The 57,671-nt window shown below is 52.5% G+C and carries 44 protein-coding genes (1 of these 44 running past the window's edge); 22 read left to right on the top strand and 22 right to left on the bottom strand.

From position 1 onward, the window contains the following. The 3 genes in view from FJ146_09575 to speD are tightly spaced (at most 59 nt apart) and all read left to right on the top strand, a layout consistent with a single transcriptional unit that may run on beyond the window. Window positions 1–201: the final stretch of a hypothetical protein gene (locus tag FJ146_09575; GenBank protein ID MBM4252208.1), read on the top strand. 1,158 nt of this gene lie to the left of the window's left edge; 201 of the gene's 1,359 nt are visible here — the last part of the coding sequence; its start codon lies beyond the left edge, outside the window; its stop codon occupies window positions 199–201. Between the two features lie 59 nt (window positions 202–260). Next, window positions 261–3,497 (top strand): LPS-assembly protein LptD, encoded by a 3,237-nt coding sequence (locus tag FJ146_09570; GenBank protein MBM4252207.1) that lies wholly within the window; start codon window positions 261–263, stop codon window positions 3,495–3,497. Between the two features lie 14 nt (window positions 3,498–3,511). After that, window positions 3,512–4,294, top strand: coding sequence for an adenosylmethionine decarboxylase (speD, locus tag FJ146_09565; GenBank protein ID MBM4252206.1), 783 nt, complete (start codon window positions 3,512–3,514; stop codon window positions 4,292–4,294). A gap of 14 nt (window positions 4,295–4,308) precedes the next feature. Here the strand turns inward: speD and FJ146_09560 are convergent, their stop codons facing one another. Continuing rightward, entirely contained in the window at window positions 4,309–4,995 is a 687-nt protein-coding gene (locus FJ146_09560) for a hypothetical protein (protein ID MBM4252205.1), read from the bottom strand. Window positions 4,996–5,046: 51 nt separating this feature from the next. Here FJ146_09560 and FJ146_09555 point away from each other — a divergent pair, with 51 nt between their 5' ends. Both FJ146_09555 and FJ146_09550 read left to right on the top strand, forming a co-directional pair. Beyond that, the gene (locus FJ146_09555) at window positions 5,047–5,553 is read left to right on the top strand and encodes a hypothetical protein (GenBank protein ID MBM4252204.1); all 507 of its coding nucleotides are present in this window, start codon (window positions 5,047–5,049) and stop codon (window positions 5,551–5,553) included. Window positions 5,554–5,657: 104 nt separating this feature from the next. Beyond that, window positions 5,658–6,128 (top strand): STAS domain-containing protein, encoded by a 471-nt coding sequence (locus FJ146_09550; protein MBM4252203.1) that lies wholly within the window; start codon window positions 5,658–5,660, stop codon window positions 6,126–6,128. Window positions 6,129–6,200: 72 nt separating this feature from the next. Here FJ146_09550 and FJ146_09545 read toward each other — a convergent pair whose 3' ends face one another. From FJ146_09545 to FJ146_09535, 3 genes are read right to left on the bottom strand one after another with little or no spacing between them, the layout of a single operon-like run. Continuing rightward, window positions 6,201–7,364 (bottom strand): hypothetical protein, encoded by a 1,164-nt coding sequence (locus FJ146_09545; protein MBM4252202.1) that lies wholly within the window; start codon window positions 7,362–7,364, stop codon window positions 6,201–6,203. A 19-nt stretch (window positions 7,365–7,383) separates the two neighbouring features. Further along, window positions 7,384–8,586: a hypothetical protein gene (locus FJ146_09540; GenBank protein ID MBM4252201.1), complete on the bottom strand. Its 1,203-nt coding sequence runs from the start codon at window positions 8,584–8,586 to the stop codon at window positions 7,384–7,386. A 22-nt stretch (window positions 8,587–8,608) separates the two neighbouring features. After that, window positions 8,609–9,280, bottom strand: a complete 672-nt coding sequence (locus tag FJ146_09535; protein ID MBM4252200.1) for a hypothetical protein — start codon at window positions 9,278–9,280, stop codon at window positions 8,609–8,611. 145 nt (window positions 9,281–9,425) lie between these two features. Between FJ146_09535 and FJ146_09530 the strand changes: the two genes are divergently transcribed. The 5 genes from FJ146_09530 to FJ146_09510 all read left to right on the top strand — a co-directional run bounded on the left by FJ146_09530 (window position 9,426) and on the right by FJ146_09510 (window position 15,625). After that, window positions 9,426–11,756: an adenylate/guanylate cyclase domain-containing protein gene (locus FJ146_09530; GenBank protein ID MBM4252199.1), complete on the top strand. Its 2,331-nt coding sequence runs from the start codon at window positions 9,426–9,428 to the stop codon at window positions 11,754–11,756. After that, window positions 11,656–12,195: a PilZ domain-containing protein gene (locus FJ146_09525; protein MBM4252198.1), complete on the top strand. Its 540-nt coding sequence runs from the start codon at window positions 11,656–11,658 to the stop codon at window positions 12,193–12,195. Before FJ146_09530 ends, FJ146_09525 begins: the two co-directional genes overlap by 101 nt. 103 nt (window positions 12,196–12,298) lie before the next feature. Continuing rightward, window positions 12,299–13,135 (top strand): pyrroline-5-carboxylate reductase, encoded by an 837-nt coding sequence (gene proC / locus FJ146_09520; protein ID MBM4252197.1) that lies wholly within the window; start codon window positions 12,299–12,301, stop codon window positions 13,133–13,135. A 191-nt stretch (window positions 13,136–13,326) separates the two neighbouring features. Beyond that, the gene (locus FJ146_09515; GenBank protein MBM4252196.1) at window positions 13,327–14,343 is read left to right on the top strand and encodes a hypothetical protein; all 1,017 of its coding nucleotides are present in this window, start codon (window positions 13,327–13,329) and stop codon (window positions 14,341–14,343) included. Between the two features lie 322 nt (window positions 14,344–14,665). After that, window positions 14,666–15,625, top strand: a complete 960-nt coding sequence (locus FJ146_09510; GenBank protein ID MBM4252195.1) for a hypothetical protein — start codon at window positions 14,666–14,668, stop codon at window positions 15,623–15,625. Between the two features lie 76 nt (window positions 15,626–15,701). Here FJ146_09510 and clpA read toward each other — a convergent pair whose 3' ends face one another. From clpA to FJ146_09490, 4 genes are all read right to left on the bottom strand, one after another. Beyond that, entirely contained in the window at window positions 15,702–18,032 is a 2,331-nt protein-coding gene (clpA, locus tag FJ146_09505) for an ATP-dependent Clp protease ATP-binding subunit ClpA (protein ID MBM4252194.1), read from the bottom strand. A 12-nt stretch (window positions 18,033–18,044) separates the two neighbouring features. Beyond that, window positions 18,045–18,359 (bottom strand): ATP-dependent Clp protease adapter ClpS, encoded by a 315-nt coding sequence (clpS, locus tag FJ146_09500; GenBank protein ID MBM4252193.1) that lies wholly within the window; start codon window positions 18,357–18,359, stop codon window positions 18,045–18,047. 69 nt (window positions 18,360–18,428) lie between these two features. Beyond that, on the bottom strand, window positions 18,429–19,148 hold the full coding sequence (locus FJ146_09495) for a hypothetical protein (protein MBM4252192.1): 720 nt from the start codon (window positions 19,146–19,148) through the stop codon (window positions 18,429–18,431). After that, a complete protein-coding gene (locus FJ146_09490; GenBank protein ID MBM4252191.1) occupies window positions 19,148–19,945 on the bottom strand; it encodes a hypothetical protein in 798 nt (265 codons plus the stop codon). The genes FJ146_09495 and FJ146_09490 overlap by 1 nt, the downstream gene beginning before the upstream one ends. 314 nt (window positions 19,946–20,259) lie before the next feature. On the opposite strand from FJ146_09490, the gene FJ146_09485 reads away from it, so the two are divergent. The 4 genes from FJ146_09485 (at window position 20,260) to yhbY (ending at window position 23,458) form a co-directional block, all read left to right on the top strand. Beyond that, window positions 20,260–21,171: a hypothetical protein gene (locus FJ146_09485; GenBank protein MBM4252190.1), complete on the top strand. Its 912-nt coding sequence runs from the start codon at window positions 20,260–20,262 to the stop codon at window positions 21,169–21,171. A 169-nt stretch (window positions 21,172–21,340) separates the two neighbouring features. Beyond that, the gene (locus tag FJ146_09480; protein ID MBM4252189.1) at window positions 21,341–22,300 is read left to right on the top strand and encodes a hypothetical protein; all 960 of its coding nucleotides are present in this window, start codon (window positions 21,341–21,343) and stop codon (window positions 22,298–22,300) included. 418 nt (window positions 22,301–22,718) lie between these two features. Beyond that, window positions 22,719–23,078 carry a hypothetical protein gene (locus FJ146_09475; protein MBM4252188.1) on the top strand — a complete coding sequence of 120 codons (360 nt, stop codon included), beginning with the start codon at window positions 22,719–22,721 and terminating at the stop codon, window positions 23,076–23,078. A 92-nt stretch (window positions 23,079–23,170) separates the two neighbouring features. Then, window positions 23,171–23,458: a ribosome assembly RNA-binding protein YhbY gene (gene yhbY, locus FJ146_09470; GenBank protein MBM4252187.1), complete on the top strand. Its 288-nt coding sequence runs from the start codon at window positions 23,171–23,173 to the stop codon at window positions 23,456–23,458. Here yhbY and FJ146_09465 read toward each other — a convergent pair. After that, window positions 23,455–24,819, bottom strand: a complete 1,365-nt coding sequence (locus FJ146_09465; GenBank protein MBM4252186.1) for a proline dehydrogenase — start codon at window positions 24,817–24,819, stop codon at window positions 23,455–23,457. The genes yhbY and FJ146_09465 overlap by 4 nt on opposite strands. Between FJ146_09465 and FJ146_09460 the strand changes: the two genes are divergently transcribed. Then, window positions 24,818–25,561, top strand: a complete 744-nt coding sequence (locus FJ146_09460; GenBank protein MBM4252185.1) for a hypothetical protein — start codon at window positions 24,818–24,820, stop codon at window positions 25,559–25,561. The two genes, FJ146_09465 and FJ146_09460, sit on opposite strands and share 2 nt — an antisense overlap. On the opposite strand, the gene FJ146_09455 is transcribed toward FJ146_09460, so the two are convergent. The 7 genes from FJ146_09455 to purD form a co-directional block, all read right to left on the bottom strand. After that, on the bottom strand, window positions 25,463–25,981 hold the full coding sequence (locus FJ146_09455) for an RDD family protein (GenBank protein MBM4252184.1): 519 nt from the start codon (window positions 25,979–25,981) through the stop codon (window positions 25,463–25,465). The two genes, FJ146_09460 and FJ146_09455, sit on opposite strands and share 99 nt — an antisense overlap. Further along, complete coding sequence (locus FJ146_09450; protein ID MBM4252183.1) at window positions 25,981–27,645, bottom strand: rhomboid family intramembrane serine protease; 1,665 nt, start codon at window positions 27,643–27,645, stop codon at window positions 25,981–25,983. Before FJ146_09450 ends, FJ146_09455 begins: the two co-directional genes overlap by 1 nt. A 123-nt stretch (window positions 27,646–27,768) precedes the next feature. After that, window positions 27,769–28,536 carry a hypothetical protein gene (locus FJ146_09445; protein ID MBM4252182.1) on the bottom strand — a complete coding sequence of 256 codons (768 nt, stop codon included), beginning with the start codon at window positions 28,534–28,536 and terminating at the stop codon, window positions 27,769–27,771. Between the two features lie 23 nt (window positions 28,537–28,559). After that, window positions 28,560–29,972 carry a LysM peptidoglycan-binding domain-containing protein gene (locus tag FJ146_09440; GenBank protein ID MBM4252181.1) on the bottom strand — a complete coding sequence of 471 codons (1,413 nt, stop codon included), beginning with the start codon at window positions 29,970–29,972 and terminating at the stop codon, window positions 28,560–28,562. 179 nt (window positions 29,973–30,151) lie between these two features. Beyond that, window positions 30,152–33,886, bottom strand: coding sequence for a methionine synthase (gene metH / locus FJ146_09435; protein ID MBM4252180.1), 3,735 nt, complete (start codon window positions 33,884–33,886; stop codon window positions 30,152–30,154). Continuing rightward, entirely contained in the window at window positions 33,868–34,494 is a 627-nt protein-coding gene (locus FJ146_09430; GenBank protein ID MBM4252179.1) for a septum formation inhibitor Maf, read from the bottom strand. The genes metH and FJ146_09430 overlap by 19 nt, the downstream gene beginning before the upstream one ends. Before the next feature lie 65 nt (window positions 34,495–34,559). Next, window positions 34,560–35,876 (bottom strand): phosphoribosylamine--glycine ligase, encoded by a 1,317-nt coding sequence (gene purD / locus FJ146_09425; GenBank protein ID MBM4252178.1) that lies wholly within the window; start codon window positions 35,874–35,876, stop codon window positions 34,560–34,562. Window positions 35,877–36,090: 214 nt separating this feature from the next. Between purD and FJ146_09420 the strand changes: the two genes are divergently transcribed. Beyond that, entirely contained in the window at window positions 36,091–36,423 is a 333-nt protein-coding gene (locus FJ146_09420; GenBank protein MBM4252177.1) for a hypothetical protein, read from the top strand. 143 nt (window positions 36,424–36,566) lie between these two features. On the opposite strand, the gene FJ146_09415 is transcribed toward FJ146_09420, so the two are convergent. After that, the gene (locus FJ146_09415) at window positions 36,567–37,310 is read right to left on the bottom strand and encodes an AgmX/PglI C-terminal domain-containing protein (protein MBM4252176.1); all 744 of its coding nucleotides are present in this window, start codon (window positions 37,308–37,310) and stop codon (window positions 36,567–36,569) included. Between the two features lie 170 nt (window positions 37,311–37,480). Here FJ146_09415 and FJ146_09410 point away from each other — a divergent pair, with 170 nt between their 5' ends. The 3 genes from FJ146_09410 to FJ146_09400 are packed head-to-tail and all read left to right on the top strand — an operon-like array spanning window position 37,481 to window position 43,852. Next, window positions 37,481–38,443, top strand: coding sequence for a tetratricopeptide repeat protein (locus tag FJ146_09410; GenBank protein ID MBM4252175.1), 963 nt, complete (start codon window positions 37,481–37,483; stop codon window positions 38,441–38,443). Window positions 38,444–38,460: 17 nt separating this feature from the next. Further along, complete coding sequence (locus tag FJ146_09405) at window positions 38,461–39,501, top strand: hypothetical protein (protein MBM4252174.1); 1,041 nt, start codon at window positions 38,461–38,463, stop codon at window positions 39,499–39,501. A gap of 40 nt (window positions 39,502–39,541) precedes the next feature. Then, window positions 39,542–43,852 (top strand): hypothetical protein, encoded by a 4,311-nt coding sequence (locus tag FJ146_09400; protein ID MBM4252173.1) that lies wholly within the window; start codon window positions 39,542–39,544, stop codon window positions 43,850–43,852. A gap of 30 nt (window positions 43,853–43,882) precedes the next feature. On the opposite strand, the gene FJ146_09395 is transcribed toward FJ146_09400, so the two are convergent. The 3 genes from FJ146_09395 to FJ146_09385 all read right to left on the bottom strand — a co-directional run bounded on the left by FJ146_09395 (window position 43,883) and on the right by FJ146_09385 (window position 49,789). Further along, window positions 43,883–45,823 carry a hypothetical protein gene (locus FJ146_09395; protein ID MBM4252172.1) on the bottom strand — a complete coding sequence of 647 codons (1,941 nt, stop codon included), beginning with the start codon at window positions 45,821–45,823 and terminating at the stop codon, window positions 43,883–43,885. A gap of 52 nt (window positions 45,824–45,875) precedes the next feature. After that, window positions 45,876–47,240 carry a hypothetical protein gene (locus tag FJ146_09390; GenBank protein ID MBM4252171.1) on the bottom strand — a complete coding sequence of 455 codons (1,365 nt, stop codon included), beginning with the start codon at window positions 47,238–47,240 and terminating at the stop codon, window positions 45,876–45,878. A gap of 137 nt (window positions 47,241–47,377) precedes the next feature. Next, the gene (locus FJ146_09385; GenBank protein MBM4252170.1) at window positions 47,378–49,789 is read right to left on the bottom strand and encodes a hypothetical protein; all 2,412 of its coding nucleotides are present in this window, start codon (window positions 49,787–49,789) and stop codon (window positions 47,378–47,380) included. Between the two features lie 232 nt (window positions 49,790–50,021). Here FJ146_09385 and FJ146_09380 point away from each other — a divergent pair, with 232 nt between their 5' ends. Beyond that, complete coding sequence (locus FJ146_09380) at window positions 50,022–53,009, top strand: hypothetical protein (GenBank protein ID MBM4252169.1); 2,988 nt, start codon at window positions 50,022–50,024, stop codon at window positions 53,007–53,009. Here FJ146_09380 and FJ146_09375 read toward each other — a convergent pair. Continuing rightward, complete coding sequence (locus FJ146_09375) at window positions 52,983–54,524, bottom strand: glycoside hydrolase family 1 protein (protein MBM4252168.1); 1,542 nt, start codon at window positions 54,522–54,524, stop codon at window positions 52,983–52,985. The genes FJ146_09380 and FJ146_09375 overlap by 27 nt on opposite strands. Before the next feature lie 146 nt (window positions 54,525–54,670). On the opposite strand from FJ146_09375, the gene galT reads away from it, so the two are divergent. Then, window positions 54,671–55,771 carry a galactose-1-phosphate uridylyltransferase gene (galT, locus tag FJ146_09370; GenBank protein MBM4252167.1) on the top strand — a complete coding sequence of 367 codons (1,101 nt, stop codon included), beginning with the start codon at window positions 54,671–54,673 and terminating at the stop codon, window positions 55,769–55,771. Next, on the top strand, window positions 55,771–56,862 hold the full coding sequence (gene galK, locus FJ146_09365) for a galactokinase (protein MBM4252166.1): 1,092 nt from the start codon (window positions 55,771–55,773) through the stop codon (window positions 56,860–56,862). Before galT ends, galK begins: the two co-directional genes overlap by 1 nt. Here galK and FJ146_09360 read toward each other — a convergent pair. Further along, window positions 56,859–57,635: a hypothetical protein gene (locus tag FJ146_09360; protein ID MBM4252165.1), complete on the bottom strand. Its 777-nt coding sequence runs from the start codon at window positions 57,633–57,635 to the stop codon at window positions 56,859–56,861. The two genes, galK and FJ146_09360, sit on opposite strands and share 4 nt — an antisense overlap. Window positions 57,636–57,671 lie beyond the last annotated feature (36 nt).

Raw genomic sequence — 57,671 nt, 5'->3', positions numbered from 1 at the left:
CCAATGATCCTGTTCGCCACCAGCGGTGAGCGCAGCTGGTCGGCAGATCGTCTCGCCCCACGACATCGCGATTTGGAATTTACGCTTAGTTTTGCCGCAGCCTGGCAACTCTTGCCCAGAACGGGAGCAACCACTGTCATCTGCGGCTCGGTACATGCTGTCGGCGAAGTCATGCGCGAGCGCGGCATACCACTCGCATGAGCTCACTCCAGCGCTCCGAAGCTGTGGCTTCAGTGCGAGGGTCGGTGTACCATCACCCGATGACAAAAGACAAGGCACTCACATCTCACCGACTACTGGCGGCGCCAAAATCACGGCGTATCATGTGGTCTTTTGTCTGGTCGCTACTGATGGCGCCAATGGTTGCTGGACAGGTAGCTCACGGTGCCGATACCGTTTCAGAGGCCTCGCGCGAGGCCAATCAGCAGATCTTTTTCGATGGTCGTACCACATCGTTTAATAAGGACCTCAATCAACAGTTATTTGAGGGCGATGTTGTGATGATTGGCGGTGGTGCTGTCATCGGTGCCGATCGCATCACGATGGACCGGATGAATAATGTGGCCGAGGCCTCAGGCTCGGTGGTGCTCTTGCACAGGAACACCCTTTTTCTAGGCAACTCGATCAAATACCATTTGAACACAGGTGATTTTATCATCACCGACGCTGTGATGCTCACCAACGACAATGCTGCTAACGATGACGTGACGCAGAAGGTTTTCGGATTTCGCCCCACGGAGCTGGCCTTTGCCAAGGCGCGCAAAGAGCGTTTGAGTGAGGTCGAGGAGCGCAAAGCGGCTATGCGCCGCGATGTCGCCGCTCACGGTGAACTAAGTGACGAGGCCATAGGTCGTTATACTTTGCTCTTAGAACAACAGCAGGTGATCGATCAATGGTCGAGTCCTGGACTTGCCGCGATCAGCGAGGAGAGACGGGATCTCATGCGGCGGCGGCGTGAATTCTGGGAGCAAAGCCGCCAAGTAGCAAATGCCAAAGGCAACGCCTCGTTTACCGCTTACTTGCATATCGAGGGCGATAAACTCACGCGCATTGACGGTAACGACTATGCCGCTAGAAACGCTCTCTTCACACCATGCCGCTGCGCTAAGGACGAGAAGCCCGCCTGGGCTTTTCGCGCCGACAGTGTCGATGCGCAGATCGGCGGCTATGCTGATCTCAAGAATGCCGTGCTCGAGATCGGTGGCATTCCCGTGCTCTATCTCCCCTACCTCAAGTTGCCTCTCAAGGATCAGCGCCAATCTGGGTTTCTCATGCCTGTTACGGGCTTTCAGCAGGTCACAGGAACCACCTATACTCAGCCCATCTTCTTCGACCTAGGACCCAATCAAGACGTCACGGCGACGACTGATTTCTTTCAATATCGGGGTACGCGCTTAGGGCTCGAGTACCGCATCAAACAAAGGGTGGATTCAGGATGGACTCTAAAACTAGAGGGCATCCGCGATAGTCTCTGGATGGAACAGATCGGCACGAGGCAGATCCTAGGTGACTACTACCGAGCGGGTTACGACGCTTACCAAAACAATCAGCCACCACCCACAATCGCCGCTACAGCCTCGCCTATGGAGAGGACCAGGCAGTCACTCTATGACCGGGCCTACTGGGAGCAGCCGGGGCTCGCTAACAATAAGTATGGCTCGGTATCATCGCAAATCGACAACTACATGGCCATCCCACGTAATACGTGGCGTGGGCTCACCAGTTGGCGCGGCACGACGTATTTAGCACCCAGACTGTCGTTTGTGAGCAATGGCGAAATCAATTCAGATCACAGATATACCGAGGAGTTGTTTCTACCTGACAACTTTGAGCGCGCCCTCAACGGTGGACTTGCCGCCAAGTCCTTTGCTCCGGCACACGCGCAGATTCATCTCGACGGTCGCGACCTGTATGCTGGGGTTGGTAGTCTTTACGGCGACAACTTCCTCACTAACCAACGCTTTCAAGGGCAGCAACTCCCGCTGACCCTTAAATTACAGTCACGATACTTTGCCATCACACCAAGTAACTCGCTGATTCCGGTATACGCGCAACTCCTCGGTGAGTCGATGCAGATCACTGAGGCGAATGCCAACGATAATCTTCTAGCACGCGCGAATTCCCCCATGCCCTCGAATCTGGGCGGTGGTAGCTGGCGTCGGGTGCAGCTGGCGACCGTTTCTCCATTGCTTAGCGACACGATCGTACAGGTCAATCACTTTGCCGAGTTTGAGCAAAGACTCATAGAGCACAAGGCCCTCTCCCCCAACGCTAGTCGCATCGGATCGTGGGTGACGGGTCTTGAATTTCGTCTACCTATCGATGGTAAGGGGGAAGCGCCCGCCTGGCTCACATCGTCAGAGTGCGACGCGTTGAAGACCGAGCAGCAACCAATTCCCGCTGGCTGTCCCCTGCCGGGGGAACCTAAGCCGCGGGAGTTTATTCGTCATGCAATGGACTGGCGCCTGCGCATTGCTAACCGCCCAGTGGTCGTCAAACGTGGACCCTACGCCAACCCCGAAAGCGGCTATCTGACCTATTTTGCCTCAGATGCCAGAAACCCCAATCCAGCTATTGCTGATGTCGACAGCGACGTACCTGACGAAGAACGTCTTAACCCCTACCAACGGATGACGCTCAGTACGGACCACACTTGGAGCCTTGAATCCGAGGGCTGGCAACGCCTTGTTGGTGTGGCCCCAGTTCCAGAGCCGGTGCCGGGTGAGTCGATGGAGTCGCGGGCGCGCCGTGAGCTCTCCAGCGCACTCGAGCGCCCGGTGTCGAGCGTTTCTTCAATGTATAACGAGGAGACCCAAAAGTGGCTCATCGACCGGTTTCAGCTCATCACAGGAAATCGCGGCACACCGCTGAGCTTCCACGCTGATATTGCCTACGACTTTCGCGATGCCAGAGTCAGGGAACAACTCAAAGAGCAGAATGCAAACTTGCCTCTAGGAGCCACGCCTGCAACGCTGGTGGAACCATGGAAACCCATCAATGCCTCGCTTGGCTTTAGCCAGTCGGGCTGGTCACTCAACCTCGGAACCGTTTACAACATTTACCGCCATGCCCCGTTGACGGAGTCGGCCTACTTGACTTCGCCGGTCGTTGGTAGCTCGCGGGCGACTGTGGGTTACACACTGACCAAGAGCTACCAGGCTGGGTCTAATTCGTTTCAACGCACCAGCCTTAACTCCCTGGCACTCGATAGCGGCATCGTTCCTAACTTCACGGCCTTTGTGCGGGTGGGGAAACAGAAGATCGACGGGCGCCCTACCGACTACACCACGACCTACCGTACGGCCTTTGGCGTCAAATATGTGTCCCCGTCGTCATGCTGGGGACTCCAGTTTGCTCGCGAAAAGGATTATAGTGTTCTAGAGAGCCAAGCAAACTACGTACTGCGATTATCTGTCATCTTCATGGGGCAAGAGCGACCTCTGCCTGACATGTCGGGCAGCTTTATTCAGCAGGCTAGTAGTGAGCACACACTATAATTAGAGGATGCTCTATGCACCGGATGTCACCGCGGCAGGCGCTGAAACTTGCTGGTTTCAACAACCTCACCAAGAGCCTCAGCTTCAACCTCTATGATTTTTGTGTGGCGCGTAACGAATCGGAACGCCAATCGTATATCGATTATGTGAGTGAACGGTTCCACGCCAAAAAGATCACCTCGGTGCTGACTGGCATTTGCGGGATTATCGAGGCCCAGGTGCTCGCCGTCTCGGACCAAAACTATGAGCCATGGGGTGCTAGCTCGATGGTCCTGATGTCGGACAGTAAGGGCGGCGGCGGCACCTTACCGGCCACACATGTCCAAGGTGCTGCTATGCACCTTGATAAGAGCCATATCTGCGCGCATACCTATCCCGACTTTCACGGTGGTGGGACTATCTGCTCGTTCCGCATCGACATTGATATTTCCACTTGCGGTGAGATCTCGCCACTCAGGGCACTGAATTTTATGTTTGAGCGTTTTGATGCTGATGTCGTCGTCATCGATTATTCGGTACGGGGATTTACACGGGATCATGAAGGGCGCCGTATCTATATGGATCATCAGGTCAAAAGTATTCAGGACTACATCGCTCCTGAGATCCTGAACGACTATTACTGCGTCGACCTTGCCCTGCACTCGGACAATATCTGGCAGACTAAAATGCTACGCATGCAGCAGGATACGATGAGTTACTTCCGCGATCCTATCGATCCTAATGCCCAAGACATCCGCGCCTACATGGATGCCATTAACCGCGAGATGCGGGGTGTGCTCCACATGTGGCCAGAGTAAAAATTTAGGCATGCTTAACGCATAAAAACAGTCCTGACAAAATCCTTGGCGATACCGTCAGACATGTGAAGGAAAGCCTCGCGCGTGGCCTCTTCGTATCGCAGATGATCGTTAAACTTAGTGGTGACGCCGCTGGCGGCGTGGAGCGCCCTGAAGCCCGAGGTGACTGGATATACCTTGCGTGCAATGAGCTGGCGTGTGCTGAGATTCCAGGCTTCTACTTCTACCACTGTAGTGAGAGTGCCCTGATCACGAAACTTACCAGCCTGAGTCATTTGGTTGAAATCACTGGGTACAGGTGGGGGGCCCCCGTCAAATGCCTCAGGGTCCTTGACCTTGACCACACCGCGACTATTCAGATCATTGTCGAGGTTGGTGCCTACCGCTGTCACGCTGGCCGCGCGCACGTGGGCCCTCACCAGGGCATCGGCTTGACTTTGACTGACCAGCTGCCAGTGACCATCGGCCGCAAAAGCACGCTGCAGACTCTGCCACAGCATCTCATGCGGCAGCACTTCCTGGCTGGTGTCAAACACGGCTTCCACCGCCACTGAGTGTACCCCAGCCGGCAACTTAACGTGCCGGTTGGTAAAACGGTAGGCACACCCGGCGAGGACAAATGCTGGCAACAAAAAAACCAAGATTTGACCAACTTGCCATAATGGCTTGTTCGCTTTTTGACATGGATCAAATACACTCAAGAGTGAGCAGCCCCCAAAACTAACTTTCTTACTTCCTGCGAGGCATAGTGTATGCGCTTATACGGCCCCGACAAGGACAAATTCACCAGCAGTTTAGTGGTCTCATCGCAAGCTGCGGCTGAGCGTGATATCCAGAACTGGCTCACCGAGAATCAACAGGATGCGGCTATCGACGGCGACGGCTGGACCTGGCGCATCGCCGTCAGTGTGAATCAGGCCCCCGACCCGTCCGATACACGCCGCATGGAGTGGCACCTCAAAATTCAGCTCTGCACCCTAATGACAGCGGCTGACCTGGTGGAGGGCGGTATCCTCAGTAGCGAGGGTGATGCCAGGATGCTGAGCTTAATTGGCGAAGAGGCTGTCCCCATGGCCATGAAGCCGACCCGGCACAAGGTTGCCAGTGAGGCTGCAGCCCGCACCGTCCTCAGCGAGTCCCTACCCAGCCTGAAACGCACCTTTGCCGGGTATCAGTTGCACGCCATCAAGCGTGCCTTGGTCCACCGGTGGGTCGACCAAAGTCTGGCATTCGGTGGTCGGGATTCGAAATTTGGTTGACGCTGGGCAGCCAGTTTTAATAATGGTCAGATGGCAGTAAACAGGTCACGGTGGTGCCATGGCATGGCACAGCCTTACACTTCCCCTTTGCTGAAGGCTAACTAATGGATCTCGTTCCAGAAAACCTTGGCGGCGCCGTCGTTTTCAACCTCAACAGCTCGTGCGGCTCCAACAAAGCTGTTTGTGGCAACTGCGGTGACTTTGCCGTGGCCATTCACAATTGGCTGATGAACACCGAGGTTCGCTACGTCTTGCTTGATCTGCAGGATGAAAAAGAAATCTGCCCAGCCTTCCTCGAGGAGATCATGCAGCTCGCCCGTCGCCTCAGGATTCCGTTCCTGTTCGCTGGCGTTATGGACAAGCCTCGTCGCATCCTCGAGTCCTACGACTTCACCAATAAGTGGCCGACGTTTGTCACCCCCGAAGAGGCGATTGCCTTCTTGGAGGACAAGCACCCCGGCACCACCAAGGTATCGCTCGAGGGCTTAGAGTTTGGTGTAGCCATCGCGACCAGTCGAGCTCGTAACGCCGTGCTGACTGATGGCGGAGAGGCCGAGGCTGAGGCGGCGGAGTGATCTTGAGTTAAAAAGTAAACGAGTGGTCATGGATGCGACCGCTCGTTTGTTATTTACTTACCAGCACTCGACCTAATCCGACGCCTTATCCAAGTCCTTGGCGATAATCTGCAGATTTTCCCGCACCGTCGTTAACTGCGTCGCTTCGGGAAAGTGCTTGAGCGCATCCTCGAGATAATTCTTGGCCTGCTTGAGATAGATGGCGCGCGTCTTCGGATCAGCGATAGGGCGCGCTGTTTGGAAGGCTTGCGCGGCCTTGCGGCGCAGCTCTTGAACGCCGAGATTACTGAACTCCTTGATCTTCTCCTGAGCCTTGGCGTGCGCGGGGCTAGTAACAGGAATCATGCCTGCGCGCTGCACAGCTGCCTGGAAGTCACCCTTATCGGCGAGAGCTTGAGCCTGGTCCAAGGCATTTTCGCCCACCGTTGCCATCGGTGCTGGTACACCGAGCACTGGAATCGCGCCCGGTGCCGCCGAGGCAGGTGGACCTGGAAGCTGCGCCGATACCGGCGGACCAGCAGGTCCCGTCGGTGCTGTAGCTGTGGGCTGGAGCTCTGCGGGCAGGGTGGAACCCACTTGCTGCCACGCCGTCACATGCTGCCGCAGGGCCGCTTGCACGGCCGTTGTGAAGTTTGCACTTGAAGGAGCCGCATTGAGCGCACCGAGAACCTGAGCCGCTGCTTGTTGCGACGACAACCAAGGATTTTTCTGCAAGGCCTTAGGCATATCGACGCCATGGTCAGCTGCCAATTGCTCTAACGACAAAACTGGACGCGCCTTAGCGACATGCTCCGGTCCGGTAGCAACGATATCACTCTCTTGAAAGGTCGGCGCGGCGGGTACACGCGGCTGCAAGACTATTTTGCTGACAGCCAGAACGCCAATCGCCTCCGCCAACGAACCTACGGGGGGATTTAACGGCAGCCTGGCAAATAATTGGCGATCATTATCGGTGAAGAGTTGCCCCGGATCGACAAGGCGCAGGTATAACCCCAACTGTTCATCGGTACCAGGTCCGGTTGGTGCTACGGGTACAAAGGAAATCACAGGTGCTGGCTGCCCTGCCGGTGGAGTCTTCGAACCCACCTTAGGCGTGGCGAGTGAGGCATCATCGAGCCGTTCGTCATGCTGCCGTTTGGCCATGCAACTGATCAGCTGCGTGCTCAGCGCTAAAGCAATCGCCGCCGCAACACCCGTACGGGAAAGTCGGTTATTGATATACATGCAAGTAGCCATTGCCAACCTCATTAGGACCTCAAAACCCAAGGGACAGCGACGCCAGATAGCGGCGATCTTCGAGCGCTTTTGCCGTCGATGATACGTCAACACCGTAAGTCGCAAAGTCGATTTCAAATGCACCTAAAGCAAAACTGAAACCAGACGTGATAAAACCTTGATTCACACCAAAGCGTATCGAGTACTCTGGAAGTACTAAAGGATTGCCGACAAAGAATTCGACACCAGCATGAATGAGAGCGCTAAACGGCACACTCTGCAGTCCGAACGACTGCGACGCCGTACCAACCGGTAGATTATGAGCATCCAACGCCAACCTTAAATTGGCCGAGCGCGTAATCCTCGGCGTGATCGAAAGCCCGACGCGCACATCGGTCGGATCGAGTACCGACAAGGCATCGGCGTTGCCAAAGGTACCCTGGAACTTATTGCCACATACATTCTGACGAGTCTGTGTGTAAGGATTTAAGTAATCCGCCTTGCATCCTGTCGGTAGATTGAGCGCAGCAACACCGATGGTGGGAAACCAGAAATCTGCCACGGTGTACATAAAACCAACGTCGATGCCGAGCCCGTCGGCTCGGTTGGAGTCCTTGCGGAGGTACTCGTTCAGGGCCTTTTTATCGACTAAATTAGCTGAGGGAATGCGGTTTTCGTAAGCATAGCGAGACACTGGCCTAAGCTGCAGGGCTGCATTGAGTCGATTCGACGGATTATTCCACCCCAGTGTGACTACTGCGCCCACATCTGATACGGCATTCACTGCTGCGACATTGGTGGCATCGGATTCAATGAGGGCCGAAACTACCGTGTTCGAGTAGACTCCGAAAGCTACCGGGCTTTGCCGACCAAAATCGAACAATGACACCGGGAATAAGGCGCCGCGAGCCCACAGGGGCTTTCCCGTGATGGTACCGGCGCTGCTTAAAACGCTGGCGATACTCTTGTCCTGAGCTCCGCTGAAGGCCTGGTAGAATTCACGCGTATTACCGTTAGCGCCGATCATTAAGTTGGGAAACTTACTAAGACTCAGAACCCCTCGCGTCCGCGCCTTGCGCGACCTGCCGATGCCTGCCGGGTTAGTCCAGACGGAACTCTCGTCATTAGCCACAGCCGTAAAGGCACCCCCCATGCCGAGGGGGCGCACCGCACCGAAGGCCTGACCCGGTATCTCCTCGGCCATAGCGGAGCCGTGCGGCATCAGCAGCAAAGCCAGCGCCATGCCCCAAATCCAACGATTTTGCCTATTCATGAGTCTCAGCCTGGCTGGCCATCGTCCGCGCCAGCATCTCAAGGTCTTCACTGTGCTGTCTCAGGCGCCTGATCTCATGCTCCCGTGCCTGCAACTGCTCACGTAGCTGGGTGGTCTCCATCTCACGCTGCGCTTTGAGAGCCGCAAGCTCGGCATCCTTGGCCTGAATCACCGCATCCTTCATCTGCACCAACTGCTCAGACATCGCGCACACGCGCTGCATCGACTGCTCGGTCAGTTTGAGGATCTCACGATTCTCCTCTTTAGCTAGGCTTAGATGATCAAGCAGAAGAGCCAGCTCTGGAGTCTGCCCACGCTCGCCGCTCAGGCTTAGATAATCGCTGCCATTGCGTTCCGCTGTGCCAGCTGCCCTGGTCCCTGGGTCACTTGAACCAGGGAGGGGGGGTAGGTCGGCAAAGGGATGCTCCGACGTCTCGGGGCTGAAAATCAATAGCCGCCCCTGCTGCATGCGCCCAAGGAGCTCGCCCCGCCTGATCTTCTGCCAAACCTCATCGACACTTAGGAGGTGGCGTTCAGCATAGGCGTCGAGGGGCATGCCTTCGTCGCCGCTAAAATCCGGAAGCCCCTGACTCGATTGCTCTTCTGGGACTTCTAGTCGCATATCCCCAGTCTCGAGCTGACCTTTTGAAGCCGCCTCGCGCATGCATCCCTCGTAAGTAAATCTGCTAGCCCTATCATTTTTAACTCAGGTTTCTGGGGTGTGCAACCGATGACCCGAACGGGACGGTGGCGGCTCCACTGCTGTCAACACTGCAGCCGCTCCGACACGAACCATCTGGGGACGGGCGATGGCCAAGTTGAATATGTTTAAAAAGCGCAAAGGTGTTTTACCACTCCTGGCAATCTGCCTCCTGATCAGTCTGACTGCGATGGGGACGCTCTACCACCATTACTCCCATCCTAGCGACATGAGCGCCATCGGCATGATTGAGAACCGTCTCTTGGACCTGCGCTTTCGCTTGCGCGGGCCTCGCGCTGCAAGCGGCAAGGTCGGCATTCTTGCGATTGACGAGAAGTCGCTACAAAAATTTGGCCGCTGGCCCTTTGCCAGACGCCACTACGCTCAGATTTTCGCCAATTTAAAAACGCTTGGTGTTGACTGGGTCGGTCTCGACTTGGTCTGGAGCGAAACCGAGCGCACTTTGGTCGAAGACGTCGCCCCTCAGCTCGAGCGCCTTGCTAAACTCGATGACGGTAACTGGGCCGCTGCGCGCGCCGCAATCAGCAACATCAAGGATGCACTTGGCGCCAGCCCGGGCGACCAGTCGGTCCATGACACCATTGCACGCTACGGCAAAGTTGTGCTCGGTTACGCGTTCTATGGTACGCGCCACGAGTCCGAGCAATTAGGTGCAGAACCCTTCCGCGGGTTAGATCTGATGACGGAATCAGCCATTCAGGGTCTGATTTTACCTGACAAACAAGAGCTCGATGATTATCCCGACATTCGCGCCTATGGGCTCATCGCCAACATCCCCCTGATCGCGCAGGCAGGAAAAAACTTCGCCTTCTTCAACAACGAAATCAGCGCCGACGGGATCTACCGCTGGGCGCAGCTTGTACGCAATCTCAACGGTCAACTGATGCCGTCCCTCAGCCTCAAGATGGCAGCAGCTATGACGGGACGGGAGCCGGTCGTTTTCTTCGACAACTACGGTGTCTCAGAAATTAGTTTACTCAATCCAGCCGACGATACCGATATCATCAAGATACCCGTTGATATGGTCGGTCGTGGGCGCGCACTCATCAATCATCTAGGCTACAGCCAGTCGATCGAGCACTTCAGCTTGGCCGACATCTACGATATGACGCTCAGCGACGCGCAGAAGCAAAAGCTAAACGGCATGAGTCTAATTCTCGGACCGACGGCGATTGGTATCAACGATCTCCGCGCCAATCCATTTACCGCGGCGTTTGACGGTGTCGAGCAGCATGCGACCGTGATCGACAATATCTTGTCGCAAACTTTTATGCGCCGCACTGAGAGTATATTCAAAACTGAGATGGGTGTGATCGCTGGGATATTTCTGCTCTTCACGCCACTCATGATCTTCAGCTCCGCTGCAGTTTCGGGCATGGGTGTCATCGTCTTTCTTTGTGGTTACTACTTCTTTGACAAGTATTACTGGTTTAGTCGCGGTGAATGGGTATACATCGGCATGCCGATGATACAAATGCTGACGCTGTTCATTAGCACCACACTCTATAAATACCTGACCGAAGAGCGCGAAAAGAAAAAGGTCAAAGGCGCCTTCAGCATGTACCTTAGTCCAGACGTCATCTCGCAGGTACTTGACGATCCAAATGCCCTGAAGCTTGGCGGCGAGAAAAAGGAGCTCACTGTATTCTTCTCAGACGTGCGCAGCTTCACCACAATCTCCGAAAGCTTATCGCCAGAAAAACTATGCGAGCTCATGAACGACTACTTCACCCCGATGACGGCGATCATTCTACGGTCAGGTGGCGTGCTCGATAAATACATCGGCGACGCCGTCATGGCCTTTTGGGGTGCACCGTTGCCGGTCGCGGGACACGCAGAAGTTGCCGCTCAATCAGCGATTCAGATGCTTTTTGCTCTCGATAAGCTCAAAGCTGATCTGAAAGCTAAGGGTTTCCCAACGATCGATATAGGTATCGGCCTCAACACTGGGTCGATGTCGGTTGGTAACATGGGATCTAACGAGCGCTTTTGCTACACCGTCATGGGCGATGCCGTAAACCTCGGGGCCCGCCTAGAGGGACTGACCAAGGAGTACGGCATTAAGGTCATGATCAGCGAGTTCACCCGAGCGCAAATCAAGCGCCCAGATTTATTCGTGCGCGATCTCGATGACATAAGAGTAAAAGGCAAATTGGAACCGGTCAAAGTCTTTGAGCTCATGCGTCCGGACGCATTACCGCAGGAGCAAGCGATCAAAAACCTGATCGGTGAATTCGAACTCGGTCGTGCTGCCTATCGCCAGCAGGATTGGCCGCGCGCCAAACGGCAGTTCACGAGTTGCCTCACTATTCGTCCGGATGACGGCCCAGCCAACCTCTACCTGGCGAGGATCGCAGAGCAATCACAAAGTCCAGCCATCCCGAATTGGGACGGTGTCTACACCTTCAAACACAAATAAAGTAAGGAGGAAAGCTATGCGACAGAATACCCGGGGCTTACGCCTAAACCCAGCTTGGATTAGAGCGCCGCGCGTGAGTCTTGATCTCGAGGTGCGCTCGAAGACGATCGGCACCAACACTGATTACCGGCTCTTTACTGCTGACGTTTCACGCTCAGGCATCTTACTTGTGTGGGAGCGCGAGAGCCGCGTCCCATTCATCGTCAATACCCTCATTGAAATGACCATCGACCCTGATGGAGCTTGCCTCGACAAGCCGGTTAGTTGCCTCGGCAAAGTGGTCAGACGGGAAGCCACAGGCACCGCTGGTGGCCACGGCACTAGACTCGGCGTGCAGATCGTGCAAATTGAGCATGGCGATCAGCATGCATGGGAAGGCTGCCTCAGCGAATTAGAGAAGCGCTACGGCATCGAGCCTGAAGGCAAGACTGTGGCTTGAGGCATCGCGCGGAAGTCGCCATAACCCGGTGTCTCAATTGGTGCTCTATGTTAAATATGATATCTCTAAACTAGAGTTCAACCCCCTGCGAAAGACGAGGCCCATGGCAACGACCAGCGACAGCAAGAGCACACGGAGTCACAAAAGCGCAGCAGTCCTCATCATCGGCGCTGGTAATATGGGCGGCGCTCTCGCTAAGGGCCTTAGTGATTCGGGATTCACCGTAGCCGTGCACGATATCCATAGTGCGCGCGTCGATGAGCTGTGCAAAAAATATGACGTGCGGGCAGTCACCACGCCTGAGGTTGAATTAGCTAACATTGATGCGCTGATCTTCTGTGTGAAACCACAAGACTTGGTCACTGTCACCCAGCCTCTAGCCGGCAAGATTCGGCCCAATACCCTAGTAGTGAGCATACTCGCCGGCACTCCCATCGCTGCGATTGAAGAAACGCTGCGATTTCAAGGCGGCGTCGTCCGGGCGATGCCCAATATAGCCGCGACCGTACACGCCGCTGCCACCGGTATGAGTGCCAGTCCTGCATGTACGGACGACCAAAAGATTTTAGCGGAACGCATCTTTCGCGCCATTGGCGAAGCTGACTGGATTAAGGAACCGCTGCTCGACGCCGTGACTGGACTTTCGGGCAGTGGACCAGCATATCTTTACATGGTGATCGAGGCCTTGACCGACGGCGGCGTGAAGATGGGTATCCCACGGGCCCAAGCCGCGCGTCTTGCCACTCAGACGGTACTAGGCTCAGCGCTCCTCGTGAAGGAGACTGGCCTTCATCCAGCCATCCTACGCGATCAAGTAACGACACCAGGCGGCACCACCATCAGCGCCATCCATGAATTAGAAGACCGCGGTCTTCGGGCCATGCTAATCAGCGCCGTAGAGACTGCGACCAAAAGATCGGCGGCGCTGCGGAGCAAATAGGATTTTGAATTCTCCGCGGATTGAGAAAAATTAAGTCCAGGTAATCACTCAAAAATACGATGTTTATCGGGGTTCGCTAAAGTTTGGTCCTCAAAATGCCGATAACTACCCATAAGTTCGCCTAAACCTAGAGGACCCACCAAACTATCCATCGGATCCTCTCCTTTATCCCCCCAAGGGAAGGAGTGCTTGTGTCAACTTCGTCTGTCGTTCGGAAGGTCGTCAGTGTTCCAGTTTATGCAGCGGTACTCAGCACAATGTTAGTGGCGTGCGGCACCGTAACCGTCAAAGAAGAGCGCCGGGCAAAAGGGCTACAGTCTGCCACCGCTGCCGGTAACGCCGACTCTACAGCAACGGAACAAGCTAAACGCGATGGTGACATTGCAGCCGTGAACCGAGGTTTAGCTCTAACGCTCCCAGCAGAGATGCCTAAAACCGTCGATACGGTCAGCATTACGCTAATCTCTGAATTAAAATCCGAGCCAGTACCAGTGCCAGCTCCAGTTCAAATTTTGCCTGCTGACATTAAACCAGAACCCACTAAAATACTTCCATGCAGTTATTACTTTGGTAACGGTGGTGGTGGCCTTCCCATAGAGGGCTGTGGCGGAGGTGACATCGGTGGTTTGCTCAAGAGCCTCCCTTGGCATAACGGACTTCAAGAAAAACATCCGCTAGCTGCCGCGGGTATTAGTCAGGCAGCTCATCACGAAAAAGATCATCACAGTAAAGCTCATCACGAAAAAGCCGCAATAAAATCCAAAAAGCACGGGCCGGCTGCTCGCGTCGGCAAGGGTCAAGCCATCCAACCGGTAGCATTTGTCCCATTACACTGGCTAGATGACACGCGCCCTGCGGGTTCGTGCGGCTTAGGTTCCGATCTGAAGGACAACGATCCACTAGCTGCTTTTCTAGATTCCGATGCAGGGACTAATATTTCCTTTAACACACTGAACTACTATTTCGGTTCCGATCAAAAGGAATTCGCCGTCGAAGACCTCGAACCAGGCACCTACGTGGTCGTGATCGAGCTTATCGATAGCAAAACCGGCAAAGTGATCGAGAGCGGCGAAACTAAAGTCGTGGTCGAGGCTGGCAAAGTCGCTGCTGCGAAAGTCAAATTAACCACGGTTCCAGCGACCACTGGTGGCGTTGTGATCACCGTCGAGCGCGCGCCGACTGCAGCTGTTACGCAAACTAAAAAATAATTAGAGATATCTAAAAAACATCTCGGTGCAGTCAGCGGTGCAACTAACTACACCGAGATGTTTCTTTTCACCCTAATTCTTCTACTTAAAAACATCCTCGTCGCATTGCTGGCACAAACGCAAGTCAAAGCACAACTTTCCGCATTATCTGAGATGAGGCAAATAAACGCTAAGCAATTACATAATAAAATAATGTTTATTATTAAATGCTCAATGGTGCCTCTAAAAATGCCGATAGGAAAACATCATTTCGGTACAACCTAGAGGACCCACCAAACTATACATCGGATCCTCTCCTTTATTCCCCAGGGAAGGAGTGCTTGTGTCAACTTCATCTTTTGTTCGTAAGGTCGTAAGTATTCCAGTATACGCAGCGGTACTCAGCACATTTTTAGTGGCGTGCGGCACCGTGATAGTCAAAGAAGAGCGTCGGGCCAAAGGGCAGCAATCTGCCAATGCTAGCGGTACTGCCACCGCAGCGGAGCAGGCTAAACGCGACGGCGATGTCGCTCTCGTGAATCGCGGACTAGCTTTGACGCTCCCAGCAGAGATGCCTAAAACCGTAGATACGGTCAGCATTACGCTAATCTCTGGAGCAAAAACCGAGTTTGTACCAGCACCACCGTACGCGCCTGCTAAAGGTTGGCCATGTGGGGCCTACGAGTTTCAAAAATTTCCTCGTGAAATTTTTGCAGATCAAAAACCCTGCAGCCTCATAGGAGGCAGGCCTGGGCATATCGGAGTCCTAGAGAAACATCCGCTTGCTTCTGCGAGCCTAGCTAAGGCGGCGACTAACGGAAAAAACCATGGCGAAAAAGCCGCAAAAAAATCTAAGAAAGAGGGACCCACAGCTCGCGTCGGCAAGGGTCAGGCAGTCCAACCAGTAGCATTCGTCCCGCTACATTGGCTGGATGAATCCCATCCAGCTGGTTCGTGCGGCTTCGGCTTCGGCTCCGATCTGGAAGAGAATGAGAACGATCCGTTGGCCGCCTTCCAAGACTCGGATGTCGGCACCGCGATCTCACACAATACTCTAAACTACTACTTCGGTTCCGATCAGAAAGTATTCGCCGTTGAAGACCTCGAACCAGGCACCTACGTGGTCGTGATCGAGCTCATCGACAGCAATACTGGCAAAGTGATCGAAAGTGGCGAAACCAAAGTCGTGGTCGAGGCTGGCAAAGTCGCTGCTGCGAACGTCAAGCTAACCGCGGTTCCAGCCACGACTGGTGGCGTCTCGATCACTGTTGAGCGCGCACCGGTGGCACCAGCCGCTAAGTAAAGTAATTAGTCACCCTAAAAAACATCTCGGTATAGTCAGTAAGGAAGCTGACTACATCGAGATGTTGCGTTTCATCCTACTTTTGAAACTTAAATACCAGCTCGTCACCGTCTAGGTCGACGGTCACCTCGCCACCACCACTGAGCTTGCCAAATAAGAGCTCATCGGCCAGACGCTTTTTAAGTTTATCTTGGATGACACGCCCCAGAGGACGCGCACCGTAGGCTGGATCATAGCCGGTACGTGCAAAATAACGGCGTGCCTCATCACTAACGGCCAGCACGACGCGCTGCTTGCCAAGACGCCGGCCTAAGTCCGCAATAAATTTGTCGACCACTTTGAGTATAATTTCTTCCGCCAGTGGTTTGAACGAGATGATGGCATCCAATCTGTTACGGAACTCCGGACTAAAGGTATCCTTAACTGCCTGGCTCTCGCCGGCGCCCACACCTAACTCACGCTTAAAGCCGATGGCGCCATGGAGCAGCTCTCTTGCCCCCGCGTTAGTCGTCATGATGATGATGACGTTACGGAAGTCGGTCTCGCGCCCATTGGCGTCGGTCAATGTGCCGTGATCCATCACCTGCAGCAAAATATTTTGAATGTCAGGGTGAGCCTTTTCAATTTCGTCCAGTAGCAGTACGGCATGCGGATTCTTATTGATGGCCTCAGTCAGCAGACCACCTTGGTCGAATCCGACGTATCCCGGAGGGGCACCGATGAGGCGCGAAACGGCATGCCTCTCCATATATTCGGACATGTCGTACCGCACAAATTCGACACCCAAGATATGAGCAAGCTGCTTTGCCACCTCGGTCTTGCCCACGCCCGTAGGTCCAGCGAAGAGGAAGCTGCCTATGGGCTTCTCCTCATCCCGCAGTCCACTGCGCGCCAACTTAATCGCGGCTGCGAGAGCGTCGATCGCCTGATCTTGGCCAAATACAACTGTTTTGAGCTCCTCGGCCAGATTTTTCAAACTCTCGCGATCGGTGGCGCTGACCTTTTGCGGCGGTATGCGCGCCATCTTGGCAACCACGTGCTGAATCTCGGTCGGTGTCACACGCAGTGGCTTGCCGTCCTTAGACTTGCGCGGCTTCAGTGCAAAAGCTGCACCGGCCTCGTCGATCACATCGATGGCCGAATCGGGTAACTTGCGCTCGCGCAAATGACGCTGCGCCAGCTCAGCTGCTGCCCTCAGAGCCTCGGCCGTGTAGGTGATGTGGTGATGCTCTTCGTACTTGGACTTTAATCCTTTAAGGATCTTGATCGTATCGGCTAGCGAAGGCTCGTCGACGTCAATCTTCTGAAAGCGACGCGCCAAGGCGTGATCATTTTTGAAGTGCTGCCGATATTCTTTATAGGTCGTCGAACCAATGCAGCGCAACTGACCAGAAGATAGGGCGGGCTTCAGTAAATTCGATGCATCCATAGCCCCACCGGATACCGAGCCAGCACCAATGACTGTGTGGATCTCGTCGATAAACAAGATCCCCTTCTTGCGCTTGAAAAGCGCCTTCATCAGATCTTTGAGGCGCTGCTCAAAATCACCCCGAAAGCGGGATCCAGCTAGCAGAGTCCCCATATCGAGCGCGAAGATTTCCGCGTCTTTGAGAGCTGGGGGTACTTTGCTCTCCGCTATGCGAAGCGCAAGCCCCTCGGCAATGGCCGTCTTACCGACACCGGCATCGCCGACGTAAAGCGGATTGTTCTTGCGACGGCGACACAGGACTTGAATCGTCCTCTCAAGTTCAGCATCCCGGCCGATCAAAGGATCGATCTTACCAGCGCGGGCGCGAGCCACTAAATCCGTGGTGAAAAGCTTAAGTGGATCCTTGCCAACGCGCCCTGACCTCGCCCCCTCTTCGCCTGCCTCCGCTGCTTCCTGGGCCTGCTCGTCATCGTCCTCGCCCTGATCTTGATCACCAGGTGGCAAACTCCGCTGGCTAGCCTCACCCTCCACATCAAAGTCGACGCCTGGCTTGACGACGCCGTGGGCGATGAAGTTGAGGATGTCGATGCGACTTATATTCTGTTTTTTCAAAAAATAGACGGCAAACGACTCGCGCTCAGAAAATATCGACACGAGCAGATTATCGCCACCGATCTTATCCTTACCGGCGGCACGGACGTGCTGGGCCGCCCGTTGGATCACCCGCTGAAAGGCAATCGTTGGCTGCGGTATCTGACCAGGCTGCAAGACGTCGGCGGGATAATTCTCCGCAAAAAAGTCCTCGATATACTGGCGCGTCACGTCAACATTGCCACCGCACGCCCGCATGGCACGAATGGCAGAGTCGTTATAAAGGAGCGCCAGTAAAATATGCTCTACAGTCACAAACTCGTGACCGCGACGAGCTGCCTCGCTCACGGCCAAATTAAGGCTGATCTCCAACTCCGGACTAATCATGGACCGAACTCCTCAAGCACGCTCGAGCGTGCACTGTAGAGGATACTCCTGTTCGCGAGCTGCTTCCGTAACTTGTGCTACCTTGGTCTCCGCTATCTCGTAGGGATAGATGCCGCAGAGGCCCTTGCCCTTATGATGCACGGCTAACATGATTTCTGTAGCCTGCGCCTGAGTTTTACCAAAGAATCTGACTAAAATATCGACGACAAACTCCATGGGAGTATAGTCATCGTTATGTAAGAGCACTTTAAAAAGATGCGGCCTCTGGACGCGTACATCACGCTCCGTCAAAACCCCACCCTGACTACTCTGATCGTCCTGTTCCATAGCGCTACGGATACCCCGCCTACTCTCTGGTTCCCTTTAGTTCTACCTGGGATCTCTGCGCTTGGTCCATCACTCAATGCGCACTACTACGCGCCGGTTGATTGATCGCGCTCGTTTTAGCGCCTCGCCGGTCAATCCCTTAGTGCTAACCTTGGGTTTAGTATGAGCATAGGCGTGTACGGTCATACGATTTTCGTTAACCCCTCTGGCTTTAAAGGTGTTAACCAAGGCGATACCCCTTGAGGAGCTCAGCTCCCAGTTAGAACTGTAGCGTCCCTTGCCGACGGGAACATCATCCGTGTGCCCCTCGAAGATAAGACGATATTCCCCCGGTGCCGTGGCTATAGCCTCCAGCACCACGCCCACTTGCTGCTTGGCCACAGGATTTAGCTCGGCAGAGCCAGGGTTGAAGATCAGCTGATCACGAAACTCAATACTCAGGCCCATAATATCCGAATTGACTGAGGCGACGGAGTCCAGGTTTTTCTGCCTGATGAGATTGCGAATCTTATCGGAGAGTGTCTTAAGGTTTTCTACGGGAACCTCTTTAGCGTCGGGATCCTTCTTGGTGTTCTGCTCCTTGATCGCGCTACTGAGATTGTCATACTTGTGCTTATCTGGCGTCGAGTAGGCGAGCTGTAGGACAAAGAACGACATGAGGATCAAACTCATATCTGAAAATGACATGAGCCAAAGGCCTTCGCCCTTATGCACACGCGATTTTTTTCGAGGCGCGGTGGCGGCGAATTCGCCACTAGAGGACGTTGACTGCTCGGTCGTATCGGCCATCAGGCGCCTCGCTTATCGGCTGAGCCCGTGCCGCCACCCTTGTCTTTTTCCTTGTCTTTCGCACCGTAACTTTTGACCAAGTCCTTCAGGTGCATAGAGGACTTCTTGCCCTTGATGTTGAGGACACCCTCAACAACCAGCATATCTACTTCAAGGCTGCGCTCTGCTTCGAGAGCAATCTTCTCTGCCCAGGGGCCATAAATGATCGTACCTAGTCCCAGACCGTACAGGGTGGTGATCATAGCCAGAGCCATATTTGAGCCGATTTTTGCCGGATCACCCATGTGTGACAACATGCCGATGAGACCCATCAGCGTTCCGATCATGCCTACGCCTGGGCAGAGACGAGACATGTTGTCGAATAGACTTGATGCAAGCTGCATACGCGTTTGTTTCAAGTTGATACGAGCCATCAGGTTGTTGCGAATCTCATCGGGCTTAAAATCGTTTACGATAAGTGCGAGCCCATCGCGTAGCAGGTCGTACTTGGCCTTGTCGCGATATTGAATGATCACGCCGAGGCCGTCGCTGCGAGCCGATTTGGCAGCATTGGTCAAAATTTCGATAACCTCTTCGTGGAGTTTAGCCTGACGGTTGAACTGAGCGGAAAAAAGCAGGCGAATCCCTGTCAGGAGATCAGTGAGTGAATGCGAGAGGAGCATGATACTCGGAGGACCAACCATAAGGAGTACAAATGCTGGCATCGAAAAATAGCCGGTAAACCCGCCTTTTCCCTCGTTAAGGAAGGCATATCCGATGGCAAAAATGATGCCGGCTAGGCCGATGATCAGTGACACTTGCGGGAGCCTCGATGCTGAACAATGGGGATCTGAGGATGCACTCCCTTATTTTACGGCTCCCCATCTCCCCTTGTCAGCAGGCAGAAAATGCCGGCTAATCCATACCAGTCCAGGCTTTGGTAGCGATCACGGCGCAGAACGTAAACCTAGGTTGACCTAGGCTCACAATCCATGTAAACCCAAATATGAGTACTTCTATTATATTTGGCAATTAATCGCGGTTTATCAGGTGACTGCCGTCGCCACGGTGAATGCAGCTCGCTCGGAGCCTCAGGCATTAATTGCCTCGCCTTTGGTCGAGGTCGATGGCCATGAAGAAAGCGACAGAGATCAAGTATCCGCACGCGGCAAATTTATTTCAGTTTTGCCGCCGCGTTCTCGATCACAAGTTTGGTGGCGTCCGTGTCATCGATCAAGATATCGGCCAAATACTGGGCTTCGATCCAGCCGACTGCAGCCACTGGAAGCGCGGCAAGAAAAATGTACGCTCCATCCAGGCCATGAAATCCATCGCCGACCACTTAGGTGTCGATGAGCGCCTAGTTATTGATGTGGCATCGGGTGAAATCGATGATCTCGAAGCCTTTCACGAATTCCATGGCTACGGCGCATTTGCTATCGATCCTAGGGCTTACGACACAGCAAAAAAAGAGTTCTACAGGCGCCATGCAACGGACTGGAACAAAGAACTCGAGGCTGAATTTCGCGAAAGTTCAAGTATTAACGAAGCCCAGATCGATCAGGTCGTCGCAGCTATTCATCAGCGCATCAGCTTTACCGAAGCGCCGCTCTACTTGCCGGAGATCTCCGCCGCCTATCAGGACATACAGTTTCTACCAGCTGGTGCAAAAGGAGACGACGCACAAGGCCTAGCGATCGACGTCGCCCGGATAGACGGCAAAACGCAGATTTCCTATCCACAAGGCGCCGAGCTGAAGCCGTTCATGCGCTTCCGGTTGGCCAAGGCTATGGCTAGCCATTTCTTGCGGGATGTCCGTCGCGACAAAGATGCCGACAGCGAGTTTAGTCAGCATCTCCATGACGTACGCAGTAATCTTTTCGCTGCCAAGCTCTTAGCGCCCGCAGGCCTCATTCGCCTCGAGATCGCTCAAGTAAATGTTGCTCGCGATGTAGTCACGCAGCTAGCTGAGACCTTTTGGGTCTCCAAATCACTCATGAACCGCCGGTTGAAGGCCGTGCTACAAAGTTCGCTGACAATTTAATTTGCCAGCGAAACGGCGATAACAACCCAAATATATTAGTATTTATGCCTTCCACGGACGTTGGTAGCGAGCCTCATTTGGCAGCTACGGCAAAAAATTATTTTAGTATTCCCAATCCGTGCCGATAATCCATCTAGGTCAGGGATGTTACAAGACCTAGGGATGGACCATGAAGACGAAACACCCAACCAATCACCTACTGATTCTTGTCTTTGTGTTAGGCCTCTTCGGCACCACTCGTGGTACCGCACAGAGTGACGGCCCTGCACCCGCCGAAGGCACGGCTACCTCAGATAAAAAAGCTAAAGACAAAGCAGCTGATGACGTTGAATCGGATTTCCCACCTGTGCCTGATACTCCTGGGGTGCGCAAAAAGTTTTCCAAAGACGAGGTCAATCGCATTTGCGCGCAGGTCGAGGGGCGCATCATCGCCTTTTATGACGACATTTATAAAGTAGAGCATTGCCAGCGTCGTCCACTACGCGACAACAAGACGGTCTACAACATGCAGCGCGGTGGCACCAGAGTTCAGGATGTCGACAGTGACGTCGTAGCTGCATTGCCCGAGGGCGAGCCTCTCGATGAAGCCACAAGTCTCAAGAACGCACGCGGCTGCGGCAAGCTGGAAGGACATTACATTACCTACTCAAACGTTGATGTTTATTTTGTCGAGAAATGTAAGAAACGTATTTTCCCCGACTGGATGACTTACATTGAGCACCGTGAGCATCGTCAGGATAAAAAAGGTGAGATTTTAGCCTTGAGCGCCATAGAGTTTGAAAACATAGCAACGGGCAAGCCCATTGGCTCGGTGGTAGACGCCCTATTCGCCAAGATGCTTTCGGGAGAGGCTGGCGTCGAGGTCATACCTATAGATGAAGCGTGCGCCGGCCTGGAGGGCAGGATCGCATCCTACTATTCCTATGTTTACCGCGTCGAAAAATGTCGGAAACGCGAAATCAAAAACTCCGAGCTTTACCTCAAAAAACTGGGCGTGGATAATGTCCTGGTCTATGAAATGAGCAGTGAACAGTGGCTGTCGCTACCAAACGGCGCACCAATCACGGCCAAGCCCGACGTTGAACCACAGGCACCCTTAGAGTTCAAACCTAAGTGGCGGCAGCGTTAATCACCGGTCCATCTGCTTGATAGGGTGTCAGCCCCAGGCGCAACCGTATAAAATTTTGACACCCCTACTTCACCTTGCTACATAGCCCAAGCCAGTAATTTCGGCATCTTCCGACTAGTGCCGCAACTGGCCTAGGCTTTGCTCTACTGTAGCTAGCCCCGCCCCCAGCGGTGCTAGTTGCTGATTCTCCCCCTGCCCTAACCTGCCTCCTTGCAGGTCTCTCCCGTGGAAGCTGCTGCCTATGTCGTCCCGAGATTCTCACCGTAAAACCAAGATTTCTCAGCCTGTCCGGCGCTTTCTTACGACCATTATGGGAAAGCCTGCCAGTCCGTCTACTCCCCGTTCCGTCGTTAAGAAAAGTAAGTTCCAGCTGCCTGTTCACCATACTGCCTCTCCGCTGTCTAAAGGAAATTCCAGCATGAAACCCAAAAACCGTCGCTCATTTAAAGCAATGATCATCGCCTTGTTGATCGCCTTCGGTGGCGGCTACGCCATCTACAGAAATCTGTTTACCCCGAAGGTACAGGTACAGCGCGTAGCTCGTCAGTGGCTCGATAACTCAGCTGGCAAACCCTCGGGTTACAGCCCACGCCGCGTGGTATACAGCGGCGCCAAGCATCGCCCCGTCAGAACCTATGGCTGTCACATTCCTCGCACTAAGGCATCCTTAGCCAAGCACGGTAAAAAGCGGACTCATAGCCGTGGCAAGAAGCGCCAGCTAGCCAACCTACGCGGCAGCCACAACTACTACCGCACCGGTTATCACGGATCCAACTGATCCTGTTGGCCATCGAGAGTTTGACGCCCGGCCTTCATCCGCCGGGCCTTTTACTTGACAACCTCACTCTGTCCGTATAACTACCGGTGCCTATGACTTTGACGCGTAAACAAATTTGTAAACTTCGTGGCCTTGCACACAGCCTTAACCCTGCAGTACAGATGGGTAAAGCCGGCTTTGCCGACTCCCTAGTGCGGGAAGTTAAACGCAACCTGAACGATCACGAGCTGATCAAAGTGCGCTTAAGCGCTGATGACGCCGTAGAGTTCTACGATCTTGCTGAGCAGCTAGCTGGGGCTACCGAGGCTTCTTTGGTTCAAACTATAGGCCGTATAGCAGTGCTATACCGCCCTAGTGAGAAGGCCAAGATTCGTATCTAAGGGCGCTTGGATGTCTGCGTTAGTCGGGACCTGACCTTGCGCGCTCGCCTTTTTAGCTCGCGATCGATGAGACTTAACTCGCGACCAGCCTGGCCTGCCACGGCACTGTTTTCCTCTGCACGCCTAACCAAATAAGGCAGCACGGCGGCAACAGGCCCGTATGGGACGTATTTAGATGTCAGGTAACCATGGTGGGCCAAATTAAACGTCAGGTTGTCGCTCATCCCCAGCAGTTGAGACATTTCGATTCTGGAGTCGTTCGCTTGGAGGCCGTGCTTCGTCATGAGCGCGGTTAGCTTTTTGAGCGAAACCTCGTTGTGGGTCCCAGCGAAGACACCAAAATCGCCGATGTGATCGACGCAGAACTCGATCGCTGCGTCGTACGCTGCGTCAGTCGCAGCCTTACTCGGATGAATGGGACTCGGCAACCCCAGGGCCGCCGCCCGCTGCCGCTCTTTCTCCATATACGCGCCACGCACCAACTTCACGCCCACCTTATAACCACCAGCCTTGGCCCGCGCATGACAGGCTTTCAGATAGGCGAGTCGATCTGCACGGTACATCTGTACGGTGTTATATACGACCGGAGTATCGCGATTAAATTCCTGCATCATACGTTCGATGATGCGATCAATGGCAACCTGTAACCAAGTCTCCTCTGCATCAACTAGAATACGTCGCCCGGCGGCTGCGGCAGCTGCACAGAGGGTGTGTACGCGCCTCTCAATGCGCTCTAGTTCCCTCGTCTCTGCGGCGCTCAAAACCTCATCGGTCGAGGCCTTGGCGAGGAGATCAAAGCGCCCGACACCAGTCATCTTGAACACGCAAAAGGGCATGAGTTGCGTCGTCTTCGCCTGCTCAATAGCCCGCTCAGTCTCCACCACTGCCGCATCAAAGGCCTGCTCGTTACCCAGTCCCTCAACGGAGTAATCGAGAACGGAACGGACTCCACTACTGCCAAGAAAGGCCACCTTGCGCTGACAATCCTCGATCGTGATGCCGCCACAAAAATGATCGAACACCGCCAAACGGACTAATGGGGTGATCGGTAGCCTTTTGGTCAGAGCCCAATCAATCAGCGCCGTGCCTGATTTGATCAGCAACGGAAAATTGAATGACGCAAATAGCGCTCTCGCCTTGAGTAATTCAGCCGTCGAACTAGACTCAAAGGCGATCTCGGTGTTGGTAAAATCAAGTTGCGACCTGGTATTCACTAAAGGCGCCTCCCAAATGGTCACCAAGCTATAGTAAAAGTGAGAAGCCTTGCCCACAGCTTTCTCGGCAGCTCCGCCCGCGGCCAAAATACCCCGTATATCTGCTATGATAACTATAGCCCACCGGCTACTCAAGGGAGTCACCATGCCACAGCGATTCTGGCGCTCGGTCGTCGTAGCCGCCGTATGGGCTTTGCCCATCTGGTCCACTGCGGCATGCTTCGGTCCTAAGTCCGACCCGGCCCAATGGCTAGTAGCGAAAGACCCAGAGTCTGGGCGGCCACTCATACCAGTCAAAGAAACAGAGCTGCTATTAGACGTCATGCGGGAGCTACTGGCGGACCGACACAATAATCACGGGAGTGAGGATCATCGGCTCTTACTGATTGAGGAATCGCTACCAATAGCGAAGTCCAAGGCAAAAAAAATGCCATTAGTACCTGCCGCAATTATCAAAGAATTGCCTGGCACCGACAAAGAATGCGTGCGCACTTTGATGCGTCACAATACGCAGCGTTATTTCTTGCCCGCGACCGTAACCACACCAGAATCCGTTGAAAAGGCCAGCATAAGCGAAATCAATCGCTTGATGCATCCAAGCGGCTGGCCAAGCCTTGCCGCGCAGCGCCCCTATTTGAAAGCAATCATCAGCGCTGCGCGCCCAGCCCTATGTAAAAGCGATGGCCTTGCTCTCGTCTATATCGTCTCATCCACGGCAACATCGACTGAGACATGGCTCATACTCACTGAGCTCAAAGAGCCACAGTGGACGATCAAGCAGAAGATCCGCCTAACTGACGTCGATCACCATGGTCCGGCTCAAACGATCATGCCAACCACGCCGCCTCCTACTACTGAACACCGCGATGATGCCAAACCCAAGAGTTAACAGTACTAAAAGCTTACCTAGGGTCTCACGCAGGAACACCTGCCCGAGACTTAGGGATGGCCGATAATCGGACTGAATGATTTTAATCCCGACCATTCTCTTGCCTAGCGTCTGCCCCGTTAACCAAGTCGGAAAAACCACGTAAATCAGGATTGGAGTCAGCTTAATGAAGAGGCCTAACAGGATTAACTTAGGAGTCTGTCCTAAGACCTCAAGGTGCTCTAATTGCCTTGCGAAGGGAATGCCTACCAAGACATTGAGTGGGCCTAAAAATGCGATATCTAAAGTCAGTGCATACCACCTTTGTACAAACGAAGCCGGCTTATAAAGACTCAAATCATCGACGACTTGAAATAGCGGTATACGCGCGGAGCGAAAGCGCTCGGACATTGGTACTAAATCTGGTCGTGCATTCCGCATTAGCTAGCCTTCAACTCCTCTTGGGCATTACTTAGCCATGCACCGAATCTGTCGCTAAGTGGCATATTGGGGTGAGTTTTAAGGTAAGCACTCACACTGCGCATATTCGTCGTGGTGAGCGGTAGACTGGCAATAAGGTCCGCGGCATGCGATGCCACTTCGTCGTAGCGTTTTGATAAGGTGAATTGAAGCAGCAGCATATCAGCCAGTCTGAGAGACAACCAGATTTGACCAGTCTTGACTGCCACATTTATCAACGTGACTAAGGTAGATTGCTTAAGGTTTGCTAAAATGACTTGATAGGGAACACCTATGGGCAGTTTTTCTAGCAATTTATTGGCCGTCATAACGCTTCCACGCTCGATACTTCGTGAGCAAAATTCCGCAAGATGATTTTTTAAAAATCTATCTGTCTGTGCACCAAGCGCAGCGTTTTGTTCGCGCGAATCATGCGGCATCCATCTCAGTGCTGCGGCGCAGCCTAAAGCCCGTGCGCGCAAATTATCGGGGTTACGGGCTAACATTTCGTCCGCAAATTTTAGCTGGTTAGCCAGCCCGCGCATACTCTCTAAGTGCAGGAGGTCATCAATTTCGCTTTCATAAAGAAGACTGGCCGGTAGTTGGCGCAGAGTTCGAATGATCAGCCCCACCCCAACACCCGCCATAAAGCCAAATATATGGGCCATATGGGCTACAGTGCCCAGATGCAACTCACTAAAACCGCTATCCAGGCTTCCAGCTATATCTGCCAATACAAACAGCAGCGGAAATGCATAACGAATTTCAACGTAATAGCTCGTACCCCAATATATTTTACGAGGCAACCAAACTAAAAAGCGCATCTTCGTGTGGAAGAAGAACACGTAAAACATCCCCATAACGGCACTGACGATCGCGGAACCCCCAAGCGAGATCGTATCGCGCCCGGAGAAGTAGTAGGCGTGAATGATCATGCCGACGCTGCCAGCACTGAGTATAGAAATGAGATAAATCCATCGACGCGTTCTTTGCTCCGCATAAATACCAAAAATGAGCAGTGCAAAAATATTCCCCATGAGATGAGTCAAACTACCATGGCGCATTTGTGACCAAATCACTGAGCCGAAATTTACATTCCCCTTCACTAGGCACTGCGCATTGAGACAAACACGCCGTAATTCGCCAAGATAATTTTTCTCAGCTTTAAGATAGGTACTATACGAACCCAGATGCTGCAGCGATTCATTGAGTTTCGTGCGAGCTGTGGCAAATGACCAAATAAGATCTTTATAAAGAAAACATCTTTTGGATGATCCACAATGACTAAAATGATCACGTAATCCTGCTGCTAGGTGTTGCTCTTTACCAAGATTTTCATAGTCCTCAAAAGATAGACGCGCTACCCCTCTGCGTATTGGTGCTTTACTTGGAAACCCAGTTTTGATGAGCACCGCATAACGGGCACACAGCTTGGGTTTGCCGCTATGAGCTTCGCAGTATTCTTGAAATAGATTGCGCGCCGCATCTTTTATACCGCTGCGAGCCGCTGCGTTGAAGATGCCATCGGTTACGCGAGCCTGCGATCGATCAAAAAAGAATACGCATATCCAGGCCGCGGCTAGCAGTAGCGAGACCACTGGCACACGACGGATTTTGGTTCCTAAGCCAAGAGGCAAGATAAACATGAGCGCTTTTCCTCAACCAAGCACACGCGCTCATGTTTTTCGGAAATTACCAAAAAAGCTTTAGGCTAAACCCACGAGTAAATCTTTTTTGTATTAATTACTTTATGTTATGGTTTCCCAGCATCACCAGGACTGCGATCCAACCGCGCAGAACACCCTTAACCAATACGTGCATCCAGGTTGATCGACGACTTTTTTAATCTCGAGCGCCTGCCGCAAACCAACCTGATCACAGCCAGTATTTCTGTCACTACAAATGACATGACGCATGCAGCGCTTAGGCGCATCGTCTTTTTGTTTCAGATCAGTCCACACGGAGCTAAGATGCTGGACGGATTTTTCGGGACAGGCAAAAGTATCGTGAAATTCGTTCGGACAGAAGGCCGAAAGCACTGCGTCCGCACACCCACGACGCGCCATATCCCTAAGTCGCTGGGAGGTCGCAAGATCAGATCCGGAGCACAGGCCTAGCCTGCCATGACAGACATGGGATGTGAGACAGCGATCCAAGCTTGTGCCGGGACGTCGCAGTGCTTTCGTGTCATGGATCACTCCCTGGTCAGCAGCCGCGCATACAGTTTTACTTTTTGCCTGCTGCTGTTCTTGCACGACATTTGCATCAGTCAGCTGCAATCCTTTGATGACCCCGGTACACAGCACTAAACATCCACAAGACTTTGCCTGAAACCCCTGTTTCACACAGGTATCGATAAAAAGTCGGGGATCTCCCATACTAACTGGACACGTTGCAGGCTGGCGCTCACAACTCTGCACCGTACCGCTAGGGTCGTACCACAGTTTCTCCGCCTTGAGGTCGCTACGGTCAGCATCCGACTTATCGATACCACGGCAGTGAGTGATACCAGCCAACAAGATAATTACTGTAATCAATCGCCTTGTACCTATTCGCATCGCTATCCCTTAACTTCAGGAATCTTCAAAACTTGACCCGTTGCCACGTGATTATGACGCAGCCCATTAAGGCGCTTCAGCGTCCGAATCGAGGTACCAAAACGCTTAGCGATGGAATGTAAATTATCGCCATGACGCACACGGTATGCCTCAGTGCCACGCCCAACTTCGACCAGACTACCAACAGATTGCCGATGATCGACCAGTACCAGCCTCATACCCGGTGTGATTTTTGCCGTATGCAAACTGTTAAGCTGCTGAATTTTTTTTACCGACAAACCATAGGTCGAAGCAATCCGCGGTAGCGTGTCACCACTCTCTACTAGATGCATTTGCGGCTTTTCATGCTCCCTTTTTGCCACATTTTTTAGGCCTTTGACCCTGAGCGCCATCAGACGATCTTTGAATCCGTCGAATTTTGGCTGCTCCGTCGCCGGTACCCAAATACGGTACGTTTGCCCATCAGGTGGCGTCATGCCGCGCAAAAGATTGGGATTAATATCCTTAAGCAGCGCCAGTGGGATACCACTCACAGAGGCGATATCGCTTAATCGCACTGGTGCGGGCACTGCGACCGCTGCAAGTTGCGGCATAGACTCAGGGCTCAGGTCGTTGAATCCATACTTTGATGGGTTGTTGCCAATCATGGTAGCCGCGATGAATTTGGGAATATAATTCATGGTCTCTGTCGGCAAGACATGACGCCGCGCCATTTCCCAAAAATCGCGAGTCTTCGACCTCATGATTGTATTCATGATGCGTCCTTCGCCGGCATTGTAGGCAGCAACGGCGAGGTACCACGATTGAAAGACGTTATAGAGATCTTTCATGTAAAGTGCGGCGGCAACCGTAGCCCGCAGGGGATCGCGACGCTCGTCCACATAGGAGTCTATGCGAAGTCCGTAACGACGCCCGGTGTCACGCATAAATTGCCATATGCCAACCGCCTTGGCTCGCGAAGTGGCTGAGGTGGTGAATCCACTTTCAATCATAGCCTGGTAGTAGATTTCTGGCGGAACACCCTGCTCCCGTAAAACAGCTACGATCTGTGGTTTATATCTCTCCCCGCGTTCCAGAAACCGTTGGAAGCGTTCGCGGTCTCGAGAGGTGAAGAAGTCGATCCAACGCTCAACATCCTGATTCATCTCAAGCGGCAACTTAGTCGCTGGATCACTCATCTCGTCCGCGGTCGATGAATCAGCGATCTGCGCTAAGTTAACACTGCGACCAATAGCGGCATTAGCGCTGTCAGCTAGGTGATTATCGTTATTGTTGCTGTCCGTAGACTCACCGCCAACAGCATGTAACGCCAGAGGCTCTTTGGGTGATTTGTCTTCTGTGGCGCAGGCAGCGCATAAGAATACTACTATGCTGAAAACAGCATGGTAGCGCCCGGGCTTGTGACACAAAGCCATAGGTAGTCCTGTTAGTTTGAACTCATTGAGCGTAGACTTGGCCGCGGTGGTTTATGGCTATGAACCTTTATATCCTACCACAACGCGGCGCTTTTGCCTCGCATTTTTAATGCTATAATCCGATAGTTACAGGACTATTTCTCACAATTAGTCGTTTACTTAATCAGCGCTAACTCCAGCTAAACCCGTTCATCGTAGCCTAAGTTCGGGGCTAGCCACCGCTCCACGTCGGCGACTGAGAACCCCTTACGCGCGGCGTAGTCTTCAACCTGATCACGACCTATACGACTGACCCTAAAGTAATGGGCTGCGGGGTGGGGGAAGTAAAGACCACTCACGGAACTAGGAGGCATCATGGCCATCGATTCGGTGAGTGTGATGCCGACATTCTTCTCGACGTTTAATAGGTCCCAAATGAGGAGCTTCTCCGTATGATCAGGACATGCGGGATACCCAGGTGCCGGCCGGATACCACGATACTCCTCTTTGATCAGCTGTTCCGGCGAAAGCTGCTCAAGCCTGCCGTAGCCCCAGTTCTCTCTGGCTTTTTTGTGCATGAGCTCAGCCATGGCTTCGGCGCATCGATCGGCCAGAGCCTTGGCCATGATGTTCGAATAATCGTCACCGCGGTCCTTAAACCCTTCGGCGTACACGTCTGCCTCTGGGCCAGTGGTAACAGCGAATGCTCCAATATAATCGGCACGCCCTGATGCTACCGGTGCCACGAAGTCGGCTAGGCACAGATACTCGTCACTATCCCGTTTACGTTTTTGCTGCCGAAGAAAGTGTAAAGTCGTCAACACTTCACGCCTGGATTCATCGGCATAAACGAGGACATCGTCTCCTTGACTGGCCGCTGGCCAAAATCCAAGGACCGCTTTCGGTCTAAATCGCTTGTTGGCAAGGATGTCCTTGAGCATCGCCTGAGCATCTTTAAACAAAGCGCGTGCTTGATTACCCCATTTCTCGTGCTCGAGGATTCCGGGATACAAACTTTTTAGATCCCACGCCCAGAAGAAAGGTGACCAGTCTATGTAGGGCACGACAGCCGTCATTGGCAATTCGTCAAAAACCTGCACACCAAGTGCCTCAGGTTTATCAATCTGAACCTGCGACCAATCGGTCGGAAACGCCCTGCCTCTGGCTTCGCTTAGGGGTAACATGTCACGGTCGTCACTCTGACCGGCGAAACGGCGCCTGATCTTTTCCTGATCAGCCTTGAGATTCGTGACAAACGCCTCGCGCTTGTCCGGATTAACGAGGTCGCCAATGACATTGACGACCAAAGACGCATCAGCGACGTGTGCAACGACACCTTCGTACTGCGGCGCAATTTTAATGGCTGTGTGGGCCTTACTTGTGGTCGCGCCACCAACAAGTAGCGGAATATCAAAGCCCTGCCGCTGCATTTCTGACGCGTTATATACCATCTCATCAAGCGAAGGCGTGATGAGGCCACTCATCCCGATCGCAACCGCGCCCACCTCTCGGGCTTTTTCCAGTATCTTCTCGCAAGATACCATCACACCTAGATCGATCACTTCGTAGTTGTTGCAGCCAAGCACGACGCTAACGATGTTCTTGCCAATGTCATGCACATCGCCCTTAACCGTAGCGATGACAAATTTGCCTTGAGTGCGCGTGGTCCGACCTTCAGCCGCAGCTGCCAAGCGCTCCTCTTCCATAAATGGCAAAAGGTAGGCAACAGCACGTTTCATCACGCGCGCACTCTTGACCACCTGCGGGAGGAACATCTTGCCGGCACCAAAAAGCTCGCCGACGATTTTCATCCCGTCCATCAACGGCCCTTCAATCACATCGAGCGGTCGCGGGTACTGCTGGCGCGCTTCTTCCGTATCTACATCCACAAAATCGGTGAGACCCTTGACTAATGCGTGCGCCAGACGTTCCTGGACGGTACCGCTGCGCCAGGTTTCTTCTTCCTTGGTCTTGGCTTTCCCCTGATTTTTGACTTTCTCAGCATAATCGATGAGGCGTTCAGTAGCATCTGGCCGTCTATTGAGGAGCACATCCTCAACCATGACCAAGAGCTCTTTATTAATCTCCTCGTAGACCTCCAGCATCCCGGCGTTGACAATTCCCATGTCGAGGCCAGCGTTGATGGCATGATAGAGAAATGCCGCATGCATGGCCTCGCGCACGACATTGTTACCACGGAAGGAGAACGAGATATTACTCACGCCTCCTGATGTCCGGACACCCGGACATTGTTTTTTGATCTCGCGGACAGCTTCAATAAAGTCGACAGCGTAGTTATTATGCTCTTCCATACCGGTCGCAACCGTTAGGATATTGCAGTCGAAGATAATGTCCTCTGCCGCCATGCCGAGACGCTCGGTCAGTAGCTTATATGCCCGCACACAAATTCTAACTTTGTCGTCCTTAGACGCAGCCTGACCCTGCTCATCAAAAGCCATGACTATGACCGATGCACCGTAACGCATACAAGTCTTGGCGTGCTCGAGAAATTTCTCCTCGCCCTCTTTAAGGCTGATGGAGTTGACGATAGACTTGCCCTGCACGCATCGAAGACCAGCCTCGATCACCGACCATTTGGACGAGTCGATCATGATCGGGACTTTGGCAATATCAGGCTCAGAGGCGATGAGGTTGAGAAAGCGTGTCATGCACGCTTCACCATCGAGGAGGCCCTCGTCAAAGTTAATGTCGATAACGTTAGCACCGTTATCGACCTGTTGTTTAGCAACGCTTAGGGCTGCATCAAAATCCCCAGTCTTGATCAACTGCGCGAACTTAGGTGAACCCGTTACGTTGGTGCGCTCCCCAACCATGACAAAGGGAGCGCGCTCCCCAACCAGAGTAAACGGCTCCAACCCAGCTAGCCGCGTTGCCGGCGGTACGCGCGGCACTTTGCGTGGAGGCAAGGCACGCACAGCATCAGCTATGGCACGGATATGATCTGGGGTCGTCCCACAGCAGCCACCGACCATGTTGATGAAATGCGACTGGGCAAATTCTTTAAGTAGCGCTGATGTATCCGCCGGCTTCTCATCGTAGCCTGTGTCACTCAATGGATTGGGCAATCCAGCATTTGGATAACAACTGACGTAGCAGTCTGCGAGCTTCGACAGTTCCTCGATGTAGGGACGCATTTCTTTGGCACCGAGAGCACAGTTGATGCCAACGCTGAGTGGCTTCGCATGCCTTACAGAGTACCAAAAAGCACTAAGCGTTTGCCCTGAAAGCGTACGGCCCGAAGCATCTGTGATAGTGACCGACAGCATCACGGGTAAGCGCTTGCCGTAGTGGTCAAAAAACTTCTCAAGAGCAAACACGGCAGCTTTAAGGTTTAGAGTATCGAAAGTAGTTTCGGGCAGAAGTAGATCAGCTCCGCCCTCGACCAGGCCCTCAATCTGCTCGTAATAGGTATCAACTAACTCATCAAAAGTAACCGCACGATACGCTGGATTATTGACATCCGGCGATAGCGAGCAGGTACGGTTGGTTGGACCGATTGCGCCAGCAACAAATGCAGTGCGTCCCGGATGGCGTCGCTCAAACGCGGCGACTGCTTCCTTAGCAATACGGGCGGCGGCGACGTTAAGTTCCCGCGCGATGCTCTCGAGCCCGTAGTCAGCCTGTGCAATGGCCGTACTGCTAAACGTGTTCGTTTCGATAATATCGGCGCCAGCCTCGAGGTACTGGAGATGAATTTCCCGAATAATATCCGGTCGCGTGAGGACAAGGAGGTCGTTATTGCCCTTGAGATCCTTGGGGTGATCGCGAAAGCGCTCGCCGCGAAAGTCCGCTTCGTCCAGTTTGTACTGCTGAATCATCGTGCCCATAGCACCGTCGATGATCGCAATACGCTGCGCCAAAATATCACTGAGCTGTTGCTTCGCCACCGGTAAGATCACTCCCAAATTGTATATCCGAAAGACTGCTCCAGCGCCTGCACCACTTCGGCTATTGGTAAACCCACGACATTGGCATAAGAGCCTTCTATCCGCTCAACCATGTAACTACCAATGCCCTGCGCCGCATATCCACCGGCCTTATCGAGGGGTTCGCCGGTACGTACGTAGGATTCAATTTCCCTCTCACCCAAAGCTTTCATGAGCACACGCGTGTGCACAGCAAATGTTTGCAGGTGTGTCCTGGGTCCTAGTGCGGCCTGCAGGGTCACACCGGAAATCACAGTGTGCCAGCGACCTGACAGACGCCGTAGCATCGCCTTGGCATGGGCCGCGTCAGCTGGTTTTTCTAAAATCTGGTCGTCCAAGACGACGATTGTATCGGCACTAATAACAATCACACCGGACGACGAGGGCTCCGCGGCGCAGCCATGAGCCACCACCCAGGCCGCCTTTTCCGCAGCATTACGCCGTACGTACGCCTCGGGCATTTCGCCAGGCAACGGCACCTCGGGAGTCTCCGGTTTGACCACTGTATACGTGAGACCAACAGCATCGAGTAGATCGCGACGCCGTGGCGATGAGCTCCCCAACACGAGCTTTGGCCTGCTCTCATTCCCACTCACGCCGTCCGCCTCCTCTACGAAAACTCACCAAACCCGCGTCCTGATTGGCCGCGATGATACTTTAGTTAAGACTCGACTGCCAACGCGATATCGCGGCGCCACCGAGCCCCACCCCAAATTTGCGCCAGCTCATCCACCCGCGCATAGGCTAGTTTTCGCGCAGCAGCGAAAGTACTGGCCCGCGCACACACCGTCAGCACGCGCCCCGTACTAGTGACGCAAACACCGTCCACCTTTTTGGTGACATTTGCGGCGAAAGTCATCACCGAGGATTCCGGAGGATTGGCAAACGCCGCTTCGGGCAGAGATGCCATCATACCGGGATCATTGCCATAGGGATAAGACGCTGCCGCCATAACCACCGCGACAGCGCGCGTTTGCCCTACTGGATGCATGGCTGAAGCTGTAAGTTTCTTGACGCCAGCATTGAGTCCACAACTAGCTGCCATCCAAGCCAGCCAGTCACGGTCATCATAAAGTGCCAACACTTGGGCTTCCGGATCACCCAAACGCACGTTAAATTCAACGACTTGCGGCCCTTTGGTTGGGGACCACATGAGCCCGACGTAAAGGCATCCTTGGTAGCTAAGCCCCTCTTTTTTCAACGCTTTTAAAAGAGGCTGCACCACTGCCTCTTGCACGCGAGCTGCTGCGTCCTCGGGCAGCCAGGGCACTGGCGCGTAGCAGCCCATACCGCCTGTATTGGGTCCCTCATCGCCATCGTTGAGTCGTTTGTAATCAACGGCAAAGCCAAGACTGAGCGGCCCAGCTTCTCCCAAGAAACAAAAATATGAACACTCACGTCCAAGCAGCACTTCCTCAATTACGACCGATGCTGCAGCGTCCTTCATATCTGAGTGGTAAAGGCGTTCAAGACCATTAGTGACGTCAAGGGCATCGCGACAAACGAAAACCCCCTTGCCTGCGGCGAGTCCCGATGCTTTCAATACGACGCCACCTGAGGACTCAAGCGTGTCCAATGCATACTGGCGGCACTCCGCCTCATTGTGGGCGACGCGGTATGCAGCAGTCGGGATTTCCGCCTTTGCCATCATTTGCTTGGCAAACTCCTTTGACGATTCGAGCTGCGCCACAGCTTGCACGGGACCAAAGGTCGGAATTCCCGACGCGGCAAAAGCATCAGCAAGGCCCTCAGAAAGCGGCGCCTCTGGTCCAGACACCACCAAATCAATTTGGGCTTGTTTAGCCGCGACGATCAAAGTAGCAAAATCAGCCGAGGCAGAAATTGGCAAGCTGTCACCGAGTGCCGCCATTCCCGGATTTCCAGGCCACAAGTAAAGTTTGCTTAGAAGTTCAGACTGGGAGATCTTCCAGGCGATAGCGTGTTCGCGCCCACCTTTTCCAATCAGAAGCACGCGCATGCTTAGCCTCCTGCGATGCGTTGTCTACTTTGTGGGATTTCACGCATAGCGCAGCACCCCCACTATGTCAACGTCGGGACTTCACGGAGCAATTTGGTCATGCGGCGGAGCCCTGTTGCAGTCTCAGCGCGAGAGGCGTAGAAATCAATCAAGAGGGCGGGAAAACCACGGCCAATAAAGGTTTGAGGCCAACCGCCGCAATCAGGAGGTAGCGATGAACAAAGCCGATACCGCTGTACCTGTGGGCACCGATCCACGGCTGAAAGCGATGATCTCCGACTCGATCCAGATGCTTGATGAGCTGAGCAAGCTCACTATTCGCCTCACTCAGGTGAGTGACGCCGCAGCGGAAAAAGCGGTACCGACTGATGACGTTGGTGAAATGGAGCGCGAATTAAAAGGCCTACAAGAGCGCCTCACACAGCTAAGCGGCCAGGTGAAAGTAGCGGCCCGCAGTATCGACCAACAAGTGCGGCAGAGCCCATATCTTTTCGCCGGAGCAGCGCTAGGACTTGGCTTTCTCCTGGGAAAGGCGAGGCGGCTGTAGGGATCATGAAATCGCTCGGAACCATCGGCGCTACGCTAGAGTCGCCGGTACCTGCAATAGGTGCTGCGGCACAAGAGAGCTTGCGTAAAGCCACTGGTGAAGTCATCAAGGCACTTATTATCAAGGATCTTGTCACCGCGATTTCAATCGGCGTTCTTGGACTTTTGGCCTACAGCCTGTGCTTGCTGCTTGCCACCGTCCTGCCCCTTGCAGCCGCTACATTTTTGGTTGGCGGCCTCTTTTTGCTCGGACTTTTGCTGCTGTTGCGTCGGTGGGCGAGCCAACGATGACGGCGGACCCACAAGTGCCGGCTTGGCTTTAGCCGGCATTTGCATTTGAGGTAGGACTGACGGAGCTCGCTCCGGGGACCGATCAGACGATGCGAAGCTGTAACGAACGCGTCCGCGATAGTCACCGCGAGCATTAAAGCGCATGTGTGCGAGCTTCTTGGTTACACAGTTAATCGTCGCCAAGTCAGATAAACTGCCACCGGTACGCGCAACGTTACCGACGAGTCCTGTTGATTTTAGTAGCGTAAAAGAAATCTGGAGATCCCCGCTCAAACCAGAGACTTCCTCAAGTCGGTCGGCATAACAAGCACGGATTTCATGATCGTGCGACCGCATCACGCCTAAAGCATTGGTAATTTGTGCCTTACTCGCATTGAGCTCAAGCTTGTAGTACATGCTTATCTCGCGGCGATACCGATAAGTCGCAACCTGTGGTAGCGGCTCCTCTAGCGGCGGGTGCAACTCAGCAACTTTCGCAGCAACCTGCCGCGCTGAGGGCACGTCCACGTCGTCGTTGCCCTCTTTGAAGGTCTTGCAACCGCAGACCAAAAAGCCAACGAGTATAGGCATGAAGACTGTGTTTAAATTCTCTCGCAAGCGCTCCCAACCTCCAAAGAGTCCTACTGAGGCTATCGGCACCTTTTTGCGAAACCAGAGAAGTAAATCCTAAGAGTCCATAATCACGAGAATTATTCTTCGGACATCGTGAATTATGGTATCATAGGAAGATCTCCCCTCTCATCGCATTTCACCCGGATCACCCACACATGGAAACTCCCTCGCGTTCAACCTGGTTGACACGTTCCGCTATCATCATCAGTGATGTCGATGGTGTCCACCGCATGTACTCCCAACTGACGCAGCGATTTCATTGGACCGTTACAGAAACCACGAAATCGCTTTCTTATGCCGTCGATCAAACAAGAAAAGGCGCAGCTAATCTCATTATTGTCGATGATTCCGTGACGTCACCCAGCGGATTTCATGTACGCGCTCTCCTCAATGAAATAACGGCAATATGTACTCCTATTCTGTGCCTACTCCTGCCGCAGCGCAGTAGTGAGGCGCCACTGCTGACCAAAATGGGATTTGAAGTAGCCATCAAACCAGTCACACCTGCGGCATTTTTACCCCACTTTTCAGATCTACTGCAGCGCTGGGAAAAACCTAGTTTCGCCACGCTGCGCCGACTGGGTTATCTGCTCAATCGGGTTACCGATGAACAACTCAATGGGGCTTTATTGAAACTGATGGAGCAGGAAGCCATTCATTCCCTGTGCGTCCAGTCACTCGCCCTCCAACTCAGGAAGGCTGGAAACTTCAGAGATGCCGAGCAGACTATATTAGCCTCGATTAAAAAAGACCCCCGACAAGACGCACGCATCATGAGCCTCGTTGATCTATATCTACACGGATCTATGCCAAAATTAGCTCTCCATCTCCTGACGACACTTAAAACGGCTCATGGTACTTCACGTTTACTCGTACCCGATTATGTTCAAGCCGCACTGATGCTAGGTCAGCTTAACGCCGCTTTAATCTACCTCGAAACCATCGCAAAAAGTGAGTCAGCGGATCCTATGAGCATCGACTTCTACGCGCGCTTACTATTCGCCTCCGGCCGCGATGATGAAGCAGAACAACTCCTTACGCATAGCGGACGATCTTTTAAAAAATTTCAACTAAAGTGGCTAAATGCTGATTCCAGCGGACTTCCAGCTGCTGGTTAGCAGGAGAAGGTTACAAAATGGCAGACTTTAATCAGTTTTGGCAAATTGACCGCAGCATTTTTCTTCACTCTCTAGAGCCGTCGGACACCTTTTTCCCCTCGGCGCTTAAGGAAGACCTTGAACGTCTGCTGCTATTGACTAAGCAGCCCCAAACTGTAGCGTTTCTCATCGGTATGAAAGGCACAGGCAAAAGCACTTATCTTAAGTGGCTCAATTTGCAGTTTCCCGTCGAGCACTACGACACGCTTTTAACTACGATGATCTCACCAGAACCGAGAAGCGGCTGGTTGGCAAGACGTCTGAGCGAATTTTTTGGTACTAGGGGACAGCCGAGCCATACCGATCATTTACTTCGTGACGTCGTCACTAGATTAGATGAACTCGTCGAAGAGAAGCGCAAACTCATCGTCTTTGTTGATGCCGCTCACATGGCTGACACCGCCGCATCGTGGCAAGAGCTCTCAAGCCTCATGAGTCTACAAGCACTCGCTGAACCCTGCGTCTCGTTCGTGCTATGCGGCGAACCTCGACTCTTGCAACTCTTCATTGAGTCGGAGAGCCTTGCCACGCACATATCATTCGCACTCGAAACCCGTCCAATTTCTGAGGCCGAGACATCAGCCTATCTCCGCCACAGACTCGATCTAGCTCAACTTCAGGCAGAGATCCAAACTGATGCTTTAAGAGCAATCTTCGACGAATCACGTGGCGTCATTGCGCGCATTAACACGATTGCCGAGAACTGCCTCATCGAGTGTAGTGTTCGGGAGTCCAGAGTGATCACTAAAGAGATCGTGCTCGCAGCGAACCGCTATATTGCTGGCAAGGCACCTCATATTTCTACTCTCAATACGTCTGCTGCTGGCCTGGCGATGCCTCTCACTGCATTATACCGTCCAGCGACAGTGGCTAGTGCATCAACGACGGCAACACTTCCAACACCAGAAAAAAATTTGGAACCACCGAAGAGTGCCGTACCTATCGAAAATCAAGACAAAGATATCCCTGGTATCCGCCTATCTTCTTTATTTAAATCAGACGGCAGCCGTAAGCGCTGAGGCCTAACGCTAATTATAAAATGAGTTCAGCACACGCAGCATGATCAAAGGCCTAAGAAAACTTGTCATCACGCTCACGATAGTGGGCTTGACGGCGTTTTTTGCTAATTTGATCATAGATAACCCCTACACACACAGACTCATCCGCGTCATCATCAACGAACAGGTCACCAAGCACACGAATTTAACCGTCAACTTTCAAGCTCTGAAAGTTTCACTGCTACCCGCTGGCCTAGATATTTATGGCCTAAAAGTCGCTGCTAGTGATGCGGCCGACCAGCCCATGGTCACCGTACCGCAACTGCGGACACGCATCTCTATCTGGAGCCTTATTCTGGGCGAACTGCGCTTATCAAACGTCGAGTTGAACGATCCAACCATCATTTGGCCGCCTCCAGCAGCACTGAGTTCCCTGATAAAACCCGATCCCAAAATACCGCAACATCAACGGGTAACTGACGACGATCAACTAAACTGGCCACCGCGTTTCGATTTACCGGTGAGCCGGATAGCATTGATCAATGCCAAGCTCTACGTCGAACAGCCGCTGTTCTCACCGCCCATTTCGCCAAGTTATCTCACTTTGGCTGTAGGAGCCTTGGACGCGATTTTTGATTACCGATCATGGCGCAAGATGAGTTTGGACTTCGACATTAAGGCTGTCGACCTGTCCGTTGGACCGTCCTCAATGCTTGAATCTACAAAGTTGGCGGGCCGCTTAGCCCTCAACGATAGGCTGCTTAGCCTCACGGATCTTTTGATCCACGGTGAACGTGTGAACTTCACCGGCGAGGGTAACGGTGAGCTGAAAACCACAGAAGGACGCAATCCGCTAGTAACTGGAGTCCAGTTCTACTTAGATCATAGAGGCTCCGCAGACATGTCCCTTCTAGGCTCTTATTTAGAGCTACCAGATACTCATGGTCGGATCGATGGAGATTTCCGTCTCGACCTCGATATACCATTTACAGGTCAGGCATCCCCTCAATTCAAGGTGACTGGAAAAGGCAAATCTGTTGATGCTCGTCTTTACGGCTTCAGGCTACTGGACTCGCATACTAGCTTTGCCATCGACGAAAATGCCGTAAGCCTGCCCGACATCGAGATTATAGTAGATAAGACTAGGGTTGCCAGGGGTGGCGGCGCCATCAAATTAAATCGCGATCTCGATCTCGACTTTACCCTGGATGCTGACAAGTTGCACCTCGTCGACTTGCTGGAATCCCTGGATGTCGATAGTCGCCTCGTCGACTTAGCAATAACTGGTAAGAATATTCGCATCAAAGGTAAGGGTGATCCTTTTACCCTGACAACAACGGCCAAAGTTAATGCATCAGACATTGTCGTCCCAAGTATTCCTCTTCCACTAACTAAATTCCCGAGATCACCCTCATGCCAAGTTGATCTCCTACTCCTTGTTACATCGAGCCAGCTTGATCTTACGGGGACGAAAGCTACATGCATTGATGAAAACACAAAAACTGACCTTGCCACTGGCAAACACATTGCTCCCGCTAAAACTAATATCCAGATTGCCGGAGGCCTCCAATTTGCTGGGCCTGGCAAGACTGATATCCACATCGGTACCCGCGACGCTGATCTTAGGTTGGCGGAATACTTCATTCAGCAACCCATATCTGGCACTGGTAGTATTGATGCGAAACTTAGTGGGCCTTTTGATCAAATTGTCTTGGATGCCCGACTAGATCAGAGCGACGTCGCAGTGAGTCATATTCCATTTGGGGTCGTCACGGGATCGATTAAGTACGTCGATAATATTCTGAGCTGGCGTGATATCGAGGCATATCCCGTCGAGGGTGGCAGCATCGAATTACCGAATGGGCAGCTCGATATTTCAACCTCTGAGATGCCAATCAAAACCAGTATCGAAATAGCAGATCTCTCGCGTGACGTCGTACGAGCCATTGCTAATGCTATTGACCCTGACAATGATTTTAGCGCCGAGATCAGAAACTTATCAGGAACCTATCAAGGCCCACTACTACAGATGCTTGCAGGAGAAGCTAAGCTCAACCTTACAGCCAAAGATGCGCGACTCAATGGCGAGACTCTGGTCACCATGTTAGATACTAACGTTGTGGCGGACAAGAGGGGATGGCGCACCCAAAACCTAGTCGTAAATATCAACAGTTTAAGCTTGACTGGCAAAGTTGCGCATCAAAGATCCACACCATTTAATCTGGCATATGCCGAGAGCGCCAAGCATCCTCTTTATGTACTGGGCTTACATCCATCTGATAAGCTCTCGATCAGTGCACGTACATTGTCCCAAAAAGGTCCACTGCCATCGAGCGGACGTACAAGTGACTCAGAAAGGGATCACCTTAGCAACTTTCCCTACGTGGGTGAGTATCTACGCCCACGTGGCATGAAGGGGCTGATTGTAGGTCAGGCCGATTATTCGGGTACCTTGGAATCCATGCAGGGCAGTTTCACTGCCGCAATTGAAAGACCTGCCATCTTCGGCATGCAAATGACAGCTATCAACTTGAGAGGCTTCTCCACAGGTAGTCGCTTTGATTTGGTTGTAAACCAGGCTGGTAACGCTCTCGACGGGCGACTTTCGTTTGATCTATCGCAAAATGGTGTTCCATTTGAGTGGTACATAAGTTGTCATCGTTACGATTTGCGTGTTCTTGGATCCTCTCTACTAAGGGATGATCCTCGCAATTACCTTTATTTCACCGGAGACTGGCACCTTAAAGGCATCTTCAATGACTTCTGGCATTCCGTCGGCGATCTCACGATCAATGATCTCAGGGCCAATTTCGTCAATGATATCGCAAGCCAAACTAGAACTATTCAGGTGCGACAAGATCAACCCGTTAAGCTCCTATTCACCAAAAAGGGTTGGCGCTTCGATAATAATCGGGATCTCTTTTTAAGTGGTAAGTATATGCAGGCACGGATCACTACTAAAGATAGCCGCCCCCCGGAACGTCTCGGCTTATTTTTCGAAAGTGTCGTCGATGCCGGAATTATCAAGGAGTTCGTCCAAGATGTAGATACTGCTGAAGGCAAAGTCAATATTATCGGATCCATTTTTGGATCTGTAACCGAGCCACGACCAATCGTCGAATTCAGTGACCTCGCTGCAAACGATCTAACCGCAGCAACCTGGCGCCCTCTCTCGGTAGGGATCGCTGAAATTAGACCAGCGTTTCGCAATATCAAGTTGAAAGCTGCTTATAAAGACGGCCGCGTCATCATTGACAAGCTTGCTGCAGAAAAAGGTACAGGCTCTGTCTCGGCCTCGGGCAGTATCAATTTAGGTGGCGTGAGCAACACGGAATCTCATTTGGATATCAACCTAAGTGATGCAACTGTTGTGTATCCGGTCGCCTTTATTAAAAACTTTGAATCTCAGATCAGCGGTAATCTCGTAGTATCCGGACAGGGGATGCCATTTAAACTCGCAGGAGATATCGTCATTAATCGTGCTCGTTCAACACGCGAGGTCGATATTCGTAACGAGATTGTGAACGCCTTAAGGCAAAAGTCCATCGGCTCATCGTCCTTGGATGAAAAACCAATTTTAACCCTTGATTTAAACGTCGGCGCAAATCAAAGCATAAACATTCACAACCGAAACCTTCAGGTGCAGATGTCAACCGATCTGCGCATCAAAGGAACCGACAAGAATCCGGTGCTGTCAGGTCAACTAGAAGTAGACAAAGGCAAATTCACCTACAAACAGGATTTCAAAATTACTCGTGGTCTTGTGATTTTTGACGACCCCATCAAGGCTGACCCAAGTCTAGATATCCTGGCTGTCAGCGATGTCGATATATATCGCGTGTACCTTGGCATAAGTGGTCGTGCATCAAATCCTACCGTCGAATTCTCTGTCGATCCGCCTACAAGAGAAAATGGGAATGCTATTAGCAAACTCGAGATTTTAGTATTACTGTCGCGCGGCAAGTTACCCCAGGAGAGTCAATCCATGGGTCAGCAAACGCAGAGTGCGGCGACTAGCGAAGCTGCTAATATTTTACTCGGTCAATTTGAAGAGCCCGTCGAAAAGCTACTCGATGCCTCTGGTCAAAGCGTCGTGCGCAACGTCTATATCGACACCCACCCTTCCACAGACGGCAGCCCGGTACCTCGACTCAATTTGCCATTTGATTTGGGCGAAAATTTGGACGTGGTTCTCAGGACAGATCAAGCGACCAGCCAGGTTTCACTAGAATATAACGTGAACGAAAATATATATGTCTCAGGTATACACGAAGTTCTGCGTAATAAGGACGCCTTGCCGACGCAAAATACGCCGGGCAACATCGAAGGAGACTCTAGAGTCAACCTTAAATTCCGCTTTTCATTCGAATGAATTGCACCTGAGGAGTCAGACTCTCACAGATCAGGGAATGCCGTACATGATCAATGCGTTCGTTGCCGTCAGGCGAACGTCTGGGTCGGCATCTGAATTTGCCGCCGCCTTGACAACTTCTTGGGCCTTGGGCGTGTCACGTAAATAGCGAGCTAAATCCTGAACCATGGGCTGGCGCACAAGCGCCGACTTTTCGCTCGCGAATCTATCAGACAACGCTTTCAGCGCATTATCTGACTTAGGCATTTGGGCTATCGATTGGACGGCGGCACGACGCACGCTAACCGCATCATCCGCCAGCATCGAAATTAGCATCTGGCGCGCCCCGTCTGACCTTAGATTACGCAAAGCTCTAGCCGCCGCTTCGCGACGGATGTGATCACTGGATACTACCCACGGCTTGAGTGCGTCGACTACGCCTTCGTCACCAATATTCCCTAAAACTGACAGAGCAGCCATTTGAGCATTAACATCCTGAGCTTGCCTAAACTTATCGGCATACTGTTGATATATAGCCGTCGACCGAGGCTGATCAGAATCTCGTAACTTGTAGCCAACGGTGCCCAGCGCTAACTCAGCCATATCGTGAATCACTGGTTGCGGTGACTCGGTAAGGCGTCGCAGGGCGGCCTCCACATCTGCACTAGGTTGCGCCGGCTGCGCCAGCAAGCTCAGTAGATCACTGGCAAAGGCTGGTTCCGATTCCCTTGCCATCACCTCATTTACAAGATGCCTCTGGCACTCTTTGCATCCTACGTAAGCCAAGGCACTTAACACTTCACGAAGCCAAGGGTCATCAGCCGCGCGGCCGGACAAAGTTTTCAAAATGTCGCCCAACTCTGTGTCATGCGTCCTCACATAACCTACCAGTTTATCGTAGACGTCACGCGCAGCCTGAGCTCGGCTCGGACTGTCACTATTGCGAACGCCCTCAAACTCTTTAAGGATGTCATGGGCCACGACATTGCCGAAGCGCTCCTGGGCCGCTCTTTTTAGTGAATCACCGCTGTCATTGATGACAACTTTTTGCGCTGGAGGCGACTCGCTAGCTCCAGGACTTTGACTGGGTTGAGAAGTTGCTGCGTTATATGACTCTACCAACTCCCCGTCAACGCGTATGCTATACGTAGTGCGAGCATTTGACTGTATTTCACCACCATCCACAATGATCGTCACGAGTGCCTCCTCATGTCCAGAGACCGTCTGAGGCATCGAGTGATCTGTACCGAGCTCGATTGATCCCTCGCCGCTTAGTGTCCCTTTGAGAGGAGGGGGCGAGACACCATCGTTCATTGCTTGGAGTAACGCATAGCCGCTTTTGACTCTAGTTAATGACAAAGGAGCAGATTGAGTCACCGTCTCATAATGGGCATGGTAAATACCACTACCATCTTGTTCGTCGCAGTCCCAAGACTTCTGCGACTGATCCTCCGGCATGCACACTTGCATAACCGCAGCAATTTGACGCAGGAGCTGGATAGCGAATCGATCACCAGACATCGATGCTTCCGCGTATGTTAATTGCCCACGCGCATTCATGCGAAATGGAATACCGATGATCAGAGAGCTGATCGTAGCCGACTCGGGCGGAAAGTCATTAGACTCATTGACCTGCCTCAGATTCAACGACGGACTCGGTTCAAATCGCAGGCGTATCACGTCCCCGGGCGAGGCAGCATCCCACTCCAGAGCAAGGCGGCCCGTGAGCTTCACCTCGATGTCAGGCTGACCGTCATTTGCCTTACTACTCTCAGCGCCTTTCCGCATGAAAGCTGTACTCGCAAGCTCAACCTGATAGTAACGGGTCACTCCTGGCTTGAGGTAGGACCATACGCTTTTGATCATCTGCTCGTTGACAGTGAGCCTGTTGCTATAAAGGGAACTCCATCGATCCCTAGCCGCCCATACCATCCCAATGGTAAGAGCCGCTACCGTGACAGCCATGGTCCAGAGCCAGCGTCTACCAGTCAAGCACACCCCCTAATCCGAAGTATGCTTGACGGCTCAGGCTAGTGAGGGCACATCAAGTCTCTTCGGTGAAACAATGATCCTTAGCGTCTAATATCTTGAGATCGTAACCGGTTCCCGTCCATGTGACAAAGTTAAAGTCACCGTGCCAGCCACCCGGTATGCGCCCTAGCTTGGATCCTGGTTTGCCAATCTCAGCAAAAGCGCCCAGTCGACCACCGAGAAGATTACTCAGCCGGAAACTTAAATCTCCGCCGTAACATAAATTTTGTTTACTATCTTTACCGGTTTTCAATTGCGCCGTTGTAATGCCAGCGAGCACTCCACTGGCAACGGACAAGCTACCCCCAACACCCGCGCGAGCAATCATGATGTCGGCACTGCCTTCAAGGCCCACTGTGGTCCCGATGTTTGGATTGATCCCAGCAGTTAAGGCCATCGGCCGTGCTGTCACCGTCACGGGAACGGCACCTGTGACGCGGAATGACCAACTCACACTGAAGGGGACTGGGCCGACAGCGAATCTGAGCTTACCTGGCAGATTGTGACTCGCTGTGAACAGATTTTTAGAGATTGCAATACCAGGACCACTAAAATTCTGGCGCAGCACTTCCTGCCCGAATACCATGATCGCAGCATCAAAATTTGGATTATCATTTTCAGCACTTGCGTCTAGCTTAGTGAATATCAACGAACGTTGGACGCCAAATGCTTTGCCGGTCAAGTCTGCCGAAGAATGAACTGCAAGGGCACCCCGGTTCCTTGCGAAAAAGTAACCTGTCGCCGATGCTGCAAACTGCTCACTGCCAATCAAATAATTTTTGGCACCTCCGCGCCAACCTGCATCGGCCTCGTAAGTGAGGCCAAGGCCCTTGCCGTAGTTCATCGACGATTTCTCGGCGTTACCTTGCTGCTGTTGCACTATATGACCCAAATCTAGTCGTGGTGACGCAGCATCAACTGACTTGATCTCGGGTGAGCCTGCGTCGTTTTCGATGACATCACTCAAGTTGGTGCCATTGTCTGCGAGCATGGCTCCGAGGCTACCGAGCTCTTTGCGAGCGGCAGCAAACTCGAGTAGGCGACATTGTCCACCTATAGCCACCGCGACCACACCCTGCTTGACCGGGCTTTGATCGTCGCAGGTTTGCGGGAGGCTGCTCATGACACGGTCTGTCATGTCGTCAGTCCACTTGAACGGCTGCCCAACAGGCTTAATGTAATCGTTGATGTTTATTTTGAGCTCAGTGTCACCGATACTTTCCCCTGGCCCAACGAATCCGCGAGTGTCAGGCGTCGATGCTACGCCGCCCGGTGCCCTTTCTGTAAGGTCCGAGCCACGTCGGTCTTTACACCCAAAAGACGTCAGAGCAATAAGCGTAATGAACGAATACCACTGAGATAATCGAGGTTTAAGCATAATCTATTCCCACTTCCGCACGTGTCAATTTGAAGCGACCATTACAGCGAACGCTCGGCGTTATCGGCATTTTTGGGGAAAAACTTTAGTAATTTTTTGCAAAGTTCCGCGCTTAAGCCAGGGATGCGTTTCGGCAATCAGAGATGTAGGCGGGAAATAATGAGGTAAGCAGCATCGTCTTGCAAGTTGCCTGATAATCCAGTCTTCAGCATACTGGCACATTCCCGCGCTAGCTCCTCAGCTGAACTAGCCCTTAGCATGGCATGACGAATTTTACGGCGAGAAAACAGCGCTGCACCACCCGATTGATTACCGAGCAAACCATTGGTGTGAGTGAATAAGATGTCGCCCTGCTCGAGAGTAAATGACCATATGGAACTAGCCCAGCCGAGCACTGCTGTGTCAATCGCTGCCCCCCTAGCGCCTAGTATTTTAATGTCGGCTCCCCTTTTCACATAGGCTGGATGATTGCCGCCATTAACATAAAAACCGGCGCCACTCTTGGGCTCGACAACAAACAAACTTAATCTGAAGGGCGCTGCATCACCGGAGAGATCCTCACTCATCATCCGATTTATGGTTCCGCACACGACTTTGAATCTCTCAAGCGTAGAGCAATGTTGTATCTCTGCTGCCGCGCTGATCGCTCCTGTAAATGCACCGCTGAGCTCAATTGAGCGCATTAGCATAGAGCGGTCGCGATCGCACCCATCCCCTAGGCCAAAGAAAAATAGCTGATTAAGTTGATCATGACCCGTAAGGATAAAGTCACTTGATAAAGCGGCACTTTGCACGTAATTGGAGGCAACAAACAGGCCACAGGGAACCTCTGCGGCACGCTTTCTAGCCTTTTCATTCATCTGACGGCTGATCTCTCGAACCGTTTCCTCAGAGGATTTTTGCTTGATCGACTCTAGGTAATTATCTACGCGATTTGTGAGGCTCTCTTTAGCCAGGGTACTAGCCCCCATTTCAGGGCTGAGCAGCTGCAGCAAATCGCGCAAGTGAAATTTGGTAGCGGTGTCACTCGACCGAGGCGTGATCATCCGCAAATTCAATGGTCCGGACAGTGGATACTTCGCTTCCGCTGCGTTTATTTTACCAACGATACGTTTCTTTTTCCGACCCAATTTCAAATAAGAGTATTGGTAATCAAGTTGATTTAGTTTTAATCCAGACCCCCACTGGGCGAAAATTGACCGAGCCTCTTTCATCTGGCGTCTACCAAGTTCCTGGTCTCCACAATTTAAACTGTGAACCGCTAGTCGCTCCTGAATGACGGCCAGAGGCATGAGATAACCATTCTCCTTCGCTTTGAGTCTGGCCATCCTAAATTGGTTGTAGGAAAAGTGCTTAAACCCCCAAGCAACACCCAACTCCCCGAGGATTAAATGCTTAGCCCAGGAAAAACCAACTTTTCGGTCGTATGCTAGCTTAAAGACCAAGGCAATTTCGCGGGCAAGTTGTAGACGTGCTTTGACACCAATTTTCTGGCTCCACACAGCGGCAATACTGGCGTGTACGATGAGCACGAAGCAAATCGGCGAGAGAATTGCTGGCCAATTTCTGGAGTCGGTTGTTGATCTGATGATTGCTTTAGTTTTAATGACTGTCGGGTAGTCACGAAGCACGACTGCAACGACAGCTGCTAGGGAAAGTTTGAAGGACGAGGCAAAATGATTTATCACCCCATTTTGCTCTCCTACTGGATCTGTAGTCACATTCCCACTAGGGCTTGCCACTATTGAGACACCTGGACTAAGTTTAGCAATAGTTGCAGCAAGACCAAAATCGTGACTTTTACTAGCGTAATCAGCATGGACCGTAATAGTCTCTTTCAAGTACCTTAGACAGCTAACAGCCACATCTAAGGATTCTGTGGCAAACATGTTCGCCGCTAGTTCATACTCGCTTGCCAAATGCGTCAGACTCACATCCAAATTACTGCGTATACTGTACTTAAGTTGCTCAATGCGACGAGGGGTAAGTTTTCTGGGGAAGCTCCATGGCAATACAAAACCCATCCATTCACTGACTATGGGCTGCTGCCAAGATCTAAAGCGATGATCGGACAGAAGACGCGTGGCCTGCTGGACAGCGCGACGGAGCGCGGCTGTCACAAATAGGAAACCACCAATGCGGAAGTAACCCCAATAAGCCAGCGCCCTGCTTGTAAACGGCATGACGCCGTGACGGAGTGAAAGTAGTAATTGCGTGGACGCAATTTTTGCGGCTACCTTGTGATCCTCTAGAACAGCAATTTTTAAGCTTTCGTCGAGTAGCTTGCAAATCTTAAGTATCGCCTGATCCTGGCACTGTTCCAGACGACGTAGTCGAAAAATCCAAAGCGGCTGCGTCCGTGCCAAAAGAACATTGAGGCTAAAGTCCTTGATTCTACCCTGACCGATATCGACAATAATCCCAAGTTCACGCAGCCGCGACAGCAAGTCCCGCAGGGATTGGCGGTCAGCTTTGACTGACTCGGGCAACTCATCATGCGGGCCCGATCCGGTCGCTACAGTTGAGTGGCCGCCGCCATGCCGCGTCATCGGTGCATTCCAGGATTTGAGTTGGTTTGTACCTATTATTTTAGCATTTTTCACCGGAGCAACTAGACGGTAATTATTGCGCGGCAAAAGCGTGCGTCACTGAATTTATTGCGATTTTATCGAACTTTTTTGGCTCTTACCAAGAGAGCTGATTGTTCACACCTAAGACATAAAAATGTATTGTTAAAACTTGGTGTTTTATTGCAGCGATAACGGCGAAAGGCGATTTGCGTTGCGCGTACACTTAATTCTCGTCGCCTGGCTCAGCCTACTACTGGTTGATGCACAACCATTAGTGGCTGCTACTTGGCGCGCCGTACCAAACTTGCTACCTCCCTCTACGAGTGAGCGCCTGGCAGAGCGTCACCCCTTGATCAATAACGCCAACGATTTAGAGTCTTTGATCGTCGACATTGGTCGACGACACCCCATGCTTCAGGTCGAAGCGTACCTTGACCAAGGCGTATGGACTATTCGAGGCAAGTCAGCAACCTTAATCGCGGACCTTTCGATTCATATTACAGCCAGGATGATGGCGCAGCAGGTCTACGCTGCAGTCCAAAGTTTCGTGGGACAAGTTGATTCACCAGAGTCACGCCAAAAGCTCGTTGATATCGTCCAGCGCTATCTAGTGCGGCATGGCTATCCCTGGGCCAAAACTACGCTTAGCACATCCACGAACCAAGAGGGCACTGTTTATGATGTTCATATTGACGAGGGAATTCCCTGTATCATCGATCGCGTCAACCTTAACTTTGCGTTACCCGGCGGTCTGAAACCCGACCTACGCGCTGGTGATGCTTGCGATCTCGAACTCATCGAAACTTCAGTCGGTGATTTCGAGACCCAATTACGAGACCTGGGCTATAGCCAGGCGCGCTTAGAGCCAGCGTCTATAGTCCTGCACGCGGCCGCAGCTACCGCAACGGTGGATATCAAAGGCGATCTTGGGCGTCGGATTCGTTACCAGATTATTGACGATTCACGACGGTTCATTTTGGATCAGCTTTTTGAAGACGACGAATTGACCAATTTTGATCCCAATGTTGTTAGTCCTGACGCCATGAAGGCCGAGCTTAGCCGGAGGTATCGCAACCTAGGCTATCTAGACATAGAGGTGAAAGGTCCCACTACCTTAACCGAGGATGAAGGAACGATCACTTATGTTTATCACGTCACTCCAGGCCGGCAGTATTTATTAAAGAGTGTCCAATTTGAGGGCATCAATTTTTTTAACGCAAAACAGGCCCAAGAGATCATGGGTGTCGATCGACTCTGGCAAAGCTCCCAGCCGTATAATTACGAAGAAATTCAGCAGGGAATTGCCGCGCTCAAATATAAATACCAGCAGGAAGGATATTGGGACGTCGATATCCACGATCCCGGCACGGGCCAAAGGGATAAAGAGACTGCGACCGTTAGACTAACGATCTCTGTGACCGAAGGCATGATGCGAGTCCTAAATGATATCTACATCAGTGGGAACAAGGCCATCAATGACGGGGAAATCCTGGCACTATTGAGTATCAAGCGTGATACGCCTATCGATCGGTCAAAGCTTCTTGACTTCCAGCAAAAGCTGCGAGCCACTTACGTCGGCAAGGGCTATCTCTATAGCGACGTGCAAATCGAGCTTAAACTCGTTGAGGCGAAAAAAACGCAGAGACTTGATCTCTACATCCGTATTAACGAGGGTCAGCGCGTTAAATTCGGCGATATTAACATCGTGGGCATTACGCGCACCGACGAGAAGGTTGTGCGTCGCGAACTCCTTTTTCACCCAGGAGACTGGTATGATCCAGATCTCATCACCAACACAAGGCAGGCGCTAAGTCGGCTCGGCATATTCAGGTCAGTGCAAATTGTACCTGCAGATCGTAACGCGATTGCTGAGAAGGAAGCCGAGCTCGACATCAATATCGACATCCGAGAAGGGCGCCCTGGCACCGTAAATTACGGCCCAGGATGGAGTCTCATTCGCGGCTGGAACTACGAGGCCGAAGCTGCCTATAACAATATTGGCGGCGTCGGACGCCAGGCCTCGATTAGGGGATCTATCAGCCAGGAACGCAATCAATATGCGATCGGCCCAAAGACTCTGTTCGGGCGAAAACTAGGAGTGGGCTACACCGAACCATTTATTTTTGATATCCCCATCGACGGCATCATCCGCGCGCGGCAAGAGGCTTTCTGGAATGGTGAACTCTGGACACTGAGCTATGCCGGCGAGCTAGAGCTGAAGCATCGATTCCGCCGCCTTTTGCCCAACAGCTTTGTCTCGGTTTTTTATGGCCAAAAGGTCGCCAATACCGAAGGTTCTCAATTCCAACTCGCAACTCTCGTGGCACCCGATGAGCAAGTGGGCTCCGTTGGTTTTAGGTACAACGTAGACCGTCGTGATAATCTCCGCTTTCCGACCGGCGGATACGTTGCCAATGCAGAAATTTCCTGGGCGCGCTACGAGCTGAATGGCAACGTCCGGTATTTTAAATGGGATCTGGGTCTGGGAAAGTATTTAGAACTAGGTAAAGATACCGTATTTGCACTCGGCACCTATGCCACTGGGTATGAAGACATCCAACGCAAGGGCCAACGGCGTGGGATTTTGCCGCAGCAGGAACGCCTCTCATCTGGGGATGATACCGTACGCGGGTTTCCTATAGCCAGTCTGGGCCCCCTTGTAAGAGCTCCGGTGTTTACCGACGACGGCTCCACCTGCAGGGTCTCTTATACAACTAACGCTCTTTTTGGGAGCAATCGACTGTCTATAAAGAGTGAATTACGCCACAAGTTCAGTGATGCTTGGGCAGCGACAGCATTTGTCGATAGTGGCACCGTCTTTCTTTCGCGTGAGCAAATGAGTCGGTTCAAAGATGAATATAGCGGTCCCGTAACTGATCCTAATATTGCCTCACACCCTAATTGCCAAAATTATAGTCCGGCACCCGTTCGAACGGTGGAAGATAACTTCGCCTATGATTTTGGCGATCTCCTGCGACACCCCGGATACATCTGGACACGAAACTACTATTCTTACGGCGGATCGTTAGACTTCTTGACGGCTTTAGGTGCGATTAACATCACATATGGGCTTCCCTGGCGGGAGCCCAAAACACAAAGCTGCCGTGACGATCCGCGTCTATGCAATAAACGCGCGAGGCAGACCGGTCACTGGATCACGCGCGGAGAGTTTTTATTTAACATTGGTGCCAGATTCTAGACACGGTTGGCTTGGTGGACAAGCATCAGGCCACAGGCGTGTCTGACTGATGAAGCTGAATGCATCAACTGCCGACCGCGGAACGCGCCTTTTCGACTGATCCATGGGATCGACACTAAAGAGTCCAAACCGACTATCCATACCGTGGTTCCACTCGTAGTTATCCATCAAGGTCCAATAAAAATAACCCCGAACATCAACTCCGCGCTCAATGGCAGCGTGAGTTGCGGCAAGAGTACCAAGCAGCCAGCGGCGTGGTCTTTCTTGATCCCTGATCGCATCTGTACCTGTCTCTGTCACATACAAAGGCAAGCCGTAGCGGGATTGCTCCATCAGGACCTGCGTTAGGCCATCGGGAGCATCGCGATCAAATACGGCATCGATCGGATTAGCTAAAAGCAAGTGATCAATAGGGTTCACGCTACCCAAGGACAACTTAGGCGGCGTTAAACGGACATAATAGTTGATACCTATGAAGTCCAAATGCCTCGCTAAATCGGGGCGCTCGATGGTACGCCCCGACCAATCAGGATCGAACCGACCATAAATTAAGGCATCAAGGAACTGATCATGCATCAGATATTTGAGGTTGGCTGCCACCCTCTGATCGATGGGATGAGACGTAGCTGGCCTAATTGCAAAAAACGAATAGGCAATGCCAACCTCCGCCGGCCTACCGCCAGGTTCACCACTTGAGACGTCCGCCTCCTTGATAGCATCATACATCTTGGCATGCGCTTCGATCATCGTTGCATTGGCAGTCTTTGCAGCATCAATTTGCAGGTATAATCCGGGCGGATTTGTACGCTCTGGAGTGGGCAAAAGGTAGCTGGGTAATACCACCGCCGAGAAAGGCTCGTTTAAGGTCAGCCAATAGTCGACGTCCTGTCCAAATTCCCGGGCAACGAACCCCGCATACTTCGAGATCTCAGGTATGATGCGGGCTGGGTCCACCCACCCTTTGTGCTGGCAGCGAAGTAGGTGGATGTTACAGTCGATTGCACTGTGGATCCACTTTGGTAGCGTGTAGTGGTTCAAAGTGACGAACGGAACCATCCCCTGAGCACGGATCGCTCCAATGAGATTGTGATAATAGTCCAGCGCTGCGGACGATGCTAATTGTCTTAAAGCCACAAAGTCATCGACACCGGTAGTAGACTCAGGGAAGAGACGACTCCACTCGATGGAAATCCGGATAGCGTTTGAACCTAATTCCTTTCCGGCACGATAGAGATCGTCACGGTAGGTTTCATAAAAACCCGGTCCCCGTGAGGTAGGATCACCCTTCATAAAAAGACTTGGGTTTAACCTCGTCCAGGGTGAGGTTATATATTCGTACCAATCGGAATGACGATCCTCGCACTCCTCAGGCGCAATCGTCGGACATCCCATATCAACCTGAAAACCGGCAATCGCCGTCCCAAGCAGAAATCCATTGGGCATCGTATCCCGCGCCCAGGAGGGACTCGAAGCCATGGTCAAGAATGTGAGCGCTAAGAGGTAACGACTTGGCATAATCAGATCCTCCGCGAGGGTGGCAACAAACAGTAATCATGAGTCCAATGTGTAGTTTAACCTACGTTAAAGCGATGATATTGTGAGAGCTATAGCCACTGGTAGTTGGGTGGCTTGTCGCTTTAACTTTGGACTCTGAGTTTAACATGTACCGGCAGCAACTCACTAAGATCGACGGACGTAAACTGATTCTTTATGCGCGCCATCCTATGGAGCCTGTGACCCATGGTCCGTCTCCGATTCCCACAAAAAGTGCCGCAAATCCGCATTTAAGATGGCACCCGCTGCGCGGTGAATGGGTGACCTACGCTACTCATAGGCAGGATCGGACCTTCCTACCTCCAGCTGAGTACAGTCCTCTTACTCCCAGTAATGATCCCAATTTCCCAACAGAACTGCCTCTGGGTGATTATGAAGTTGCAGTTTTTGATAATCTGTTCCCATCGCTAAGCCTCGAATCTCACGATGCCCCCGCTCTGAATGTGCCGACCCGACCCGCTCTTGGCGCTTGCGAGGTGGTCGTGTTCACGCAGGACCCCAAAACATCTCTTGCAAGTTTACAGCTGAGTCATATTGACCTACTTCTGCAAGTGTGGGGCGAGCGCTGTAAGGAGCTAGGCCGGGATCCCAACATCAACTACGTAATGCCATTTGAGAACCGTGGGGTTGAGGTTGGTGTTACGCTGCATCATCCCCACGGACAAATTTATGCTTATCCTGTCGTTCCACCAATACCTCAACGGGAACTTGAACAGATGCAGGCCTACTGGCAACAGCACGGATCTGGACTGCTTGAGGATATGATCAAAACTGAAATCAAAGAGGGCGAAAGAATTATTTTTGAGGGTGAACACGCCGTCGCTTTTGTCCCAATCTGTGCCAGATACGCCTACGAAATCTGGATTGCACCAAAGCGGCCCGTCGCATCACTTGCTGAGATGGATCACGGTGAGAGACGTGACCTCGCCTTGGCTCTCAAGACCGTGCTGAAGAAATTTGATGCGCTGTGGAATCGACCGTTTCCCTATTTGATGGTGCTCCACCAAGCGCCCACGGATGGAACACCTCATCCCGAGGCGCATGTTCACTTTGAGATTTATCCTCCGTACCGGACATCTAATAAATTGAAGTACTTAGCCGGCACGGAAATCGGCGCAGGTTTTTTTGCTGCGGATAGCCTTCCTGAGGCTAAGGCTAAAGAGCTACGCGACGTCGTGATTCACTTTAGCCCTGAGGAGAGTCGGTAATGTCATTTGAAGTCACTTTCAATACTTCGCCAAATATTGTCATCAGTACGCCTGGTCGTGTCAACCTGATCGGGGAACACACGGACTACAACGAAGGCTTTGTCCTACCTACTGTTATTCCTCAAACCACGAAAATTTCACTATCAGCCCGCGGCGGTTCGCGCGTGCGAGTCGCCAGTAAAAACATGGCAGAATCAGGTGTGCTTAGTTTTATGCTTGGTGACGAGATCCGCCACAACACTTGGATTGATTATGTTCAAGGAGTGACCCAAGTTTTAGCCAGCACTGGCCGCCGCGTGACGGGTTTCGATGTTTTTATTGAGTCAACTGTGCCGACAGGTGCCGGATTATCGTCCAGCGCAGCCCTCATTGTAGGGCTGATTAAAGCCCTGCGCCTGGCTTTTAGTCTTGAGCTCAAGGACACCGCCATCGCCTTACTTGCTCAACGGGTCGAAAATGAATTCGTCGGTGCCCATGTAGGAATCATGGATCAGATGGCTGTTGCCCTAGCGACACCGGGTCAAGTTCTCTTCCTCGACACGAGATCACTCGAGTATAAACTGATTGCAATGCCGAAATCTGCTGGGCTTATTGTGATCAATTCCAGCATCAAACACAGTAATATCGGCGGCGGTTACAGCGAGCGCCGCGCTGCATGTGAGGAGAGCGCTCGTATCATGGGAGTCAGAGCATTACGCGATATTGGCATCGATCACACAAGTAAACTTGCCATGCTCCCACCACACTTGATCAAAAGAGCGCGCCACGTCATTACAGAAAATGCCCGTGTTCAGGCTGCCGTGACGGCACTGCAAGCTGGCGATCTCCCCAGGTTGGGATCGCTCTTTAAGGAGTCGCACGTCTCCATGCGCGATGATTTCGAGGTCTCCACACCTGAGATTGATATTTTGGTGGAGATAGCCTGCGCTGATCCCGACGTTTTTGGTGCTCGCCTTACCGGCGGCGGATTTGGCGGCTCGATTGTTGCCTTGTCCAGTTCGATGGGGGCTCGCGCCGCTGCAGATCGCATAGCACGCCGCTTCGCTGAGCGCTCGGGCCTGCTGCCCACTGTTTTGGTGCCGACCACTTAGCCTTCTGACACCACAACAGAGTCGACGTACTGCGGCCGATAGAGCTTAGTTGTGTTCTTCGTGCGACCATAAGGGCAAAGTTCAGAATATGGCTTCAGTGCTGACTCACTCCCAGCATGATCGCTGCTGTCCTCTGGGGTGATCACTCCGATCGGCTGAAATTCCACCTTTGCTTCGGCTTTAGTCCCACCAATGATCGTGATGTAGCTGACACCTCGTTGGTAGATGCGGCTAGTCTGCCCATTGATTAAGTCGAGTTGCAGTCGATATTCACCTGGAAGCAGGTCTTCCATTTTTACTTCACCTGCATCGATTTCAAAGGTCTCCCTGTATAGCACCGGGAGTCGCGATGCGGCACCCTGAAGACCGTTGATAACGTCCAGAATCGGGCCCGCTATCTCAGTGTCCCCGCTGGAGTGATCGATGATTCTTTTGGCTATTTGCCTCGTGCAGTCAAAACCTGTCGGCAGCAAGGGCTCAAGGGTGGCTACGATCTGATCGGCTGCGCTGGGCGGATCTTGGGGCCTTACAAGTGCTAATATCGTCCGGTCGCCTGACGCTGCTCGCAGCGTACCCGACGCTTTCATGACTTGCGCTTCCGCCGGAGCCGGAGCTTGTTCCACAAGTAAACGCCGCTGTTCAGCGGCGCGCTGGGCGGCTTTAGCTCCGGGGTTGCGTTCTTTCTCTACCAGGCAACCCGTACTAAATAAGCTCGCCAGTAACACGACGCTCAAGCCAAAGCCCGCACGCGGTCCTTTACCAAGCACCTTCACGGTGACCCCCTGTCCTCTAATTTTACCTCTACTGCT

It is taken from the genome of Deltaproteobacteria bacterium (assembly GCA_016874735.1).
GTDB lineage: Bacteria > Bdellovibrionota_B > Oligoflexia > Oligoflexales > CAIYRB01 > CAIYRB01.
This window is presented reverse-complemented; position numbering and strand designations above follow the sequence as displayed.

Excerpts from the sequence above, each read along its gene's own strand:
- FJ146_09570 (MBM4252207.1), top strand. The coding sequence starts at position 261 with ATGACAAAAGACAAGGCACTCACATCTCACCGACTACTGGCGGCGCCA.
- speD (MBM4252206.1), top strand. The coding sequence starts at position 3,512 with ATGCACCGGATGTCACCGCGGCAGGCGCTGAAACTTGCTGGTTTCAAC.
- FJ146_09555 (MBM4252204.1), top strand. The coding sequence starts at position 5,047 with ATGCGCTTATACGGCCCCGACAAGGACAAATTCACCAGCAGTTTAGTG.
- FJ146_09550 (MBM4252203.1), top strand. The coding sequence starts at position 5,658 with ATGGATCTCGTTCCAGAAAACCTTGGCGGCGCCGTCGTTTTCAACCTC.
- FJ146_09545 (MBM4252202.1), bottom strand. The coding sequence starts at position 7,364 with ATGGCTACTTGCATGTATATCAATAACCGACTTTCCCGTACGGGTGTT.
- FJ146_09540 (MBM4252201.1), bottom strand. The coding sequence starts at position 8,586 with ATGGCGCTGGCTTTGCTGCTGATGCCGCACGGCTCCGCTATGGCCGAG.
- FJ146_09535 (MBM4252200.1), bottom strand. The coding sequence starts at position 9,280 with ATGCGCGAGGCGGCTTCAAAAGGTCAGCTCGAGACTGGGGATATGCGA.
- FJ146_09530 (MBM4252199.1), top strand. The coding sequence starts at position 9,426 with ATGGCCAAGTTGAATATGTTTAAAAAGCGCAAAGGTGTTTTACCACTC.
- FJ146_09525 (MBM4252198.1), top strand. The coding sequence starts at position 11,656 with ATGACGGCCCAGCCAACCTCTACCTGGCGAGGATCGCAGAGCAATCAC.
- proC (MBM4252197.1), top strand. The coding sequence starts at position 12,299 with ATGGCAACGACCAGCGACAGCAAGAGCACACGGAGTCACAAAAGCGCA.
- clpA (MBM4252194.1), bottom strand. The coding sequence starts at position 18,032 with ATGATTAGTCCGGAGTTGGAGATCAGCCTTAATTTGGCCGTGAGCGAG.
- clpS (MBM4252193.1), bottom strand. The coding sequence starts at position 18,359 with ATGGAACAGGACGATCAGAGTAGTCAGGGTGGGGTTTTGACGGAGCGT.
- FJ146_09495 (MBM4252192.1), bottom strand. The coding sequence starts at position 19,148 with ATGGCCGATACGACCGAGCAGTCAACGTCCTCTAGTGGCGAATTCGCC.
- FJ146_09485 (MBM4252190.1), top strand. The coding sequence starts at position 20,260 with ATGAAGAAAGCGACAGAGATCAAGTATCCGCACGCGGCAAATTTATTT.
- FJ146_09480 (MBM4252189.1), top strand. The coding sequence starts at position 21,341 with ATGAAGACGAAACACCCAACCAATCACCTACTGATTCTTGTCTTTGTG.
- FJ146_09475 (MBM4252188.1), top strand. The coding sequence starts at position 22,719 with ATGAAACCCAAAAACCGTCGCTCATTTAAAGCAATGATCATCGCCTTG.
- yhbY (MBM4252187.1), top strand. The coding sequence starts at position 23,171 with ATGACTTTGACGCGTAAACAAATTTGTAAACTTCGTGGCCTTGCACAC.
- FJ146_09460 (MBM4252185.1), top strand. The coding sequence starts at position 24,818 with ATGCCACAGCGATTCTGGCGCTCGGTCGTCGTAGCCGCCGTATGGGCT.
- FJ146_09465 (MBM4252186.1), bottom strand. The coding sequence starts at position 24,819 with ATGGTGACTCCCTTGAGTAGCCGGTGGGCTATAGTTATCATAGCAGAT.
- FJ146_09455 (MBM4252184.1), bottom strand. The coding sequence starts at position 25,981 with ATGCGGAATGCACGACCAGATTTAGTACCAATGTCCGAGCGCTTTCGC.
- FJ146_09450 (MBM4252183.1), bottom strand. The coding sequence starts at position 27,645 with ATGTTTATCTTGCCTCTTGGCTTAGGAACCAAAATCCGTCGTGTGCCA.
- FJ146_09440 (MBM4252181.1), bottom strand. The coding sequence starts at position 29,972 with ATGGCTTTGTGTCACAAGCCCGGGCGCTACCATGCTGTTTTCAGCATA.
- purD (MBM4252178.1), bottom strand. The coding sequence starts at position 35,876 with ATGCGCGTGCTTCTGATTGGAAAAGGTGGGCGCGAACACGCTATCGCC.
- FJ146_09420 (MBM4252177.1), top strand. The coding sequence starts at position 36,091 with ATGAACAAAGCCGATACCGCTGTACCTGTGGGCACCGATCCACGGCTG.
- FJ146_09410 (MBM4252175.1), top strand. The coding sequence starts at position 37,481 with ATGGAAACTCCCTCGCGTTCAACCTGGTTGACACGTTCCGCTATCATC.
- FJ146_09405 (MBM4252174.1), top strand. The coding sequence starts at position 38,461 with ATGGCAGACTTTAATCAGTTTTGGCAAATTGACCGCAGCATTTTTCTT.
- FJ146_09400 (MBM4252173.1), top strand. The coding sequence starts at position 39,542 with ATGATCAAAGGCCTAAGAAAACTTGTCATCACGCTCACGATAGTGGGC.
- FJ146_09390 (MBM4252171.1), bottom strand. The coding sequence starts at position 47,240 with ATGCTTAAACCTCGATTATCTCAGTGGTATTCGTTCATTACGCTTATT.
- FJ146_09385 (MBM4252170.1), bottom strand. The coding sequence starts at position 49,789 with ATGACGCGGCATGGCGGCGGCCACTCAACTGTAGCGACCGGATCGGGC.
- FJ146_09375 (MBM4252168.1), bottom strand. The coding sequence starts at position 54,524 with ATGCCAAGTCGTTACCTCTTAGCGCTCACATTCTTGACCATGGCTTCG.
- galT (MBM4252167.1), top strand. The coding sequence starts at position 54,671 with ATGTACCGGCAGCAACTCACTAAGATCGACGGACGTAAACTGATTCTT.
- galK (MBM4252166.1), top strand. The coding sequence starts at position 55,771 with ATGTCATTTGAAGTCACTTTCAATACTTCGCCAAATATTGTCATCAGT.